Annotated in this window: 33 protein-coding genes; 11 read left to right on the top strand and 22 right to left on the bottom strand. The window is 44.8% G+C overall.

The features are described from left to right. Positions 1–122: 122 nt before the first annotated feature. The gene (locus QZW82_RS21570) at positions 123–1,025 is read right to left on the bottom strand and encodes an ATP-binding protein (protein ID WP_293152565.1); all 903 of its coding nucleotides are present in this window, start codon (positions 1,023–1,025) and stop codon (positions 123–125) included. 263 nt (positions 1,026–1,288) lie between these two features. Between QZW82_RS21570 and miaA the strand changes: the two genes are divergently transcribed. Then, the gene (gene miaA / locus QZW82_RS21565) at positions 1,289–2,200 is read left to right on the top strand and encodes a tRNA (adenosine(37)-N6)-dimethylallyltransferase MiaA (protein ID WP_293152562.1); all 912 of its coding nucleotides are present in this window, start codon (positions 1,289–1,291) and stop codon (positions 2,198–2,200) included. A gap of 50 nt (positions 2,201–2,250) precedes the next feature. Here the strand turns inward: miaA and QZW82_RS21560 are convergent, their stop codons facing one another. The 3 genes from QZW82_RS21560 to QZW82_RS21550 all read right to left on the bottom strand — a co-directional run bounded on the left by QZW82_RS21560 (position 2,251) and on the right by QZW82_RS21550 (position 10,314). Further along, positions 2,251–8,421: an AAA family ATPase gene (locus tag QZW82_RS21560; protein ID WP_293152559.1), complete on the bottom strand. Its 6,171-nt coding sequence runs from the start codon at positions 8,419–8,421 to the stop codon at positions 2,251–2,253. Between the two features lie 340 nt (positions 8,422–8,761). Next, entirely contained in the window at positions 8,762–9,745 is a 984-nt protein-coding gene (gene msrP / locus QZW82_RS21555; protein WP_293152556.1) for a protein-methionine-sulfoxide reductase catalytic subunit MsrP, read from the bottom strand. Positions 9,746–10,170: 425 nt separating this feature from the next. Next, positions 10,171–10,314 carry a hypothetical protein gene (locus tag QZW82_RS21550; protein ID WP_293152553.1) on the bottom strand — a complete coding sequence of 48 codons (144 nt, stop codon included), beginning with the start codon at positions 10,312–10,314 and terminating at the stop codon, positions 10,171–10,173. Positions 10,315–10,484: 170 nt separating this feature from the next. On the opposite strand from QZW82_RS21550, the gene QZW82_RS21545 reads away from it, so the two are divergent. Next, positions 10,485–12,524 (top strand): protein kinase, encoded by a 2,040-nt coding sequence (locus tag QZW82_RS21545; protein WP_293152550.1) that lies wholly within the window; start codon positions 10,485–10,487, stop codon positions 12,522–12,524. A 111-nt stretch (positions 12,525–12,635) separates the two neighbouring features. Here QZW82_RS21545 and QZW82_RS21540 read toward each other — a convergent pair whose 3' ends face one another. After that, the gene (locus tag QZW82_RS21540) at positions 12,636–12,755 is read right to left on the bottom strand and encodes a zinc-binding dehydrogenase (RefSeq protein ID WP_293152574.1); all 120 of its coding nucleotides are present in this window, start codon (positions 12,753–12,755) and stop codon (positions 12,636–12,638) included. A 220-nt stretch (positions 12,756–12,975) separates the two neighbouring features. Between QZW82_RS21540 and QZW82_RS21535 the strand changes: the two genes are divergently transcribed. Next, complete coding sequence (locus tag QZW82_RS21535) at positions 12,976–13,269, top strand: DUF3288 family protein (protein ID WP_293152548.1); 294 nt, start codon at positions 12,976–12,978, stop codon at positions 13,267–13,269. Between the two features lie 202 nt (positions 13,270–13,471). Here the strand turns inward: QZW82_RS21535 and secA are convergent, their stop codons facing one another. Both secA and QZW82_RS21525 read right to left on the bottom strand, forming a co-directional pair. Continuing rightward, positions 13,472–16,288 (bottom strand): preprotein translocase subunit SecA, encoded by a 2,817-nt coding sequence (secA, locus tag QZW82_RS21530; RefSeq protein ID WP_293152545.1) that lies wholly within the window; start codon positions 16,286–16,288, stop codon positions 13,472–13,474. A gap of 167 nt (positions 16,289–16,455) precedes the next feature. Next, on the bottom strand, positions 16,456–19,722 hold the full coding sequence (locus QZW82_RS21525) for a HEAT repeat domain-containing protein (protein ID WP_293152542.1): 3,267 nt from the start codon (positions 19,720–19,722) through the stop codon (positions 16,456–16,458). A 477-nt stretch (positions 19,723–20,199) separates the two neighbouring features. On the opposite strand from QZW82_RS21525, the gene QZW82_RS21520 reads away from it, so the two are divergent. From QZW82_RS21520 to QZW82_RS21510, 3 genes are read left to right on the top strand one after another with little or no spacing between them, the layout of a single operon-like run. Beyond that, positions 20,200–20,403 carry a type II toxin-antitoxin system HicB family antitoxin gene (locus QZW82_RS21520; protein WP_293152539.1) on the top strand — a complete coding sequence of 68 codons (204 nt, stop codon included), beginning with the start codon at positions 20,200–20,202 and terminating at the stop codon, positions 20,401–20,403. Next, complete coding sequence (locus tag QZW82_RS21515; RefSeq protein ID WP_293152536.1) at positions 20,400–20,609, top strand: type II toxin-antitoxin system HicA family toxin; 210 nt, start codon at positions 20,400–20,402, stop codon at positions 20,607–20,609. Before QZW82_RS21520 ends, QZW82_RS21515 begins: the two co-directional genes overlap by 4 nt. Positions 20,610–20,647: 38 nt before the next feature. Further along, positions 20,648–21,034, top strand: a complete 387-nt coding sequence (locus QZW82_RS21510; protein WP_293152533.1) for a hypothetical protein — start codon at positions 20,648–20,650, stop codon at positions 21,032–21,034. A 97-nt stretch (positions 21,035–21,131) separates the two neighbouring features. Here QZW82_RS21510 and QZW82_RS21505 read toward each other — a convergent pair whose 3' ends face one another. From QZW82_RS21505 to QZW82_RS21500, 3 genes are read right to left on the bottom strand one after another with little or no spacing between them, the layout of a single operon-like run. Further along, entirely contained in the window at positions 21,132–21,506 is a 375-nt protein-coding gene (locus QZW82_RS21505; protein WP_293152530.1) for a hypothetical protein, read from the bottom strand. An 18-nt stretch (positions 21,507–21,524) separates the two neighbouring features. Beyond that, on the bottom strand, positions 21,525–21,662 hold the full coding sequence (locus QZW82_RS32300; protein WP_366665067.1) for a papain fold toxin domain-containing protein: 138 nt from the start codon (positions 21,660–21,662) through the stop codon (positions 21,525–21,527). Positions 21,663–21,682: 20 nt separating this feature from the next. Beyond that, the gene (locus QZW82_RS21500) at positions 21,683–22,621 is read right to left on the bottom strand and encodes a ribonuclease Z (RefSeq protein ID WP_293152527.1); all 939 of its coding nucleotides are present in this window, start codon (positions 22,619–22,621) and stop codon (positions 21,683–21,685) included. A gap of 265 nt (positions 22,622–22,886) precedes the next feature. Between QZW82_RS21500 and QZW82_RS21495 the strand changes: the two genes are divergently transcribed. Together QZW82_RS21495 and QZW82_RS21490 are read left to right on the top strand one after the other, a co-directional pair. Beyond that, complete coding sequence (locus QZW82_RS21495; protein WP_293152524.1) at positions 22,887–24,062, top strand: SpoIID/LytB domain-containing protein; 1,176 nt, start codon at positions 22,887–22,889, stop codon at positions 24,060–24,062. Between the two features lie 156 nt (positions 24,063–24,218). Continuing rightward, positions 24,219–24,449 (top strand): hypothetical protein, encoded by a 231-nt coding sequence (locus QZW82_RS21490; RefSeq protein ID WP_293152521.1) that lies wholly within the window; start codon positions 24,219–24,221, stop codon positions 24,447–24,449. A 347-nt stretch (positions 24,450–24,796) separates the two neighbouring features. On the opposite strand, the gene QZW82_RS21485 is transcribed toward QZW82_RS21490, so the two are convergent. The 5 genes from QZW82_RS21485 to QZW82_RS21465 all read right to left on the bottom strand — a co-directional run bounded on the left by QZW82_RS21485 (position 24,797) and on the right by QZW82_RS21465 (position 28,621). After that, positions 24,797–26,110 (bottom strand): hypothetical protein, encoded by a 1,314-nt coding sequence (locus QZW82_RS21485; protein WP_293152519.1) that lies wholly within the window; start codon positions 26,108–26,110, stop codon positions 24,797–24,799. 123 nt (positions 26,111–26,233) lie between these two features. Beyond that, complete coding sequence (locus QZW82_RS21480; protein ID WP_293152516.1) at positions 26,234–26,395, bottom strand: hypothetical protein; 162 nt, start codon at positions 26,393–26,395, stop codon at positions 26,234–26,236. Between the two features lie 277 nt (positions 26,396–26,672). Then, positions 26,673–27,362, bottom strand: coding sequence for a class I SAM-dependent methyltransferase (locus QZW82_RS21475; protein WP_293152513.1), 690 nt, complete (start codon positions 27,360–27,362; stop codon positions 26,673–26,675). A gap of 185 nt (positions 27,363–27,547) precedes the next feature. Beyond that, positions 27,548–27,679 carry a hypothetical protein gene (locus QZW82_RS21470; RefSeq protein ID WP_293152510.1) on the bottom strand — a complete coding sequence of 44 codons (132 nt, stop codon included), beginning with the start codon at positions 27,677–27,679 and terminating at the stop codon, positions 27,548–27,550. A gap of 9 nt (positions 27,680–27,688) precedes the next feature. Continuing rightward, the gene (locus tag QZW82_RS21465; protein WP_293152507.1) at positions 27,689–28,621 is read right to left on the bottom strand and encodes a glycosyltransferase; all 933 of its coding nucleotides are present in this window, start codon (positions 28,619–28,621) and stop codon (positions 27,689–27,691) included. Positions 28,622–29,477: 856 nt separating this feature from the next. On the opposite strand from QZW82_RS21465, the gene QZW82_RS21460 reads away from it, so the two are divergent. Together QZW82_RS21460 and gatC are read left to right on the top strand one after the other, a co-directional pair. After that, on the top strand, positions 29,478–29,999 hold the full coding sequence (locus QZW82_RS21460) for a photosystem I assembly protein Ycf3 (protein WP_293152504.1): 522 nt from the start codon (positions 29,478–29,480) through the stop codon (positions 29,997–29,999). Positions 30,000–30,185: 186 nt separating this feature from the next. Further along, a complete protein-coding gene (gene gatC / locus QZW82_RS21455; protein ID WP_293128462.1) occupies positions 30,186–30,467 on the top strand; it encodes an Asp-tRNA(Asn)/Glu-tRNA(Gln) amidotransferase subunit GatC in 282 nt (93 codons plus the stop codon). Positions 30,468–30,616: 149 nt separating this feature from the next. On the opposite strand, the gene QZW82_RS21450 is transcribed toward gatC, so the two are convergent. The 7 genes from QZW82_RS21450 to QZW82_RS21420 all read right to left on the bottom strand — a co-directional run bounded on the left by QZW82_RS21450 (position 30,617) and on the right by QZW82_RS21420 (position 43,508). Next, positions 30,617–31,897, bottom strand: coding sequence for a glycosyltransferase family 4 protein (locus QZW82_RS21450; protein ID WP_293152501.1), 1,281 nt, complete (start codon positions 31,895–31,897; stop codon positions 30,617–30,619). Between the two features lie 353 nt (positions 31,898–32,250). Beyond that, a complete protein-coding gene (locus tag QZW82_RS21445; protein ID WP_293152498.1) occupies positions 32,251–32,973 on the bottom strand; it encodes a class I SAM-dependent methyltransferase in 723 nt (240 codons plus the stop codon). A 208-nt stretch (positions 32,974–33,181) separates the two neighbouring features. Then, on the bottom strand, positions 33,182–38,539 hold the full coding sequence (locus tag QZW82_RS21440; RefSeq protein WP_366665066.1) for a glycosyltransferase: 5,358 nt from the start codon (positions 38,537–38,539) through the stop codon (positions 33,182–33,184). Positions 38,540–38,692: 153 nt separating this feature from the next. Next, positions 38,693–40,213 (bottom strand): methyltransferase, encoded by a 1,521-nt coding sequence (locus QZW82_RS21435; protein ID WP_293152495.1) that lies wholly within the window; start codon positions 40,211–40,213, stop codon positions 38,693–38,695. 15 nt (positions 40,214–40,228) lie between these two features. Beyond that, entirely contained in the window at positions 40,229–41,644 is a 1,416-nt protein-coding gene (locus tag QZW82_RS21430; protein ID WP_293152492.1) for an ABC transporter ATP-binding protein, read from the bottom strand. 296 nt (positions 41,645–41,940) lie between these two features. Continuing rightward, complete coding sequence (locus QZW82_RS21425; protein ID WP_293152568.1) at positions 41,941–42,747, bottom strand: ABC transporter permease; 807 nt, start codon at positions 42,745–42,747, stop codon at positions 41,941–41,943. A gap of 197 nt (positions 42,748–42,944) precedes the next feature. Beyond that, on the bottom strand, positions 42,945–43,508 hold the full coding sequence (locus tag QZW82_RS21420) for a hypothetical protein (protein WP_293152490.1): 564 nt from the start codon (positions 43,506–43,508) through the stop codon (positions 42,945–42,947). A gap of 71 nt (positions 43,509–43,579) precedes the next feature. Between QZW82_RS21420 and ruvB the strand changes: the two genes are divergently transcribed. Continuing rightward, the gene (gene ruvB / locus QZW82_RS21415) at positions 43,580–44,680 is read left to right on the top strand and encodes a Holliday junction branch migration DNA helicase RuvB (protein WP_293152487.1); all 1,101 of its coding nucleotides are present in this window, start codon (positions 43,580–43,582) and stop codon (positions 44,678–44,680) included. The last annotated feature ends 654 nt before the right edge of the window (positions 44,681–45,334 follow it).

Genomic DNA, 45,334 nt, shown 5'->3' with positions numbered 1-45,334 from the left:
CCAAATCTGATGAGATTGGAGCCTTTCCCAATGAAACCAGTTGTCTCACAGTTTTTTGCCTCGTCGTAGAGCGAGATCATGCCAAACATGACCGTGGAACCCCCCGCGAATAATTCATGACACTAACTCAATGTCAATATGAAAGTGTCACAGTGAATGCCACCATCGATATTCCAGACGCAGTTAGTATAACCAAACAGTCGGCCAGAGGTCTTATGTTCCTTTGGAACGTGCCATTGAACAGCTATTTCTACTTGCACGCCATCTCGATCGCCCTGAAGGTAAATAATATCTGCGTGCAGCGGTTCCACTTCGGAGTTTAAGTAGGCGAGATATTCCCGGATGCCGTCGGGGTAACAATAAGTTTCGATCGAAGGAGAAGTGCTGCCGAGTATTCCCAAACGATTGTCAGTGAAAATAATTGTTAAACCGGGATTGAGATAAGCAAGCTGTCGCAGGTAAGAGGTGAGAGTCGGGCGATCGAACTCAATACCAGGCTGGAAAATCTCCACATCTGGCTTGAAACAAATCGACGTACCAGTGCGGTTTTTGGGATTTGGTTTAGCTGTTAGTTGCGTAACGGCGACGCCTTTGTCAAAACGCTGGCTGTAAATTTGCTCTTGGCGCCGAACAGTCACCTGCAACCATTCAGACAAAGCATTGACAACTGCTAGCCCAAGCCCGTGGATACCTCCAGAAACCTTGTAGCCGTCGCTGCTTCTGCCAACAAAGCAAAGAACAGTCAAAACTGCTTCCAGGAATGATTTACCAGTTTTGGGATGAATCTCGGTGGGAATTCCCCGGCCGTTGTCTGTAACAGTAACGGAACCGTCAGCGTTCAGGTCAACTTCGATGCGAGTGCAGTAACCTGCCAGCGCTTCGTCGATCGCATTATCCACAACCTCGTAAACTAGATGGTGGAGTCCTCGCAGACCAGTGTTACCGATGTACATCCCCGGTCGTTTGCGGACTGCTTCGTGATTTTCGAGAATTTGAATTTGGTCGGCGCTGTAGGTGTCAGTCATGCAACAATAGCTCCAAAAATGAGGCTGAAGACCCCAAAATTCATAAAATGCAAAAAATCCTAAAAATCATAGCACAAAACCGTTAAAGGCGATGCTAGCGCATTATGAATGGAAATTTATCGGGGGACAGATATCGAATAGTTTTGAGTTCGCTTCGGGATGAACGAGGTGTAGCGCCGTCAATCAGCGGGGGGAGAGAGGATTCGGGGATTTGAGAGTTTTTATTGGGAAATGCAATATGTTTTTTAAGTGTGCGACGGCTTATGTTTAGATTGATTACAATTTGCGGGGCGACGGCGACGGGGAAGTCTGGAGTGGCTGTGGAAGTGGCCGATCGACTGAAATCTTCGATCTTGAGCGCAGACTCCCGTCAAGTGTACCGCGAATTTGACATCGGAACGGCAAAACCTACAAAGATCGATCGCGCTTCTGTACCGCATCACTTAATTGACATTTGCGATCCGACGGAAACTCTAACACTCGCAGAATACCAGCAGCAAGCTCAAAAAATAATTGCTGATGTCGATTTTCCCGTTTCTCCTCCGCTGTTGTTGGTGGGAGGGACAGGCTTATATATCAAATCAATTGTCAAGGGTTTGAAAATGCCCAGGGTAGCGCCGATACCCGAATTGCGATCGCAACTTGCGGAGCTGGGCCAATCTCAATGTTATGCGATGTTGCAGCAAGTCGATCGCCCGGCCGCCCAGAAAATTCACATCAACGATTCATTCAGAACCTTAAGAGCACTCGAAGTATTTTATGTCACCGGGCGCTCTATTTCCGAACAGCAAGGCGAAAATCCTCCCAATTATCCTATTCTACAGATTGGGTTGGACTGTAAGATGGATGTTTTGGGCGATCGCATCCAACAGCGCACCGAGCAAATGTTAGAACGCGGTTGGCTGGCTGAAGTAGAATATTTGTGCAAAAAATACGGCTGCGACTTACCGTTGTTGAACACCCTGGGATATCAGGAAATCAAACGATATTTAGCTGGCGACATTACGCTTGAGGAAGCTAAAGAATTAACAATTTTGCACACGAGGCAATTTGCCAAGAGACAGCGGACATGGTTTAGAGCATATCCTGAAATTGAATGGTTTGATGTTAGCACGCCAGATTTGCTAGAACGAATTTGGCAAAGAATACAATATTTTCTTGTCAAAGGTTCGTAGTGAGGACTTTAGTCCGCAGAAAAGAAAGGACTAAAGTCCTCACTACAAACCTAATAATTTTCAATTAAAGAAACTATTTGATTGTAATCAAAATCATTGGCCAAGAAAGCTAAAGCCTCAGCCACAGATTCATCAAGCTTGCGGATTTGCTCTATGCAACTATCAACTTTAGCCATCTCACAGAGGCTGGAAGCTGCCAATAAATCAGCCAACAATTCAGCAGGCAAATCCGCCAAAGCTGACCGACTCAAAGCATCCTCGATCTCCAGTTTCGTCAAATCCTTGTTGCTAGCAGGTTCCTCATAGATAAAATTTACCCCAATATGTTTTTGCAGCGCATCAAATATATCTGCTTCCCGGAACGGCTTGCGGATAAAATCATCGCATCCTGCCGAAGAAACAACCGCTCTTTCTTCTTCTAAAACACTAGCAGTTACAGCAATAATTGCAGTAGCTTGACCTTTAACAGTGCCTTTGATTAGTTTTGTAGCTTCGTACCCATCCATCACTGGCATTCTCATATCCATTAAAATTAAATGCGGTTCCCAATCATTCCAAATCTCAACAGCTTCTTGGCCGTTACAAGCTTCTTTGAGTTCAAAACCGAGGGGAGAAAGCAGTTTGAGCAGCAGCAAATTATTGCTGGGTTTGTCATCAACAATCAAAATGCGATACTTAGGTTGATTCGGTGCGAGGCAAATCACTTGTAGCGCCGTCTTTTTGCCTTCTATTTCCCTGGGATCGATCGCACTAATTTTAGTATCGAATACAAAAGTTGTTCCGACTCCCAACTCTGAATAGACACTCATCTTGCCACCCATTAACTCTACAAAATTGCGGCTGATTGGCAGTCCCAAACCAGTGCCTTCTTGGGAGTTTTTACCAGTTTGGGTTTGCACAAAAGCTTCAAAAAGACTATCTAATTCATCGGCAGCGATACCTGGCCCAGTGTCGGAGATTGCAAAATTCAGGAAGCACGAAGATGCAGAATCTACATCGTTAGGATTTTGTAGTGGGCTAATTTTACTACATTTTTCAAGACTCTGATTTGCTGGAATATTTGAATTTTTGCTATTCTCCACAATATTAACAGTTTTAGCAGGCTTTAGACTGCTTGCTTCTGGTTTGAGATTAACTTTTATTGCAACTCCTCCTTCTTGAGTAAATTTGAGAGCGTTGCCGATCAAATTTATTAAAACCTGTCGCAATTTGACTTCATCTGTGCGGACGTATCTGGGAACATCAGGGCTGTATTCTACTACTAATTGCAATTGTTTGTCGTCAGATTTGATATGGAACATATCTTCGAGATCGTCCATAAATTGATAAAAATCAAAATTCTTATAGTTGAGAATAGTCCGACCAGCTTCAATCTTTGATAAATCTAAAACCTGGTTGATTAAAGTTAGTAAATGGTCGCCGCTGCGAGTAATAATTGCGACATTATCTTGATGCTCTTTGGGTAAATTTTGGCTGCGGAGCATGATTTGAGAAAAGCCGAGGATGGCGTTGAGGGGAGACCGCAATTCGTGGCTCATGTTGGCTAAAAAGCTGCTCTTCGCTTCGTTTGCTACTTCGGCTTTTTTCTTCGCAAGAGCGAGCTCCGATGTGCGTTCTTCTACTTTTGTTTCTAAGGTGCGGTTGGAATCTGCTAGATTAGTATAAAGTCTGGCATTTTCAATGGAGATGGCTGCCGAAGCCGATAAGACTTTCAGCAGTTCTAATCTGTCTGATGTAAATGCTCCAGCGATCAGGTTGTTTTCTAAGTAAATTATGCCGATAAGTTGACCTTGGTTCAGGAGTGGCGCGCACAATATAGATTTGTTTTGATGCTGTTTGATATAGGGGTCACTGTTAAAATTCTTGCTGGCAAATGCTTGGCTTAAAACTACTGTCTCTCCTGTACGGGCAACATAATTAACAATCGATACTGGTAGGTTATTATCTATAGGAATTGACTGCAATACCGCAATATTGTCGGAATCGATCGCACCGGCAGCTTCGATTAGCAATTCCCCGGAATGGTTGTTGGCACAATCTGAGGGAGAATGAAAAATCAAATAGCCTCGTTGTGCTCCGGCATTTTCAATCAGTATTTTCATCAAAGAAGCCAGCAACTTATCCAAGAGGATTTCGCCAGAAATGGCTTGGCTGGCTTTCACTACCGCAGCCAAATCTAAAGCTGAACTTCCTAAACCAGGGGTGTTTAATTGGCTGGCTATAGTTACTGTAGTGGCATCATGAAATTGAGTTTCTGATGTGGATTTTATTAATAATTTTGGGTGAGTTGCTTCTAACTTTTCTTGTTTGCGTTTGGCGCCCCAAATTAGATAATTGTAGTGCGCTTTTTTTAGGTAAATTTCGGCAAATTCTGCTTTACCTTTGCTCAGCCAGAAATTGGCTGCTAATTCTGCGGCTAATGCTTCGTTTTGGATAAAATAGCCGTCTCTGGCTGAAGTAATCGATCGATCGTACAAATCGATCGCCTCCATCTCCCTACCCCCAATCCGCGCCATCTCCCCAGCTACCAATAAGTATTTATGCTCAAAGGTCTCCGGACAGCTATCAGCCCAGATTTTCATCTGTTTTTGGTTGGCTTTGAGCTTTCTCAGGTATTTTTGGCGATCGCCCTTGGAAGCTTGCGGGTAAAGCGCAGTTAAAATTAGGGAATAATAAAAATTATGTTCGGCTACAATAATTGTGCCGATCGCCAAACTCAATTTTTTCTCAGCTTCCACAGCATAGCTGAAAGCTGCTGCATACTCTCCGTACAAATACAAAACCTGGCATTTCAAAATTTGATAGCCGCAGATTGCCAAAAAACTGCCGCGATCGGCACACCGCTCTAAATATTGTCCTTCGCTAATTTCGCCATTAGAAAATACCTCACAATTAGAAGTTTCTCCCAGTAAATTAAACAAAGCTATCTGACAGCCTAGTAAGTAATCAGTAGCAATTTGATTGTTAGTTTTAAAGTTAAATAGCAAAAAATTCCACACTTCTACACGCAGAGATTCGAGATTTTTGCCCTGGGGGATAGAATACATCAATTTGTAAAGCTGAATGTAACCTGCAAATTGCAATTCGCCCGATTCTAAGCCAGCTTGATAGCCATTATGGCTAATCGAATCCGACAGTTTCAGAGGCTGTATCCAGTGATTTAAATGAGCCACAAGCATTTCCGATGCCTTGCATTTTTGCGTCAAATCGTGAAAGCGATCGCTCAAATTGAGAGCTAACATCCCAAACTCGTATCCCGAGCGATAATCAGCCATCGCAGCCGACAACACCAAGCCGTAGCAAGCATAGCTGTAAGATGATTCCGGCACCGGGCCGTATTTTAGAGAAAGATTGACAGATTTTGTAACAACTAATTGGTAAAGTATCGGATTGGAAAATAAACTCGCGGGAATAATTTTATCCAGAAGTTTCATCGCGGTTCTTTTTTCCGAAATCTTCATTTCCGGTAGGTGCAGCAAAGTACCAATTTCCCGATCGCCCAATTGTGCTGTTGCTTGGGCAAATTCGGCTTTGCAAGCTTGCTGCAACCGCTTTTCGGGCAACTCAACCCCCAACAAACGCAAGCCCTGGCGCCCAAATTCAATTGCTTCCTCGTATTCCCCCAGCATGGTATGCAGCGTAATTAGGCGATCGAAAAATTCCGCTTTTTCCACCGCCAATTGCAACTGCGACAGTGCTAAATTAATCAAGAATTGCGATTGCTCGAAATTGCCAATCAGATAATTCAATTCCGCAGCTTCCAGATACAACTCTCGCGTCAAATTATATTCAGTTTCCCAGCTATCCGCAGCCAAAAGTTCGATCCCAAAACAGACATACTTGACAGCAGCCGCATAAGCTGTAGCAGCTTTGGCTTTTTTCCCAGCCAAAAGATTGAGTTTGGCAATTTTATCTCTTTCCGTGCGATCGATCCCCAAGGGAAACTCCCCTGCGATCGCCCCTATCGCCTTTCCTGCCGCTAGATTTAACTGATCGACAATTTCAAAAAGCTCCTCCGACAAATTTTCATCACCGCTATTATCCAATAACAACCGACCGATTTGCAAATGAACCGCTTTTTTCTGCCCTTCGTCAATCAAAGCATAAGCTGCTTGTTGGACGCGATCGTGCAAAAACTTGTACTCTTCAAACAACAGTTCAATATCCAACTCAGACACCGGAAAAATCAAACCAGCTTCCAGTGCGGGCTTCAAATCTGAGAACACCAAATCCGGAGATTTTTCACAAATTTTTGCTAAAGTAGTTAAGTCAAAAGATGCCCCAGCACAAGCTGCAAAACGTAAAATGTTTTGAGTTGTCTCCGGCAACTTTTTTATTTTTTTTACCATCAAATCAACCACATTATCAGTGATATCCCTTGCTTCAATTTGAGCAATATCCCACTGCCAAAATCCTCCACAACCTCTATTTTTTAGAGCCTTTTGTTCCCGAATCGATAGCTCGGAAGATTCCAGAAAACTAAAATTAATCAATTTCTCAGAATGCAGCATTTTGAGAAATTGATTGACAAAAAATGGATTTCCGTTAGTTTTACATAACACCAAGTCAGCCAAAGATTGCACAGACATAGCATCGCCATGCACAGTGTCAGCTATTAAATTACTAATATCTTGGATGGTTAAATTAGCTAAATAAATAAAATCAATTGTAGCGCCTTCTTTTTGCATTTCATCCACAGTAATCATTAAGGGATGATGGGCGCTGACTTCATTGTCTCGATAGGCTCCAATCAGCAATAAATATTGTGTATCACTATCCACTACCATCAATTGAATTAAATTGAGAGTAGCTGCATCTACCCACTGCAAATCATCGAGAAAAATCACCAGGGGATGTTCCGGCGAACAAAACACGCGAATAAATTTTTCAAACACAAAATAGAAACGAATTTGCGCTTCATTTGGTCTCAACTCTGCTACCTGGGGCTGTTTGCCGATAATTAATTCTATTTCGGGAATTACCTCAATAATTACTTGACCGTTTGCACCCAATGCAATTAAAAGTTTAGTGCGCCACTCATCGAGTTTTGCGGAACTTTCGGTTAGCAGTTGTCGCACCAATCCCGAGAAAGCGCTAATAATCCCTGAGTAGGGAATATCACGCTGAAATTGGTCAAATTTGCCGGAAATAAAATAGCCGCGTTTTTCAGTAATTGGTTTGTAAATTTCTTGTACCAGCGATGATTTCCCCATGCCCGAATAACCTGCAACTAGCATCATTTCGCTTCCAGAAAAACTATGTTGTGGGTTCGCAACTCGCTCGAATGCTGCTAGTAAAGCCTGGACTGGCGCCGCCCGCCCGTATAGTTTTTGAGGGATTTGAAATCGATCGGAAATATCTTGTTTAGCTAAAGGAAACTCTAAAATAGTTCCTGTTGTCTGTAATTGACGCAGACATTCCTCTAAATCTGTTTGAATTCCCCAAGCACTTTGGTAACGGTTTTCGGCATTTTTTTCTAAAAGTTTCATGACTATTGCTGACACAGCCGGAGGAATTTGTGGATTGATTTTGTCGATGGGTAATGGCTGTTTGGCAATGTGAGAATGTACCAATTCCATTGCATCTTTGGTCTCAAAAGGCAATTGGTTGGTTAGGAGTTCGTAAAAAGTAATGCCGAGGGAATAAAAATCTGTACGGTAATCTAGGGAACGGTTCATTCTCCCGGTTTGTTCTGGCGAAATGTAGGCTAAAGTTCCTTCTAAAAAATTGGGATTTTTTATGGTGGGAGTTTCTCGGGTTAACAGGGTGGAAATTCCGAAGTCAATAATTTGGATTTTTCCTGTGGCTTGGTTGAGAATAATGTTGCCGGGATTGATGTCTTTGTGGATGATGTTTGCTGCGTGAATTTGTCCTAATATTGCGGCGGCTTGAATGCCGATATTGAGAAATTCAGACAGGCTAAAGCTTTGCTGTTCCTGCATTTGTTTCAATGAGAAACCGCCAAAATCTTCTAAGATTAGAAGGAGAGTGTTGCGATATTTTTGTAAGTCGTAGGCTTTGATGACTCCTGGAAGGTTGAGGATTTGAAGAATTTTGTATTCCTGTCGGTAGCGGACTATTTCGCTGGGAGTTGGATAATCTTCGTTGAGCAGTTTGAGAATAATTGGCTGTTGATTTTGTTCTCTGATGCCTCGATAAACTGTTGAAATAGAATTTTCGTGTATTTTATTTAATATTTGAATGCCGGGAATTTCAAGCATTGGATATTTTCCTTTTTTATTTACAGCAGATTAATTTCAGGCGAGGCTGACGTAGTATAGAGTTATATAGCCTTTGTCACTAACATGATGTACGCATAGGGCATAGGGCATAGGGCATAGGGCATAGGCATCGCACTCACTTTTTTGAGAACCGTTATATACGATTTATTGAATTATGGCAATTCACAGAAGACGGCTGTGCCAACCGCGTCTATAAAGACAAAACCCACTCGCCTGCGGGTTGCAGAGTGGGGGGTTGAAATTACATTTTAATTACATTTGATTTTTGATTCCACTTGTCGTGGACTTCTTTTCACAAGAAGCGGTTTTAACTGCCGCCTTAGGTGTAAAGACTCGCCACATATTCGCCGTAACCGTTATAGGGCAAAGTTGGGCGAGTTTCCCACGACCAACTGTTACCGGGCCCGACTACCCGTTCGCTGGCTTGTGACCATCTGGGATGCGGTTTGTCGGGTTCGACATTGGCTTCAAAAGCGTATTCGTTGGGGCCGATGGTATTCCAAAAAGTAGCGGGCTGTTTTTCGACAAATTCAATTTTAACGATCGACTTTGCGCCCTTAAAACCGTATTTCCACGGAATCACCTGCCGCAGCGGCGCCCCATTTTGCTTGGGCAGCCGCCGCCCGTACAATCCTGTGGCAAAAAATGCTAAATCGTTCGCCATTTCCTCAATCCGCATACCTTCGGTGTAAGGCCAAGGATAAAATTGCGACATCAAACCAGGGCCGGGAGTGATTTTTGAATCGTAAAATGAGGTGAAGCGCACAAATTTAGCATTCGATTGCGGTTCGACATCAGCCATGAGTAATTTCATGGGAAATCCGACCCAAGGAACTACCATTGCCCAGGCTTCTACGCAGCGAAATCGATACACTCGTTCTTCGATGGGAAATTTTTTGTGGAGGTCGTCTATATCGTAGGTGCGGGGATTTTTGACTAAGCCAGTTACTTCTACTTTCCAGTTTTCGGTTGGTAAAGCTTGGGCGGCTTGCCAAATAGATTTTGTGCCTCCGTACTCATAAAAATTGTTATATTTGGTAGCTAAGGCTTCGTCGGTAATTGCCCGATCGACTTTTGCAAAGGCTGGATTCCGGTTCAAGCCCGAATATGCTGGGGTTGAGCTTTTTTCTAGGGCAGTTTTTGAGCTGTCATTGCCTCGACATCCTGCAAGCGGTAGCAGCGAAGCCGTCACGCCGGCGCCAATTAAATTGGTCATGAAACGGCGGCGGTTGAGAAAGGCTGTTTCTGAGGTAATTTGTGAGTCGAGAATTTCCCAAGGTTTGGGAACGCGAATTAACGGCATAGTTCAGTTGATAGTTGACAGTTGATAGTTGACAGTTGTAGGGGCAGTGTCCCCGTGCCTGCCCTCTTAGTTTACAGTTGACCAATTGAGGGCTACCTCTCCATAAAAGGAAGAGGCTTGAAAGAGTGAATAATTTTGTTTTATTTCCCCCTCGAAAGAGGAGGCTTTAAACCCATTATTCTTGGTAATAGTTAAATATTAGTAGTTAGTTTGGCAAAAGTTACCAAAATTTCAATTCTTCGGTTAAGTTGAAGTTTGAAATTGACTTTTTTGCCACAATTACTGTATCCACAAAAATAGTATAGCGTAATTCTTGGACAGCGAGTCCACCCGAGGAATCAAGTTCGGTGCGATCGACTGATTAAGCCTCGATCGCATAAAAGCCCTATTAATTTGAGATTTTAGACTGCGACGGCTGCGCTGGCTCACAAAACGCTGACTGACAAGTCGCCAGCGCGATCGCCCTTGCTTGCCGAAGTGTCGAACGATTTTAGATTGGGGATGACTGACTCGATAGTGGTGGGAATTTTTTCTACAGTTGTATTATTTGGGTAAATAGGTGTCAGCAATAATTTACGCGCGATCGCTCCAAGCAATTGTGGCTAAAATCTAGGAAACAATTATGATAAAGCAAAGATTCAAATTATTTAATTTGTCCACAGGAAGCGGCACGCACCGCCCCGCTTTCCTCCCCCACTCCTCCCTTTAAATCGGACGGGGGTCTCCAGCGGCAAGACAAATGAGTTACTGTATCAATCCCAATTGCCAGAATCCCAAAAATCTCGATCGCGCGACAACCTGCACAAATTGCGAGTCGAACTTGCTGCTCAAAGGGCGCTACCGAGTATTTCACACCCTCGGCCAAAATATCGCTTGCGGCACCTTCCTAGCAGCCGATGAAGACCAACCAGCGCAACCCCGCTGCGTCATTCAACAGTTCTGCGGCCCCATGCCGTCAATCGCCGACGGTCAACACCAGTTCAACCGAACATTTTTGGGTTCTGCCTCAGTTATCGACAAGTTGGGCAAACACCGGCAAGTACCGAAACTGCTGGCATCTTTTGAAGTCGAAGGCTGCCAGTATTTAGTGCAAGAATACATCGAAGGGCGCAATTTAGCCGATCGACTTTCGGAAAAAGGCGTTTTTAAAGAAATTCACATTTGGTATCTGCTGAGCGAGTTGTTACCAGTGCTGGAATTTGTCCACGAAAATCAACTGATTCACCGAGATATCAAACCGTCCAATATCATTCACCGCAAATCTTCCCAAACGTCCGCAGCAATAGTCGGGAAAGAGTATCTGGATTCTTGGGACGAGGAATCCGGTCTAGTTTTAGTCGATTTCGGTTCCGCAATTCCTGCCAACAGCGGGCCGCTGAAAACAGAAACAGTGACGGGTTCTGCCGAATACGCGGCGCCGGAACAAATTAAAGGTGAAGCAATTAAGAGCAGCGACATCTACAGTTTGGGCGTCACGTGCATCCACTTGTTAACGGGAATGTCGCCCTTTGATTTGTTTGACATCAAAGCCGACGCTTGGGCCTGGAGGGATTATTTGAAAGTACCAGTTTCTGCCAGACTCGGCCGCATCCTGGATAAAATGGTGCAGCGAGAACCATCAAAACGCTATCTATCGATCGAAGCAATTCTCACAGACATGAAATACGGCCCGACACCGATAGAGGCGATTGTCAGCAAACCCAAGTGGACTTTAGCTATGTGGGGGGGAGCCGCAGTTGCTCTGATTTCATTGGTGCTCGGTTCTCGCTTGCCATCTCCGGTATCGGAAGCTTTCACTTCCAATGAGCCTGTTTCTAGCATTCCCGACATTCGGTTCGACCCGCCCCCCATGCAGAATTTCAGCACTGAGCCATCGCTGTCACGGCCCGCAGTGCGGACTCTGACAGAGCAAGACAAAAATCCGGTGTGGGCCGTAGCAGTCACTCCCAACGGCCGCGTGATAGTCAGCGGCAACAACGACGGGACAATTCACCTGCTGCACAAGCGTCACGGTAAAGTGCTCAAGGTTTTGGCGGCACATTTGGGGCCCGTGTGGTCGGTGGCAGTGAGTCCCGATGGCAGGACGATCGCCAGCGGTGGCGCCGACGGTACGATTAAAGTGTGGAATTTCTATTCTGGCCAGTTAATTCGGACATTGGACGGACACACAGACGGCGTGTTCTCGGTGGTGTTCAGTCCCGACGGCAAAGCCCTCGCCAGTGTCGGCAAAGATAATGCTTTGAAGCTGTGGCAAGTCGAAGGCGGCGCCGAGTTGCAAACACTCAACGGGATAACAAACGAAGTGCATTCGGTAGCTTTCAGTTCCTATAAAGACACTTTGTTTGCTGGCAAAGGCGACGGTACGATCGAGATGTGGAATTGGAAAACAGGGGCATTCCAAGCCACTCTCAGGGGTCATGTGGATGCTGTGTCGGCGCTTACCATCAGCCCCGACGGTACAATTTTGGGCAGCGGTGGCTGGGACAATACCGTGAAGATTTGGGATATCACCACGGATCACGGGCCCGAACCATCCGGTATGGTGACTTTTGCCGGTCATACCGATCGAATTCAGTCTGTAGCTTTCAGTCCCGACGGGGCGACGCTAGCCAGCAGCGATTTGAGCGGAACTATCAAGCTGTGGGCGATGGATGGCGGGGAGCAAGGCACGCTGAAAGGTCATTCTACTTGGGTGGAATTGGCTTTTAATCCTCAGGACAAAACTCTGATCAGCGGCAGTTATGACGACACGATCAAGGTGTGGCAACTGTCTCCTTGATTTTGGCGATCGATTGTCCGGGCGATCGACTTAAATTAAGGTATGTTGTTGCGCTTCAGCGCTCTTTCTTAGATCCAAGAGCGAAGACAGCGCAACAACGTACCTAAAAGTCTACCTCAATAAAACCAAATTGCCGATCGCACTACCGCTTTCCTGCAATTCATGGGCGGCCGCAATCTCGTCTAAACCAAACCGCCCAGCAATAACGTGGCGCAAAACTCCAGCTTTCAGTTGTAGGGTGTGTCGCCTGCAATCCCTAAACCAAGCTCAAAATTCTCATAGCAACGCACCTTTACTTAGAGGTTGAGTGAAAAACAAAAACACTTTTTTTGCACAATTATATGATGTCCGCTAAACTCACCCTAATAATATAGGTTCGTAGTGAGGACTTTAGTCCGCAAAATGCTGCGGACTAAAGTCCTCACTACAAACCGTTTTACCACAAAAAAACATGGATTTACTAGAAAAAAATCAAGACCAACAGCACCCGCAATACAAGCGCGATCGAGCCACAGTCGATAGTTTATTAGGAAAAGAACCAACCGACCAAAATTTATCAGAATTAGCAAGATTAATCATTCGCTACAAAGGATTTCCCGGCGCTAGAGATATCCAAGCAGACTTAAAAAAAGCCCTGCAACAATGGAATCATACCGAAGAAACACTTTACGAACAAACCCGCAAAATTCACGCCACAGGTGAAGTTTACAGGAAACAAAAAAGTGACCAAGAAGATTGGGCTTAATACAGTAAAATTGGTTTGTAGTGAGGACTTTAGTCCGCATCCATCTAAGGACTAAAGTCCTCACTACGAACCAGTAAAATTGGTTTGTAGTGAGGACTTTAGTCCGCATCAATCTAAGGACTAAAGTCCTCACTACGAACCGACATCGCATTCCGCCACAATCAATCAAAACACAACAATCTTGTGTCCCTACCAAATCCCTCTAAACCATCTCAGCCGAAACAGGCATTGCAGGCTGCGGCTGGAACTGGAACAGCGAATAAACCACGTTGCGGCGGATATCCGTCATCATGTCCAAAAACAGCTCGTAACCTTCAGTTTTGTACTCGATTAACGGATCTTTTTGTCCGTAACCGCGCAGCCCGACAGACTCGCGCAAAGCATCCATTTGCTGCAAGTGTTCCCGCCACAAAGTATCAATTTGCTGCAAGATAAAGAACCGCTCAGCATCGCGCATCAAATCGGCACGGATGGCATTAACTTCCGCTTCCTTCATGTCGTAAGCATTGCGGACTTGTTCGTGGAGGAAAGTTTTGATTTCCTCAACAGACAAATCTTCAAGCTGATCCGATGTCATGTCAGCCAGCAGATAAACAAATTCCTTTACCTTGCTGACAAGTTTGTCAAGTTCCCACTCTTCCGAAGGCAAATCGGGATTGATGTATGCTCCCACAATGTCGTCCATCGTTTGTTCGCCATACTTAACCACCTGTTCTTTTGAGTCCAAACCTTCCAATACCCGACGGCGTTCCGCATAGATGGCTCGACGCTGATTGTTCATCACTTCGTCGTATTCAAACACCTGTTTGCGGATGTCGTAATAGTAGGTTTCGACTTTTTTCTGAGCGCCTTCGAGCGATCGAGTCAGCATTCCAGATTCGATCGGCATATCTTCCTCAACACCAAAAGCCTTCATCAAACCGGCCACCCGTTCGCCGCCGAAAATCCGCAGCAAATTATCTTCCAAACTCAAGAAAAACCGAGTAGAACCGGGGTCTCCTTGGCGTCCCGCGCGGCCGCGCAACTGATTGTCAATCCGGCGCGATTCGTGGCGTTCCGTACCGATAACGTGCAAGCCACCCAACTGCACAACTTCGTCGTGTTCGGTGCTGGTAAAAGCATCGTATTCGCTGCGAGTGCGATTGTAAGCTTCCCGCAATTTTTGAATGACAATGTCTTTGGTCGGCGCTTTTTCCGAGGCTACAGCCACGATATCATCGGCTTGCAATTCCGAGAGCGATCGCTCGCCGTACTCCTTCACCGCCAATTCAACCGCCACTTTCAGCAGTTGCTCGGCCTCTTTCGATAGCTGTGTCGGGAAAATCTCGGCCGAAGCCTTCCAAGACTTGACTTTTTTGGCAGTTTGACCAAAACCTTGAGCTGCGGGGCGGCCGCCAATTCCTGGCGCTTGTACCAGCGAAAACCCGTCTTCATCATCGGGCCGCACGATTCGGGGCATCAGATACTCGCGCAACTTCAGGCGTCCCATGTACTCAGAATTACCGCCCAGAATGATGTCAGTACCCCGTCCCGCCATGTTTGTGGCGATCGTCACAGCGCCTTTGCGTCCGGCTTGAGCGATAATTTCCGACTCCCGTTCCACATTTTCCGGTTTCGCATTCAGCAAATTGTGAGGAATCTTGAGTTCTCGAAGCAGCCGCGACAGCAACTCGGATTTTTCCACACTCGTAGTACCCACCAGCACCGGCCTACCGATTTCGTGCATTTCGGCGCATTCTTGGGCGATCGCCTTCCACTTGCCGGCCTCTGCCTTGTAAACCATATCCGAAAGGTCGCCACGGCTGGGAATCCGGTTAGTCGGAATCAGAGTCACTTCCAGACTGTAAATCTTCTCAAACTCCGTTTCCTCAGTCTTCGCCGTCCCAGTCATCCCCGACAGCTTCGGATATAGCAAAAAGAAATTTTGATAAGTAATAGTCGCCAGCGTCTGAGTTTCTGGCTGAATTTCCGCGTGTTCTTTCGCTTCAATCGCCTGGTGCAAACCGTCGCTCCAGCGCCTACCGGGCATCACCCGCCCGGTAAACTCATCGACAATCACCACTTCGCGATCGAGATTGACGATGTAATTAATATCCTTAATAAACAATTCCTTAGCCTTGATCGCATTAAAAATGTAATGCGCCCAAGGGTCAGCCGGGTCGTACAAATCCGTAACGCCCAACAAATTTTCAGCTTCACCAAACCCTTCATCGGTCAACAGCACATTCCGCGCCTTTTCGTCAACCTCGTAATGTTCTTCATTTTCCTTTCTCAAGGAAGCGGCCACCTCAGCCGCCCGGATGTACTTCTCGCTGGGGCGTTCCACTTGGCCGGAAATAATCAGAGGCGTGCGGGCTTCATCAATCAGCACGGAGTCAACTTCGTCAATCACGCAGAAATTAAAAGGACGCTGCACCACATCTTCCATGACAGTAGCCATGTTGTCGCGCAAATAGTCGAAGCCGACTTCGCTGTTCGTGGCGTAGGTAATGTCGCAGTTATAATTTTTCTTGCGTTCCACCTGATCCATGCCCTGCTGAATCAGTCCCACAGTCAATCCCAGGAATCGGTGCACCTGCCCCATCCATTCCGCGTCCCGTCTGGCGAGATAATCATTGACGGTGATGATGTGCACGCCTTTACCGTTAAGGGCGTTGAGGTAAGCCGGCAGAGTAGCTACGAGAGTTTTGCCCTCACCCGTTTTCATTTCGGCAATTTGGCCTTTGTGCAGGATGACGCCACCGAGGAGTTGGACATCAAAGTGGCGCATTCCCAAAACTCGCTGTCCCGCTTCCCGCACCACTGCAAAAGCTTCGGGCAGGATTTCATCGAGGATTTCTTTCTCTTCGTTGAGAGATTTAGCTTTGGCCAGACGTTCTTTAAATTCCGCTGTTTTGCCTCTGAGAGCGTCGTCTGAGAGAGCACGGAAGTCTTCTTCCAAGATATTGATATCAGCTACCCAAGGCTGAAATTTTCTCAGTTTGCGCGCGTTGGGGTCGCCTAGCAGATTTTTAAACATGGCAGGAGAGGCAGATTTTTAATAATTAGCTTTAGTTTGCAGCATTAGGGGCTGTAGTGTGAGCCACAACGTTTACCTTTACCGATTGTAGCAACCATTCGCCGTCCTAAGCAGTCGAAGCCGTCCTTGGGGGCGATCGACCAATTGGGGATTTTGGATCAATTTCCCTAACTCCCGACCAAATCCCACAACACATCAATACCTGAACCGACGTATGGTGTATGTTGGTGGCGATCGATCCATTGCACGACAGCAGGCAAAATCTCACTAGATTTCAGCCCCAACTTACCCAAGGCTTCTACTACCTCAGGACGCAGCCAACCCTTTCGACCTTCGAGACATAGTAACAATGTACTGATGATGGCTTCTGAAGCATTTCCCAACTTACCCAAGGCTTCTGCTGCAAAGTAACGCACCGTAGGATTCCCATCTCTGAGACGTAGCAGCAAGGCACTAATGACAGCTTCTGAAGCATTTCCCAACTTACCCAAGGCTTCTGCTGCAAAGTAACGAACCTTATTAATTTCATGTTCGAGACATAGCAGCAAAGCGCTGATAACTGATTCTGAAGCATTTTTCAACTTACCCAAGGCTTCTGCTGCCGAAGCACGCACAATACAATCCCCATCTTCGAGACATATCAGCAAGGCACTGATCACGGCTTCTGAAGGATTTCCTAGCTCACCCAAGGCAGATGCTGCCGAGCTACGCACCCACTCCTCCTCATCTTCGAGACGTAACAGTAGGGCGCTGATGACGGCTTCTGAAGGATTTCCTAGCTCACCCAAGGCAGATGCTGCTGACCTACGCACTGAGTCATGCCCATCTTCGAGACGTAGCAGCAGGGAAGTGATCACTACTGCTGAAGCATTTCCCAACTTACCCAAAGCTTCTGCTGCCTCACGACGCACACTATAATCCCCATCTTGGAGACGTAATACCAAGGCACTAATGACTGTTTCTGAAGCATTTCCGAACCTGCCGAAAGCTTCTGCTACCAACAAACGTACATCCTTATCCTTATCTTCGAGCCATAACACCAAGGTACTAATGACGGCTTCTGAAGGATGTCCCAACTTACCCAAGGCTTCTGCTGCCTTATGACGCACAATAAAATCCGCATCTTCGAGACATAGCAGTAGGGCGCGAATAATGCCTTCTGAAGGATGTCCCAACTTACCCAAGGCTTCTACTGCCTCATGACGCACATTCCCATTCTCATTTTCGAGACGTAGTAACAAAAAACTGATGGCGGCTTCTTTTTCCCCTAATTCTACTTGATATCTCCAAAACCGATTTTCATCAACACCCTTTGCTTTCAAAAGCTCCAAAGTTTGCGCCTCAAACTCAGTCTCATTCATGCTGCAAAGAATTTGAAAAACCTGAGAGTGAACTTTCTCACCAACCTGTTTCTCACCCATTACCTCCAACTCAACCAACTTCTCCAAAATCTCCACAGTGAGACTGGAATCTACCACCTTTAACTCTTTAATATTTTCAGCAAGGCAACTGCCAGCAAAAAACAAGTCACGGTGCAACCATTCCTCGTACTCACTATTCGCCGCCAAAATTGCCCGCATCGCTTTCGCCGCTTTCTTCGGTTTTTGTTGAGCAATCAATAACAGCAACACCTCCCGCCAGTGAGCATCGTGCAAATTGTCTCGAATATGATTCAAGATAATCTCAAAATCACCGTCATCATCTGCCTGATAGGCAATTTCCTGAGCGCACAAATATTCTTGAAAAGTCTTGTGTACAAAAGCATACAAATCTTGTCCTTGTTCGTTGAGCAATCCCGTTCGCTGTTGAATAAAATCTACAAATCGTCTAGCTTCCTCTCTTGCCTGGAACCGTTCAACCTGTTTTTTGGTTTTAATGTTCTGAGTTAACTGCTCCAACAAATCATCCTTGGCAATCAGCGTTCCGCCTTCAGGATTATCCGTACTACCCTGAGTGTGAATCCAATAGGCGAGAATTTCCATCAGCCGCCGTAAGTCGTCTGCATCTAAACATTTGAATGACGACTGCTCAGTTATTTTTTTGTTGGCATCCCAACACTTTAATAGCGTCTCCACAGCCTTCTCATAAAGCTTGTGACGGGCCCTCGGCAGTACCGCTTGATAGCGGTGAATCAAAGCAATGATTGTCAGCAACAACGGATTTCTCGCCAACAATTTAATCCGGTCATTATCATCCAGAGCTTTTTTAATACTTTCTTTACGGCGTTGAGCTTCCGCCGGATCTCGAACGCGGCTGTCGTACCAATGATCGATAAACTCATCAACCTTAGCATCATCAAGCAGTTGTAACTGATAGTGCTCAAACTCGGAACTATTAAAAAAATCGCGCTTATAACCCGCAGGGCGAGAAGTAATAATTGCCAGATTTTGATTATACTGTCCCAAAAAATTCTCAATCTGCTGCACTACGGCGTAGCGCTTGGATTCTTCGACAACTTCATCCAATCCATCCAACAAAATCATCGCCCTACCGTCAGCCAGCCAATACTCAAAAAAGCCTTCGGGCAGCCGTTTCACAGACATAGTTTTTTCTGCAAACTGGCGCGCGTATTCGAGGAGACTGATATCTGAAAGCCTAGCAAAGTCGCGAATTTTAATCAAAATCGGCAAGCAATCTCTCTCAGCATCCCAGCCGATTTTTTCTGGATATTTCTGAGCTAACATCACCGCAAAAAAACTGAGTAATGTTGTTTTGCCAGAACCGGGCGCGCCCAGCAGTACAAATTTATGCGATCGATTTTGATTCAATAATTGCGATGCTAAAAACTTTCTGCCCGAGCGACTTTCTCGTTGCAATAATTGCAGATTTTTGCCTGCCTCTAAGTCTTCAATATCCAAGCTTATATGAGTATTTATATCTTCCAAGACATCGGGCATCACAAAAATCTGAGCCAATTTTTCTGATTTTTCGATTTCCTGGCCTTCGACGGCAATGCCAGCAAATTTGACATCATCAAACCAGTTAGCCACTTGCTTAAAGTAGTCGGCTTTAGCAACCTGAAAACTTAAATAACAATTTGTTTTCTCGAAATAGGTTTTTGCAAAAACATCCAGCCAGTCATACACTTTTTCTGGCATGAATCTGTCTTGAATTTTTTTGTTGTCTGCGACTGTCGCATTAAAAGCTGCAACTAACAAATCAACTTGAGGCGTTCCTTGGTTGTTGAAAGGTTTCAGGAGTTCTGGCAGTGCGGCGCCGGTAAAGAATTTTTCTAGAAAACTTTCGACTAAGCCTTGTTCGCAAGGATAGAATAATTCATGGGTTTTATTGGCAGTTTTAATGCCACAAGTCCAAGCTTTTTCAAAATCACTAGGATTGAATTTCTTCATAGCTTCTTTGAATCCTATTTCTGCAAGTTTAGGCGCGACGGCTTGTGCTAGTTTTAAGCCTAATGTGCCAAATTCAATTATCATGGTAATTTTAAATATTTGGGGTTAATATAGTTTACAGTATTACAGCAGATTCCAGCTTCATAAAGTACAATAGCAGCTATATTCTTTGGTCTTTGGTAGGGTGCGCGTCGCTGCGATATCTTAGATAAAACTTGCAGATAGATCCCGTCGCACCTTACACGGGAACTCTCAATATTGTGTATACCACATAAACCTGAAATATGCTATATATTCAGTGACCTGAGATTTTGAAAGGTGCGTCGCTATGAGATTGTCGATTTTTTTGATGATTTTTGATGGCGACGCACCCTACAGATAACTCATTTTTACAATAAATGCTATATATAGCCTTTCTCAAAAAGATGAGGTATGACTGGCATCAGTATAACCGCTTAGACTAAGAGGGCTGAAGCCCAACAACGTACCTCATCTTTCTGAGAACCGCTATATTTAATTGATATTTGCTATCATAGGCTTAACAAATAACTGAATAAATGTATGAAAATTAGAGCAATCATTCATCCAGCAGAAGAAGGTGGCTATTGGGCAGAAGTTCCCGCACTGCCGGGGTGCATTACTGAAGGAGACACTATCGAAGAAGTGATGATTAATTTAAAAGATGCTATAGTCGGCTGGCTCGAAGTTGCTAATAGTCGTGAAACAGTTGCCTCCACAGATAAAATTGTGGAGATTGCTGTATGAAATCTATTTCTGGCAAACAACTTTGCAAAATAGTAGAGCATAAAAATTGGGTTTTGAGAAGAATTACTGGCAGTCATCATATCTATGAAAACCCAGAATTAGACCAAATTTTGTCAATTCCTGTTCACCGCAATCAAGATTTGAAAGTTGGAACCTTGAGAGCCTTAATGAAAATAGCCCACCTATCTGAAGAAGATTTACTCTGATAGGGTGCGTGTACTCTGATTTCAGTGAGGGAAAATACATGAAAATTCGAGAATCTCAAGGTAAGAGTGTCTGGAACCATTCTGAGGGCTGGTGCTGCGAGCCTCTTGACACCATACCGCCCGGTCATATTGCCCTAGCCGTTGAAGCGATCGCCCTAGATCTTGTAGACTGGGATATCGAAGAAATTGGCGAAAAAGCAGGTTTTGATATTCAGTACAAATACACGGGAATCAATGACCCGAAAAATGAATCTTTAGCTTGCGTAACTCAGTTTGTGGGCATTTATGAGGACTTCTCAAAGCTCGATCGCGATTTAGCAGCTTTGATTGCGGCCGGTATCCCGCGCCATCTATTTAAAATACTGACTTCCAACGATGACATCGATTTGAAACCTGTAACGCAATACCTCAAAGCAGTCTTATAATGCTTTGAGTGTAGCGCAATTGTTCTTTTTTTCAAGTGCGATCGCCCTTTTTGTCCGAAAGTGCGATCGCCCTTTCCCATCCCTCTCAATACCCGACTCAACCATTTACACCTACAACACTCAACTCATCAGACATTTTGCAATTATTTGTTGCATCATCTTTTGGCAACTGTTCGCTATTCAAGAATTCTTCAAATAAATCAAAAAAGCGCTTCAGTGCATCCGCTTCATCCTCAGAATAAAAAAGAATAATGCGACTCCAAGATTGAGTATCTGCTTGGTTAAATCGATTCTCTATCCATTCTTGAAACTCCTCAAACTTTGTTTCTTGTTCTGTTACAGGAATGCCAAGTTGACGGCGGGCAAAGGTATAACCGTCCAAAAAAACATGAAGATGACTAAGCGATCGCTTCCCCAAGTATAAAGACGATCTTTGCTTGATTTTTCCGAGCAAATCATACAAATCTAACATTGTTTCATCTCCTTTTAGCTAAAATTCGATCGCCAAACAATAAAATTTTCCCAACCACTCTTGTTTAGAAATTCCTTCATTGTGGATATTATCAAAAATTAATTCCTCCCCATTAAATGGTGGAAAATAACAAAATAACTTTTGATGGCGACGCACCCTACAGATTAACTTTAATCCTACTTTTCAACAAGCCTGGGTATTTCATAACTCAAAAAGTCATAGGCCATTTTCGTATTCGGAAAAATTGCCTGGGCTTCCTTGAGCAAATCATCCAGGACGATCGCATTTCCCGGAGCATAACGCGGGCTAAAATGCGTCATGATTAACTGTTTCGCCCCAGCGAGCAAAGCAACTTGAGCGGCCATCGTCGAAGTTGAGTGCAGGCGATCGAAGGCCATTTGAGCATCTTGATGGGCAAAAGTCGCTTCGTGCACCAACAAATCCGCATCCTTCGCCAATTCCACCGCGCTGTCACAAAAAACCGTGTCGGTACAGTAAACAAACTTTCGCCCAACTTGATCCGGGCCGCAAAAATCACTGCCTTTAAACTGTCGCCCGTCCGATAACTTGACTGTCTTTCCTTGTTTTAATTCGCCGTAAACTGGCCCGGAAGGAATGCCCACAGCCTTGGCTTTTTCGACATCGAAATGTCCCGGACGGTCTTTCTCAGTTACTCGATAACCAAAAGCAGTAACTCGGTGTTTTAAAGGAGCGCAAGTAACAATATATTCGTCGTCTTCATAGACAACTCCCTCGTGACTTTTGTGTACCTTCACCGGGTAAGAAAAATGAGTTTGAGAATAGCGAACGCCAGCTTGCAAATATTCTTCAAGTCCCGGAGGCCCGTAAAGATCGATACGCTTGACATTCCCCGCCAAACCGCAGCTAGCCAGCAAACCCATTAAGCCGAAAATGTGGTCGCCGTGCAGGTGAGTGATGAAAATCCGGCTCAGTTGGCTGACTTTTAGCTCGCTACGGAGGAATTGGTGCTGGGTTCCTTCGCCGCAGTCAAACAGCCAGAGTTCGGCTCGCTGGGGCAAGCGCAGGGCGATGCTGGATACGTTGCGCGATCGCGTGGGGACGCCGGAGCTAGTTCCGAGAAATGTAATCTGCAAGAGTCAAATCACCTCAATTAAATCTTAAAAAATATGTTACAAATATCCAGGTGCGGCCAATCTGACATAAAGGAATTATTCGCAGGCAGGAACCGGGATAAATCGCTGTTGCTGCCAGGATCTAGTCGCTCCAATCATTTTTGACGCACAAAGTGCTAAACCCAATTCTAACGTTTTCTTTCTGCCGTTCTCCTTCCTTTTTCCCGAACCTTCCCGAACTCTTAAAAATTGTCAAGCTCATACAGCACAGGAGGAAAATTTTAAAATGCAGTCAGGAGTGTTCTTTACTTCCGTTGTTTCGACATTAAAAAAACGCTACTTTTGGATGGGGCTGTTGTTTTGGCTGGTGATGGTAGCCCCAGCGCAGGCCTCGCTAATTTTGCGAGTGGCGGTACAAGACGGGACGAGTCAAATCAAAGTCGGCAGTTCTACTAAGGCTGCCATCCGCGACAGCAGCGGGCGCAATTTGGGGGAACTGCCGGCAAACAGTTCTCAGTCAGCTCAATTTCGATCGGGAACTGTGGCAATTGGCCGCTGGGCTGCTAATCAAATTTGGATCGAGCCGACCGCAAACGGTTATGTTTGGATTGGCGATCGATGGTATCGGGGACGCACGCTTCTAGTTCCCGAAAAAGGAGCCTTGACTGCCGTCAACTACGTCGATATCGAACAGTATCTCTACAGCGTTCTCGGCGCCGAAATGAGTGGCAATTGGCCTCAAGAGGCTTTGAAAGCTCAAGCAGTCGCCGCCCGTTCCTACGCTCTCCACAAGCGCCTCAAAAGCGAAACCGACCTTTACGATGTGGACGATACTCAATCTTCGCAGGTTTACAAAGGACTGCAAACAGAATCTTCGGGTACTTATGCCGCAGTCGATGCCACCGCTGGTCAGGTTCTCACCTACAACGGTCAGATTATTTTAGCTGTTTTCCACTCTGCCTCTGGCGGACATACTGAGAACGTTGAGGATGTGTGGACGGAACCCCTGCCTTATTTGCGGGCTGTTCCGGATTTTGACCAAGGGGCGCCGGTTTACCAATGGAAAGAAAATTTTTCCCGCGCTCAAATCAGCAACAGGATTTCTGGTGTTGGGAATGTGATCTCGATGAAGCCAGAACGCGCTACTGCTTACGGCAGCGTTTTGACGATGAAAGTAGTCGGAGATGGCGGTTCTAGGGTCATGAGTGGCGCAGATTTGCGTCGGGTTCTAAATTTGAGGAGTACCCGCTTTACTGTGATTCCTCAGTACGGCGGGATTTTTAGTGGGAGAAATAGCGGGCAGCCTCCTACGGGTTTTCAAGTTGCTGGCAAAGGTTTCGGTCACGCTGTGGGAATGAGTCAGTGGGGGGCTTACAATTTGGCTAGGCAGGGATACGGCTACCAGCAGATTTTGTTGCACTATTATCGGGGTGCTGCTTTGGCTAGAATTGCTGTGCAGTAATTGCTACACCTTTGTTATTGGTTATTTGTTACTGGTTATTGGTTATTGGTTATTTGTCATTAGTAGCAACTCACAATTCACCAACAATACCTAACAACTACCAACAAATAACTAATAACTAATCACTAATCACTAATCACTAAATTAAGGATTGCTATGCAAAAGTGGGAGTATTTATTTGTGGATGCGAATATGTATCCTTTTGGAAATAAGCTGATTAGTTTATATGTAAATGGTGAGGAGCTGCGAGATTGGAAACAAGGCTCGCTACATTTATTTGTCAATCAGTTGGGGGAGGATGGGTGGGAACTTGTAGCTCTGCGACATGACTCGAAATACGACCAAAATTGTTTGATTTTTAAACGACCTAAGATTGTTAAAGAATGAGAAAAACAACAGATTCTAGTATTCAAAATAAATGATTTTGGCGTTGTTTAATCAGGGGATGAAAATGGGTAACTTGAAAATTCAGCTATATTGACTGACTGGTTTGTTTCATTTTTTCACATTGAGTCGTTCATACCGTTGCAGCAGCAACGCCAATACAAGGTACGTAGTTGCGCTTGAGCGCTCTTTCCTAATATAAGCAAAGAGCGCTGAAGCGCAACTACGTACCTAAGATCAATTCTCAGAAGACTTCTAGTCTCCGGCGGTTAGAAACCGCGACTACAAAAACAAAGTCCACCTCCGTGGACTATGAAAAAATCTGTGTGTTGCCTTCCTGATTCTTCGGGCTATACATTATCCGATCGCCCAATTCGCCGCTGCCATTCAGCATCTATTTTGGCTGATTGTTCTAGTTCTTGTTGAGTTAATTCGCTTTCTGTGGTATAAGCTAGGTCTTCTCCAGTCAGAACGTTTTCGCCTGCAAATTCCTGGGCGTAGGCCAGTTTTTGCTGCAAGTTGGCATCGGGTTGGTTTAATAACATGGCTCGCTGCTGCCGATCGCGATTTCGAGCTTCTATCTGGCTATTTTTCCACTGAATCCAGAAGTACCTGATTAAGGGAATTGTCAGAAATCCGACGCCGTAAATCAGCAGCAGTGGATAAATACCGCTGACGAAGCCGATGAATCCACCTGCGATCGCACTTTTAGTCAATAAGTTTCCCAAAACTAACGCACCGACAAGATTGACGGCTCCTAAACCTGCTGCGAGCATGATTTGGCCGGAGTCGGCGTGACTGAAACGCCACAGCATTTCTCGCAAATAAGCTCCTGTTGGTTGAGGATTTTGCAGGATGGCTGTGGTTTGCAATTGCGGAAAATGGTAGATGATTTGGCCTTCGGGACTGACTTCGGGGCGGCCGTCAAAACGGGCGAGAGCTGGTAACATATATTCTTCGTATTCTCGGGCGTATCCCTGTCCGAGATTGTCGAGATAGGGCGCAATTTGTTCGGCTGCGACTGCGCCTCGGTTGTTGCGAATTGCGGTGGCTATATCGCTCCACTTGCGCTCTTCTAGATTTTTATTGGGATTGCCGTCTCCAAATATAAATGAGAAAACTGCTTCCAGAAAACTCATTTGGGGTTTTTGAGCGCGATCGCGCGATCGCTGCTGGTATGGTTCATCATGGTTCCAGTAAAAGATCCAGATTAAGTCGTTCCAGAAGTAGGGAAAAAAGAAAAAGCCTCCGCCGCCACCTCCACTTTCGCCTCCGCTTCCGCCGCCTCCGCCGTTATTGTCGCTATTCATGCTGGAGAGTAAAAGCGTAATAGCAACAACAATTAAAAGGATGGAAGCTACCAGCACTACGCCAAAAGATATTCTAATCAAGTAAAATAGGACTCGCCAGATTTTTTGCCACCATTCCTGCAACTGCAAGCGCAAGAATTTGTTTCGCAAAATATCTCGAAAGTTGTTGGGAAATATGTAGGCAATGTCGCCGGATTCTGCTACTTGCAGGTTCCCACCTGCTTCGGAGGCCAGCGTTAACAGTTCTCGCTGGGCAAAATTGACATCTAATCCAGCTTTTGCCGCCACGTCTCCAACCGTAACGCGGTAGCCAAGTTGCTCGACGGCTTGCATAATCCCGGGATTTGGAGCCATGTGTTTCTCTTTGTGAAAATTACGCGGTTATTTTTAATTATAGGTTGCGGGCATTAAAGCTGGTTTAGACCTGGAGAATTTAGGCTTTTTTGTGGCTGACCTTGATTTTGGGGCAAAACATTGCTACTTTTGGCATGGTTCAAAAATGGCAGTTTTAAGGTAGCACTGCACGGCAAATTCTGCCATCATTAAAGGTACATCAAAGCTGATAGCGATTGCTGTCAGCTTTGGGTCGAGAATACCGGCGATCGCCAGTAATTCGTCGCGTTGACCAATTGAAAACATCTACTTGATTCTCATTTGTTTCTGAGTGGTATTTGTATTCTTGCGATCTGACTCAAAATAGAACTAGATACAGGGGGTGTCGGAATATAACCACCTGCGACGAATGCCATCTTAATAAAAAATATCAGCTTGCATATAGCCTTTCTCAAAAAGATGAGGTGTGCCTGACAGCTTGTATAACCGCTTAAACGTATAGGGCCTTCTTCCCAACAACGTACCTAACCTTTCTGAGAACCGCTATAATTAAATTAGTGAATAGTGAGTAGTGGATAGTGAATTAGATTGTTTCTAAGAACTCAAACAAATAGTTTTCATCTTTTAAGTTAAGAAAATTTTCTTTACCATTGAGAACATCTTCATAAGTCATTTTATCCAATTCATCTTTGCTCAAGTTTAGATCTATATCAGGCTTTCCTTTCATAACTATGCCTAAGCCAAAATCGCAATCCAACACAAAGACTCGCAAATCTTTGCGATTACTTCTTAGATAACAAATCGTTTTCCAGACATCACCACACCAGTTGCCATCCCATCCAGGTAAATTCATGTCGATCGCAGCTTGCAGAGACTGAGCTGGACAGGCTGCGAGGACATGGGGTGGTTTGCAATCATGCATGACTATTACGCCATTTTCATTGAGGTTGTCCAAGGTATTCAGGACATCTTGCAATGATTGTTCGTAGGTATGCAATCCATCGATAAATGCTACATCAAACCGTTCGATCGGATTGGCACTTGCAAAAAAAGCATCGCTAGTGGCGTCTATATATTCCGCTGTTGCATTACATAGATTTTTACTAGCCCATTCCAATTTACGTTCTTCAGAAAATGCAAAACTAGGATCTACTCCCACCTTTTGAGCGATCTCGATCGGGAAAAAACTATCGCCATTATTTACGCCGATTTCTAAATACCTCAGGGCTTTTTTCTTGTCGATTATTTTTTGAATTACATCGGTTCTGAGCATTTTGGTTTCCTGATATAATACACAACAATTTGAAACCTAACTATTTAGGCTGACTGTTTACTATAACATATCTCACGCATTGCCCCACGTATTTTTGTTACTGCTGTTGGGGGGAAGGGGGAAGGGGAAAGGGGGAAGGGGTAAAGAGTACAGGACTTACGCAAAGACTCTATCTGTAGGGTGCGTTACCTCTGGTAGCCGATCGCCAACGCTACTAATAGTGTGGGTGCGTACTTTGTCTTTGCCAATATCACGATCGCTATTTTCTGGCGAGCATCAAGCGGTAAACTGGCTGCGACTGATTGGCTCGGGCTCATCCTTGTAGATTATACCCAGGTTTTTCCTAAGTTCCCTCTGAAACCATCATAAGTTCCGCGCAGACAAGCCCAAATTTTCAATCTTCTTGATAGGTTTTCTAATAGCAAGATTTTAATAACTAAATTAATCATAATTTTAATTCTATGAATACTAAACATAATCAATAGTTTGTTCTCCATAGCGAGACTAAGTTCGACAAAGGTGTTATTCCTGCATCGGTAGTAGTAACGCAACGGAGAACAATTCAATCGCATTATTTTTATTTTAGGATAAAATAAATTAACTTCTTGAGTCTCTCCAAATCGTTGTTTTAGAACAATATTTCTATTGACAAATATAGAATAATTTTGTTTCTTTAATTTTAGACAATATTCCCAATCAACTGCTTCAATAAATAAATTTTCATTAGGAAAGGGAGTATTGTGAGCGGCTTGAATGGAAATAAGAGAACCTGCTGTAATAACGGCATCACATTTATAAATTTCAGGGATTTGATCGTTTATAAGAAATTGTTTTAGTTGATACTTATCTAAGATCATTCCATTCCATTGTTGTCCTGTGACTCTATCAACAGGAAGTGGAGCAATAATTCCAATTTTTTGATGAGCTTCTTTGAGATTATCATAGGTTTCAATTAATCTTTTTAAAGCATCTGGTGAAGGTTCAGTATCTTGATCGAAAGTCCAAATAAAATCAAATTCATTTTTAATAGACCATTCAATACCCACTCGTAAACCGCCAGAAATGCCGATGTTTTGGGGATAAGATTTGACGATAATAGATTCGTCTAATTCTTCAGGAGACAACAAAACATGAGGCGAGTTATCGACTATTAAGATTTTCTCGATCGAATAAGTTTGACACTTAAGAGAAGCGATACACCGCTCAAGGGCAGTTTTATCTGAATAGGCGGTGATATAAGCAACAATACGATACGACATTACCTAATTAATACTTCCAACTTATTTTTACTACAAATGAATACAATTACCCTGACTGCCTGATCCTGCTTGAAAAATTAACATTTTTTACGCTGGAATAGTCTGACATTACCATGCTAATTAGCAATTGTCAACAACTGTCTCAAATTGTTGTTGGATCTGAAAAATATCTCCATGACAAGGAGTATCAGGCAGGACTTCTTTCTGACCTGCTCTCAATCCCGTCCCGACATCAGCAATGGTGAAATCTGGCTGAAACCCCTGCGCCATCGCATCTAGCAAATGCCAACCCCAAGACTGATTGGCTCGGACTCATGCTTTGGGGGGCGAATTAGGACTAAGGCGACAGCCTTCACCTTACACCGATCGCTCGCAAACTGTTACCCTCAATTGAACCGTACCCTACTTTTTTCCCAAAAGCTTTTCAGTGTTGGCTGAACTTTCAATAGTTCGGACAGTTTTTTTAACGACTCTGTAAGTCGTATCGCGAGTAAGCCATGGCATTTTTAATGATTTTTTGAAACGAGCGGGCTAGACTTAAAGATTGAAAAAATAGTCAGCCCTATAGCCATCAAGGGTTTGAGATACTCGATGAGATCTAAAATTGTCCGAAGTATTGAACTTTGAAAACTTAATAAAAGTTTAAATATGTAAAAAAAATATGTTTTTTTTGTAAGTCTTGCAATAGTTATCTACAATAGATAGGACTTGCGCGTGTTGTCAAGTTTGTTCTTGTGTCTCACAAGTCTTTTTCGCATCCTCAGCACAACTCTCAACTAAAATTGTTGTGCAAGTATTCATAGGAAAACTTTACCCGCTAATTTTTGAGATTAGCCACTAACCAAAAGAATCGCATATGCCAAGAACTCAACGCAACGATAACTTTATTGACAAAAGTTTCACGGTAATGGCTGATATCATCCTGAAGATTATGCCCGCGAAAAAGAAGGCGAAGGAAGCTTTTGCTTATTATCGGGATGGTATGTCGGCTCAAGCTGATGGCGAATATGCTGAAGCGCTGGACAATTATACTGAAGCGCTGAAGCTGGAAGAAGATCCTTACGATCGCAGTTATGTATTGTACAATATGGGTCTGATCCATACTAGCAACGGCGAACACGATAAAGCTTTGGAGTATTACAGCGAAGCGCTTGAACTGAATCCCAGAATGCCGCAAGCGCTGAACAATATTGCTGTGATTTACCACTATCAAGGGGAAAGGGAAAAGGAAGCTGGCAATGTTGAAGCGGCGGAAGGGCTGTTTGACAAAGCTGCGGATTACTGGAAGGAGGCTATTCGTTTGGCGCCGAACAATTACATTGAGGTGCAGAATTGGCTGAAGACGACAGGGCGATCGCAAATTGATGTGTATTTTTAACTATGATGAGAATGGGGAATGGGGAATGGGGAATGGGGAATGGGGAATGGGGAATTGATAATAGTTAGTAGTTAGTAATTTGGCTAATAACAACAAATAATCAATGCCTTATTCCCAATCCCTTCTTCCCAATGCCCAATTCCCAATTCCCAATGCCAAATTCCCAATTCCCAATTCCCAATTTTTATGATTGACAAAGAAGAAGTTCGGAAAGTAGCAAATTTAGCCCGATTGGAATTAACGCCGGAAGAAGAAGAGCAGTTTACTGGTCAACTGAACGGTATTTTGGATTATTTTGAGCAGTTGAGCGAACTGGATACGAGTAAGGTAAAACCGACAACTCGGGCGATCGATGTTAGCAATGTTATGCGATCGGACGATTTGCAACCTTTTGCTAACGGCGAGAGTATTTTGGCTGGTGCTCCCGATCGCGATGGGGAGTTTTTTAAGGTTCCTAAGATTATGTAGAATTTCCGCTGTGTACCTGACTCGATCGCCCCTTAATAAGCGGGGCGGTTTTATTGTCGTCATACAAATTAGGTACGTTGTTGCGCTTCAGCGCTCTTTATAATATTAGGAAAGAGGGCCCAAGCCCAACTACGTACCTTAAGATCGCACTAAATTCTCACTCCAAAAGATGCGGCCAATTCTCGTTCTGGCTGCGTACCAACTGTCGGCGGCATTGATCGACTTGCAACCTGCTCGATCAATTGTAACTGCTGCGGTAACATATTAGCTAAACTGTAGCGTTCTAGGGCGGTTTGACGGGCCTTGACGCGAATTTCTGCCATGCGGGTAGGATGGTCTAAAACTTCGTCAATGCGATCGGCTACTTGTTTCGGCGAGAAGTAATCGACGATTAAACCGTTTTCTCCATCGCGGATAACTTCTCTCACCGGGCCTGTATCGGAACCGATTACTAAACATCCTGCCGATAGAGATTCAATCATCGACCAAGATAGCACGAAAGGTCTGGTTAAATAAACGTGTACGTCGGATGCTTGAATTACTTTTAAATACAGTCCGTAAGGTAGCGGCCCGACAAAGTGCACTCGCGACATATCTAGCGGCACTTTTTTGAGCATATGGTCTTTGTAAGACTCGCCGTTGGGTAGGGAACGGCCGTAACAAACTCTGTCTGAACCAACAATTACAACGTGACAGTTGGGGCGGCGTTCTTGCACGTAGGCGATCGACTCAATGAACTCTGGAAAGCCGCGGTAAGGTTCCATTCCCCGCGATACGTAGGTGACAATTTCATCAACGCCGGACAAATCTAAATTCGGTAAAATTAGTTTAGCACCGGGATCTGGTTTAAAGTAATCGGTGTCTACGCCGTCGTGGAGTACGGATAATTTTTGTTGTAATTCTGGCGGGAATTGCGATCGCTGCCAATAAGTCGGCGACAAACCCCAATCGCAAGAATATAAATCGATCAGAATCGGCGCATTTTTGATTCTAATTCTCGCCATGTCGTCAACGCTTAAAGGTTCCGCCGGATCGAAATCTGCGTCGGAACCAATGGCGTGATAAAACCACTCGAAATAACACAAAAGTGGCGTATTTGGAAAAGCTTCTTTGACAAATAGTGTCGGCCCCCAACCTGAATGCCCGCAGATTACATCGGGTACAAAACCGTCAGCTTTGAGTTGTTCTGCCATTCTAAATACGGCTTGTCCGTAGATGACGGCACTTTCTAAAGGGCGCACGTATTGGTGAGTCTGGGCGTGGGGTTCGCGGCTGGGGGTAAATGCTGCTTTGCGAACTCCGGGAATTTCCCATTCTGGACGCTCGTTTTTAGTGCCGAAAACAATTTGATTTTTGGGATTTGCGCCTAATGCCGTGATAATGTGCCGGTATTGAGCGGGGAAGTTGGGGTGGAGAAATAATGCTTTCATTGTGGAAGGAAGTTCGGCAACTGATTTAGTAACGGATGTAAGGAAGAAAAAAATAGTTGGCTTTAGTTACTGCAAAGCTCTGATTTTAAGAGCGCGCATATTTTTAAAGCATTGTAGATTAGTCTCTGGATCCCCCCTAACCCCCCTTAGGTCGGGGGGACAAGAGTGTTAAAGTTACCCTTATAAGGGGGAGAATGAGAGCGTTAAAGTTTCCTTTGTGAAGGGGGAGACAAGAGGGTCAAAGTCTTCCTTCTTAAGGGAAAAAGAGCGTCAAAGTCCCCCTTTTTAAGGGGGATTTAGGGGGATCTAGACTTGGATACAAATCCTATTTTTCAAAGTTTTTACTCTGCAATTTAGACTAAGGGAGCTTTGCAAATCCAGATGCAATCTCGCGGTACTGAAGATGTATTTTTCAGGAGAATTTCATAGTTTAAATGGTTGAGAAATTTTTCCATAATTGTATCGGTCATTACTGAGAATGCAGTGCCATCTCTGCGCCCTAGCAAGTTTTTGTCCCACTCGCCGGCAAATTTTTGCCACCCTAATTCGCTGAGGATATTGCCGTGGTGGAAGACACAAATGCGATCGCCCCGCAGCAGTTTTGGAATGCGAGTTAGGTAGTTGAATATGTCTACGGCTTCTACGTGTACCATGGTATCGTAGCAAAAGCAGACATCGGCTGCACCCTGGGCGATGCCATCTAGCGTTAAACCGTCGAGTTTGACGTAGGAAACGCGATCGACTCCCAAGCGCGATCGGGCTGCTTGCAGCATTTGACTGGAAATATCGGCGCAAATTAGGCGATCGCAATATTTCAGCAACAGCGAACCAGTTTTTCCGCCACCGATACCAATTTCTAAAACCGTATGTTCTGGTTTGATGTACGGTGCAATAAATTCTTGTTCGATCAGCGCTTCGTATTCGGCTAAGGAGTTGGCCGCACCAGCAGCTTTCCCGATCCATTCGTCGCCAATATGGGAAAGTTCGGGATTAGTTTCTTGCCACTGTTGGGCGTAACTGTCCCACGCATTTTCGTAATCTACTCTTGGGCGATCGGTCATTTTTTCATCGTTCATTTTTGATTGTTTTATAGTATAGATGTCTGGATTTTCAATATGTTCCGCAAGTCTTCGTTTCTCCTTCCCCTGTACTACCAATTATATCAAATCCGGTCTTTATTAGAATAATTCATCTCTTCATTCTCTCGATTTTCTCCCTCTGTGTCCTCTGTGTTCTCTGCGGTTTAATAATTCCGGTACAGCCAGATTTGATATTACCAATTAATTAATGACTGCTGAAATATGCTTCGCAGAAAATGTCTGCATAAGCTTGAGTCATCTCCTCAAAAGTATTCAGTGAATCCAAGACATATTTAGCATTTCCCGCCAACTGCTGGCGCAAAGATTTATCCTCCAACAAACTAATCAAAGCTGCCAGTAATTGATCCGGACGATCCGGCGTATAAAACAAACCGTTAATTCCCGGCCTCACTTGTTCCTTAATTCCAAAAACTGGCGATGTAATAATTGGTAAATCGCAGGCCATCGCTTCCAAAATCACTCGCGGAAAACTTTCGACACGAGAAGTGCAAACAAAAATATCCGCCGCTTTGTAATATTTTCCTGGTTCCCCGGTTTCCGGGACTACTGTCACCCTTTGTCGCAACTCTTCCGGCAATGCGTTCACCATCTCGGCTAATTTATTGCTGTAAATACTCGGCCGATCGCCCACAATGAAACACCTAATCTTATTGTGCCATTTCTCAGGCAAAAGTGAAAGCGCTTGAACTAAATCTTGCTGGCCTTTCCGTTCGCAAACAGTTCCCAGCAGCAACAATACCACATCTTCTGCTGCCACACCTAAAGTGTTTCTAGCATCTTCTGAATTCTCGGAATTTTCCAGTTTGCTCAAATCTAAGCCGTTGTGAATCACTGTAAAATTGTGGTGGCTGTTGAGAGGCAAATACCTGTCCCGCGTTGCATCCGCCACAAAAATTAACTTGTAAGGAAAGCGGAAACATTCCAAAGCTCTCGCCGCAATCTCCGAACCAAACCTGTTAAAATAAGTTTGCCAAGGTTCGCTTTCGTGCACGTTCCACACCGCCGGAACTCCGATTTGGTGCGCCGCATCAACTACAAAGAAGTTTTCTAAAGTATTGGCATAAATTGCGTCTACTTTTAAACTTTCAATTTCCTTGCTAAAACTGCGGATAGCTTCATCGTAAGCATCGCGCTGGTAGATGTGTTCGAGGGGATTGTTTCGCACTATTACTTCAATTCCCTGTTGTTCGTAAGCTTGGCGCAGGGGGCCATCTGTGGCGCAAAGTACGATCGGCAAAATCACACCCTCAGCCGCCAATTTCACCGCAATCTCGTACTGATGCAGCGGCGCCCCCGTGAAATCCAGCGAATTGCTGCACATCAAAACCCTAACAGGATGAATAGAATGTTTGGCTACTGATAACACACGGGAATCATCAAATCTTAACTCTTCCTGCTCTCTTTCATCCGCTACATCCGTTACATCCGCTACATCCCGCACATTGCTCGTTGCCGAACCTTCTTCCTTCATAAACACCCGTCGGGGTTGAATATGAAAATACTCATCTTCTAAGGACAAATGAGGACTGTAAAAACTGTCAGTTTTCCCCGCATACTTGCGCCGAAAAGACGCAACTTCTTGAGGATTATCAGTAAAACCTCTCGAAGTTCCCTCTTTGTGCAACAACTCCGCATCGGGACAATACACACACCGATAACCCCGTTCTAACAATCGATATCCGTAATCGACATCATTGTAAGCAACAGCAAAATCATCCTCATCAAAACCGCCCAATTCTAAGAACAATTGACGGGGAGTAATCGTGCAAGCAGCAGTTACCGCCGAGTAATTTCGCGTTACCATCGCTTGAGAAAGATAGCCTCGATTCTCCTTATCCATCAGCTTAAAAGCGTGACCGGCCAAACCGTGATGGAGGCCGTGAATTACTCCCGCGTGCTGAATTCTACCGTCGGGATATAACAGTCGCGCGCCGACTGCACCCACGTCGCGAATTTGAGCGTATCCCACCATTTGACTCAGCCAGCGCGGGTTAATTACTTCAGTATCGTTGTTCAAAAACAATACATATTCGCTGTCAACTTGCTCGACGGCGCGGTTGTTGATTGCTGCAAAACTAAACTTGCCACCAGGATTTTTGATTCGCAAAACTTGGCAAGTTAATTGCTTTAAATATTCTAGAGTTTTCGGATCGTCGCTTTCATTATCTATGACAGCAATTTGAAATTTTTTGTAGGTTGTAGTTTCCAGAGAATCCAAACAGGCTTTCAGCAATTTCACCTGATTTTTAGTAGGAATAATTACCGTTACTGACGGGCCGTCATCCGGGAAATCCTGGGCAAAGATGCCCAAATTTTCTTTGGTAGCCCAGGCGTGCTGAGCGACATTGCCATTAATTTGTCGGCGGTTTAGTGCGTCTTGGATTGCTTTTTGACCTGCGCCAAAACTGGATGGTTTCGCGGCCCCAGATATGGCTGTAGAACCGGGTGCAGTTCGCCAATGATACAGCACTAGAGGCAGGTGGGCGACGTGGCGACAAATTTCGGTTGCTCTTAAGGCAAAATCGTAGTCTTGCGAGCCTTCAAAACCGATTCGCAAACCGCCTATTTCTTCAAAAATATGTTTTTTGACGGCGCACAAATGACCGAGATACATATAGGAAAGCAGCAGTTCTGGCGACCATTGCGGTTTGAATTGTGGGGCGAAACGGCGACCTTTGGTGTCGATTTTGTCGTCGTCTGAGTAGAGAAAATCGGTGGTTGGATGGGTGGCAAAATATAGCGCGACTTCGCCTAGGGCGTCGGGAGTTAGTTCGTCGTCGTTGTCTAAAAATAGGATGATGTCGCCTGTGGCGAGGGCGGCGGCGCTGTTAGTCGCGGCGCTGATGTTGCCGTTTTCTGTGCGAAATGTGATGCAAATTCGATCGTCCTTTTCGGCCCAATTTTTCAAGGTGTCAGCAACTGTAGCGTCGGTACTACAGTCGTCAGCGATGCAGAGTTCCCAGTTTTGATAGACTTGATTGATTACACTCTCGATCGCACTTTCGAGAAAATCTATCTGCGGATTGTACACTGGCATCACCACCGAAATCTTTGGCAGCGCTTGCCCACAGGATTTTAACCGAGAAATCAAGTAATCGCGCGATCGACTATTCCACTGATTCACCTCCAACCAAGCATCATACCTATCAATCGGTTTCGGCACCACAAAACCCGCAGGCGGTAGCAAATCCCCCGGCGCAGTCAACTGTTTTTGCTGTTGGTAAATCTTCCCCAACTGGCGCATCACCTTGACAATTTCCCAAGGCATCGGCACAATTCTACCCAGACGCTGTTTTCTCTCCCTAGCCCGCTGCCGGATTGCCTCTACAAAACTCGAAAACTCCTCAAATTTATCAGCACTTCGCTGCCAAATATGGTAGCGCCGCACAGTCAATACTTGTGGCGCTTGAAAAGACAAAATTTCCCCGGTATCTAACTCAGCTTGCAGCGCCACGTGCCATTCCCCTGGCGGCAAATCGACAAGTGCCTCAAAGCCACTTTCCGAACTGTTAACCCAGTCGGGAAACACTTCGCCGACATCTTTTCTCCGCAAACCGTAGGCGCATTCTACAGAAATATCGCCGCACACAAAGCTTAATTTAGCAATTTTGCGATCGTGGTGACAGCACCAACCTGCGAACAAAATTTGACCCTGACGCTGTTCCCACACCACGGGTACATCTAACGATGCTTGAATCGTTGAAACCAACAGCGGATAAGTTGCCAAAAGATGCCAATTTCCGCCTGCTTCTTGGGCTTCTAGTATTACTTCGTGCCGTCCGGCAGGCGCTTGCAATTCAATAGTAAAACCCGCTTTCCTCGCAGCCGGAATATTAGAATGTGCTATCGCTATATCGCTTCTTTCTATGCCGTAAACGCCCGAAAATATTTTGTCATCAATTCGGACACGCACTGCTTTAATCTCAATCTTTGTGTTAAATACCCAGCCCACAATTAGGACATTAGAATCGCTAATTTGCCAAGTAGTGGGTTGGTCTAACGAAAAAATATATTTCGGGAAGAGGTCACGGATTCGACGCTGAAAACCCCACAGATTTTCTCGGAGTTGCCACCAGTCAGAAGCTTTGATTGCCTCAATTTCTGCCCGCACTCTTTCTGTTTCCTGGCGCGACTTTTCTAAGTCTTCCCGACTTTCATTTAATTTTTCTTGAGTTTGACTCTGTATAGTTTCCATCCACAGTAACTCAGCTAATTTCTGCTCCAGTTTGAATTCTTTTTCTTCGTATTTTACCTGACTCTTCCCTAATTCTGCTTCTAATTCCAAGACTTTTGCTAAAGCTGTTTGAAATTGCGATTCTTTGCCGGCAAGCTGTACCTGAGTTTGTCCTAATTCTGCTTCTAATTCCAAGACTTTTGCTAAAGCTGTTTGAAATTGTGATTCTTTTCCGGCAAGTTGTACCTGAGTTTGTCCTAATTCTGTTTCTAACTTCAGGACTTTTGTTAAAGCTTCTTGAAATTGCGATTCTTGACCGGCAAGCTGTGCCTGAGTTTGTCCTAATTCTGTTTCTAATCCGAGCAGTTTTGCTAAAGCTTCTTGAAAATTAGATTCTTTGCCGGCAAGTTGTACTTGAGTTTCTCCTAATTCTGCCTCCAATCCCAACACTTTTGCCTGGGCTTGGTGAAATTCTTCTTGCCACTGTTTGATTTCGGAATTGCTGGTTTTTTGCTGTTTTTCCAGCAAGCGGATTTTTAGCCAATCTTCAAAAGGGCCGACAGAAGATGCTGGAAAATGAATAATTTTATCGCTGGCAGAATTCGATTCGCTGCCCAGATTGCCAGCTTGGGTTTCCAAAACTTGATATAGTTCTAAGGCTTCGGGAAAATATTGTTCTATTAAACTCGGCCTATGACTTTTGACAATATCATTTACTAATAAAGATTCTTCAAAATTGTCGGCAGGTATCGCACCTAAGTTAACGTTAAATTTTTCGTTGACTCGATCGATAAAAAGTTCGGGAGTGTTGCCGATCGGGTAAACGTTCGCCAGCAGACAGCGATCGGGAAAACGTTGGTACAATTCTAAGACTTTTTGGTTGTAGTGAATCCACATTTTTACTGCCATTTGGGGATTTTGCAGCAAGCTGACATCGGTTCCCCGGCGGTACAGCGAATCCACGACTTCCCAGGGCGATCGATAAACACAGATGAAATTGGCTGTGGGAAGCAAATTTAGCCAAAAATCCCAAAACAAAGCGGTTCGCGGGTCTTTCCAGCCCCAATGGTTGTCAGTTTGTTGGTTTTGGTCGATCGCCCGTTTGGCAATTTCCACATATTCCGCTGCTACCGGAATCGTTTGTTCAAACGTACAGCCGAGTTCATCTATGCCGTGCGATCGTAAAACACTCTTGTGAAACTCAACAAAATCAACATTCTCAAAATGACCTTTCACATTTCCCACCGCCGGGCCCACCAACTGTTTACCAATATCAACTCCGACTTTCTGAAACAAAGAAGCAGTTAAAGATGTACCGGAACGGTGCATTCCAGTAACAATAAAAACCGACGGTTTGCTGTCATTCATACTCACAATTTCTCTCCCTCGCCCTAATTCCCAAACCATTTTTACTCGCTACACTATTTACCCCAAAATGCAACTTTAGGTAATATCCCAACACTTAGTCTATCATCTCTAGCAATCTCCAATCCCCAATCTAAAATCTAAAATGGTCTTCTCTTATTCTCCCGCTAACCCGATCGCTCGCCTGACTTGAAACCACGTGCTTCTGAGCTTCCAGAACTTGCTACTTTCCATAGCCACAACTCGACATTGCGATTGCTGTAGTTCTTGCTTGACATTCATCAACTGATTTTCTGTCTTCTCCAACTGCATTTGCAGAGATACTAACAGACTTTGAGCTTGTTCTAACTGCGAGTGAACTGAAATTAATTGATTTTGACTTTCTTCTAACTTAGTATGAGATTCTTCTAACTGAGTTTCAGTAATCATTAACTTACTTTGACTTTGCTCCCATTCTATCTTAGCCGCAGCTAACTGAGTTTCCAGCAATTGAAGCTTGAGTTGAGTAGATCCCAATAAAGAGCGCGATTGCTTTTGTCTTACCAGCGATTGTACAGTGCAAGTTTCCAAAATCCATGTCAAACCATAGTTATTGATTGCTTTAACGGTTAACACATCCTGCGGCGCCACAGAATTTTTCGGTAAATAACAGTTCCAACCAGACTGCAAAGCCACATCAGTTTCAAAGTGTCCGGCCACATCCGGGCGATTGTAAAAAGGCTCGCACCTCTGCACAAACTCACCGTTTACCAGCACTTGCAAATCCTCAATTTTACCGCCATTATTCAGATCTGCCGCCCATCCTTCCAGATACAAATTCTCCTTATTTGTAAAAGCAGCAACATCAACATATCCTTCCGGGTGGTGATTGAATTTCAACTCCGAAAAATCTCTAGATAGTTGATTGGTGACAACATACAAATCCTGAAACCTGCATATACCTTTTTCGATGCGGTGAACAAAAGCCTTACCTGCGCTAACTTTATCGACAACTTCTCTGACAAACTTTTCAGTTACATAAGTTGTGCCGTATTCCTCCTTATCCAAAGACTGACTTTCGCTCAAGGCGCTGAACAAAATACCACTAGCAGGCATTTCTACATTAGGAGCTCGCAAACACTCATCGTGAACGCTGAACATCAAAATGCCGTTAGGAGTCAACAAATCGTACAAATTTTGCAACCAACTTGTAAAAGTTCTTTCCGGCATATGGCTGAAAAAAGAATTAGCCAAAATGCAGTCAAATTTGCGATCGATTAAATAATTTTCTGGTTTTCCAGTCGAAACAATACCGCTAACGCCGAAGTATTCAGCTTGAAACTTAACCGCATTAGCATAAATATCAGAAACCCAAACTTGTTCCGCTGGTATTTCCTGAATCAAAAACCGTGTAAATCTACCGTAACCGCAGGCAAAATCTAGAAAAGACGGTACATTCTCAAAACTGCCAAAATGCCAATCCACAACCTGTTTAACCGTATCCAGGATGCGGCGCCCCAGCGAATAATAGCGCACCAAAGCCCGATCGCGATCGTCCTTGACATTGCTCAACGCAAACAAATACATTTCATCGTTTTCGCAGATATTTAGTTTAAAATCTTCGGGAAACTTAGCTTGCTCTCGAATAAATGCTTCGATAACCGGATTTTGGACTAAATCTAAATTGCTCTCGCTCATTGTTTTCACAGAATTTTAGATGACTTCGGTTGACGCCTTTTTCACCAGAGAATCAGAATTAACAACAGTTAAACACGGTTCTATCAGCAAGTCAACGATGCCGTTACCGCAGGACTCTGTACAAGACTGAACTCTAAACATCGCCACATCAACGCAGCGATCCAGATAAGTTAAATCCTCATCTACCGTTCCCACAACCCCTGCATTCAAAAAATAAACTCCAGGATTTAGCAAACATTTAAACTGAAACTTCACGACAATTGTCGTACCCGCTTCCACATACCTAACGCACTGACTGGAAGCCTTTAAAGAAGCACCAGCCAGCTCAAAACCGCTAATCGTTTTAATCAACATTCCAAACCTCACCTTGGAAGTTGACCGCGAGAAAGTGACAGAGTAAGTGTAAACATAATCTTGACGACCAATCAAGTGATTGACCACAGTTCCCTTGAGAGTCTCGATGTGGGGGTTGATAATTTCCGCTCCGCGAGACGGATACCTCACCGTATTCGACGGTATCATCCCCGGATCGTAAAATTCATCATAATGTTCCGGGGATTTCGAGTGATATTGCTCGGGTTTCACCTCCGCCTTTGTGCTTTCTAAATTAGCATCCTGCTGAAGATTGTTATCACTTTCTTGCTTTGTGAGTTGATTTAGCGATCGAATATCTGACTTCAGCCCCAACACTTTATCTGGATCTGCATAGATCAACTTTTGATACTTAGAAATTACCACCTTCGGCGTGTGAGCGAGCAGCAATTCTCCGCTATCCATTAAAATTGCTGACGTACAAAGTTGCACCACCGAAGTAGCAGCGTGAGAGACAAATAAAATCGTGCCGCCACCTTCTTGAATGCTTTGCAAGCGGGCAAAACACTTGCGCTGAAAAGCTTCGTCGCCTACCGAAAGTGCTTCGTCAACCACCAAAATATCCGGTTCGACGCTAGTCGCAACAGCAAAAGCCAGCCTGACAAACATACCGCTGGAATAAGTTTTGACTGGCTGTTCGATGAAATCTCCAATATCAGCAAAAGCAGCTATTTCATCAAACTTTGCTTCAGTTTCTTTTTGACTGAATCCCAGTATTTGAGCGTTGAAGAATACATTTTGCCGCCCGGTAAATTCCGGGTTAAATCCGCTTCCAAGTTCCAACAAAGCGGAAATTCGTCCTTTCACATCCACGCTGCCGGTGGTGGGCGTCAAAGTCCCCACAATTATTTGCAAAAGAGTGCTTTTTCCCGAACCGTTGCGCCCAACAATTCCCAGAGTTTGTCCTTGAGGAATTTCCAGATTGATGTCGTGGAGAGCCCAAAATTCGTCAGCGAGTTTTTTGTTAGGGTAAATAATTTCTTTTAAGCGGTCTCCTGGACGATCGTATCGCTTAAAGCATTTAGAAACATTTTTTAGTGAAATTACATTTTCTGTCATCCGATTTTAGATTTTAGATTTTAGATTTTAGATTTTAGATTGATATTATGTCCGCTCACTAAAAATAGGTTCGTAGTGAGGACTTTAGTCCTCAGATTTTTATGAGGACGGCGTTGCTGACTTACGGTATGAACGACTCAATGTGAAAAAACAAAACAAGCCAGTCAGTCAATCTTCTGAATTTTTAAGTTATCCATTTTCATACCCCGATCTAGCAATGCCTGAGGACTAAAGTCCTCACTACAAACCTTTATTGGAATTTTAGATTTTAGATTGACTTTCGATATCAAATAAGTTTACAGCACGTCAGCAAAAGCGGGGCGCAAACGGCGGTAAACTGCAAAACCTGCACAAAATATAGCAGCAGAAATCAGCGTGGCGACACCCCATTCACCCCAATGCTTGACTTCTCCAAGCAGTATCAGATCTCGGTAAATCTCGGAGATGGCGGCCATGGGATTGAGCCAAAATATCCACGCTCGCCATTCTTCGGGGATGATTGATGCTGGATAGACGATCGGCGTCAAATAAAACCAAAAATTTAGAATAACACCTAATGTCTGAGGAATGTCTCGCAAAAACACTGTCAAGCCCGCTGTCAAATATCCCAAGCCGGCTGTTAGCAGCAACTGAGGCGCCCAAACCAGTGGCAGCAAGCATAAAGTAGCGTTGAGCTTTTGCGTGGACACTGCTACGATCAGAATCAAAGCTGCTAAACCCAGAGAACTTTCAATAAAAGCGGTCAAAATCGGCACTAGCGGCAGCAAACCGAGGGGAAATACCACTTTTTTGACTAAATTTGGCTGCCCCACCACGGATACTCCCGATTTAATCAAACCGCTGGTGAAGGCACTCCAAGGCAATAAACCTGCAAACAGCCAGACTCCAAAGGTAATGTCACTGTTTTCGGGGAACCCTGCAAGTTGGAGCTTTACCTTGAGGACGATCGAGAATACATAAGTGTAAATCACCAATTGGGATAGCTGATTGAGCAGCGGCCACAAATTGCCCAGAATGGAGCCTTTGTATTGAGATTCCAAGTCCCGGCGCACTAATGTTGCCAGCAGATTCAGCTTTGTCCACCGTTGGCTGCTTGCGGGCATCCTGCCGCGAGCCGATCGGGCTTTTTGGGCAACTCCTTTCACCGTTCTCAGCAATTTTTTCGCCCTCGTTCACTAACCTTCACACCTAAATCAACTCCAGCTACGATTGTGCAGCCTTTGCTAAACCGCAATTATTCCACAGCCCCGCCGCTTTGATCAAGCATCTGCCGCTTCGGCGAAGGCAGTCGCTGGTTATTTTAGCCGATCGCCTCACTCACTGCTGAGCGTATCGCCATTTTTTGCTCGTCGTCGTAGCCCCAGCGTTCAAAAAATTCCTGGTACTCGCCGCTGGCATCCTGCAAATTTGCTAGCATTTCCGACGCTATAGTTTGACAGGCCGGCATTTGCAGAATTTGAATCAAATTGCGCGATCGCCCCTGCACTCTAGCAGAACCCGCCGCTCTTTCCTCGCTTTGATGGCGCGAATGATAGACAACCATCGCCGACGACATCGCCAAATTTTTCACCAGCAGTTCTGCTACGATCTCAGGAGCCGATCGCAGCGCCTCGATCGCTCCGGGTGAAGGCCTGTCTGCCGCCTGTCCCTCATCCGTCAGATAAGTAACAAAAAAACCCCGAGCACCGTTCATAGTTTTCACCAGAGAAGCCACTGCTTGCTCGATCTGGGCCTCTGAAAGTTGTGAAGCGTAGCTATCCCGTAGGGAATCGGCCTCAATTTGGGCTAGTAAAGATTGAGTCAGCTCGATCGCCCCCTCAAAAGTTATGCTTTCCGAGGCTAATAAAGAAGATGGAATACTCATAACGAACTCAATACTGGTAATGATTCCGCTCACAATTGTAAACAATTCCCATTGCCCGATCGCAAATAACTATGGCAATTATCTCCTCCAAACAACAACCACCCGACCCAAATCTACCCGAAGACATAGCCCCGGCACCCCGGAAAAAAGCCGCCAAACCCGAGACGGAATCGCTACTAGAATCGCAAGAACTACCCGACGAAATCAACAGCAAACAAGAAGACAAAATCCGGCCCCAGCGGTTAGCTGAATACATCGGGCAAAAAGACTTGAGAGAAGTTTTGGCGATCGCAATTGCAGCAGCCAAATCCCGCGGCGAACCGATGGATCACCTGTTACTGTACGGCCCACCGGGATTGGGCAAAACCACAATGTCGCTAATTTTAGCAGCAGAAATGGAAGTTGAATGCAAAATCACCACAGCCCCAGCCCTAGAAAAACCGCGAGATATTGTCGGATTGCTAATCAACCTGAAAGCAGGCGACGTGCTGTTTATCGACGAAATTCACCGATTATCTAAAGTTACCGAAGAAATCCTCTATCCAGCGATGGAAGACTGCCGCTTAGACATTACGATCGGTCAAGGAAAAAGCGCCAAAATCCGCAGCATTCCGCTGAAACCCTTTACCTTAGTAGGCGCCACCACCAAAGTTGGCTCGCTGACATCTCCATTGCGCGATCGCTTCGGCTTAATCCAAAGACTGCGATATTACGAAATAGACGAACTTAGTCTAATTGTTCAAAGAACCGCCCAAGTTCTCGACACTCAAATCACCCCAGAAGGAGCCGAAGAAATTGCCCGCCGAGCTCGTGGAACACCTCGGATTGCCAACCGCTTGCTGCGGCGAGTCAGAGACTACAGCGAAGTCAAAAAATTAAAGCCAATCGACGCCGAAGTTGCCTCCGTCGCCCTCGAATTGTTCAACGTCGATCCGCTAGGTTTGGATTGGACAGATCGGTCTCTTTTGACAGCAATGATCGAAAACTTTAACGGCGGCCCAGTGGGTTTAGAAACCCTCGCAGCTTCTACAGGAGAAGACACTCAAACAATTGAGGATGTGTACGAACCTTATTTAATGCAAATCGGATTTTTGCAGCGAACAAGTCGGGGCAGAATTGCCACAGCCGCTGCTTGGAAACACCTAGGTTTTGTCTCACCTAAATTATTGTAGGGTGCGTTAGATGGAGCGTGCTTAAATAATTGCGATGGAACAGTCGTAGGGTGCGTCGCCCTCGAAAATTCCCAAAGAAATATCGATAATCTTACAGCGACGCACCTGACAAACAGCGCTACAGTGTATCAGGAAAGGCAATACTCAATTATCACTGAAAATTCTATCTATCACAAAGCCCTGCACGAAACTCGTCATGTTGTTGATTGATAGATACATTATATCGTTTCCGGTTGCATCGGTATTCTTTAAAACGTAAACAATTAGCAGTTAATAGTTAACATTCAACATCACCTGACAGTACAACCGAAATTGATATAACTTGCTATGTCACAAATTTTAAGAGGGCCGGGGCCCAACAACATACCTTTCTTGGTACGTAGTTGCGATGCAAGCGCTCTTGGGGCTGAAGCCCAACAACATACCTTTCTTGGTACGTAGTTGCGATGCAAGCGCTCTTGGGGCTGAAGCCCAACAACATACCTTTCTTGGTACGTAGTTGCGATGCAAGCGCTCTTGGGGCCGGGGCCCAACAACATACCTTTCTTGGTACGTAGTTGCGATGCAAGCGCTCTTGGGGCTGAAGCCCAACAACATACCTTTCTTGGTACGTAGTTGCGATGCAAGCGCTCTTGGGGCTGAAGCCCAACAACA

The organism is Microcoleus sp. bin48.metabat.b7b8b9.023 (assembly GCF_013299185.1).
Taxonomy (GTDB): domain Bacteria; phylum Cyanobacteriota; class Cyanobacteriia; order Cyanobacteriales; family Microcoleaceae; genus Microcoleus.
Note: the sequence above shows the minus strand (reverse complement) of the source record. Positions and strands in the feature narration are given on the sequence as shown.

Bases quoted from the DNA above. Each gene is read 5' to 3' on its own strand.
- QZW82_RS21445 (WP_293152498.1), bottom strand. From the start codon at position 32,973: ATGAACGATGAAAAAATGACCGATCGCCCAAGAGTAGATTACGAAAAT.
- QZW82_RS21570 (WP_293152565.1), bottom strand. From the start codon at position 1,025: ATGACTGACACCTACAGCGCCGACCAAATTCAAATTCTCGAAAATCAC.
- QZW82_RS21425 (WP_293152568.1), bottom strand. From the start codon at position 42,747: ATGCCCGCAAGCAGCCAACGGTGGACAAAGCTGAATCTGCTGGCAACA.
- QZW82_RS21495 (WP_293152524.1), top strand. From the start codon at position 22,887: ATGCAGTCAGGAGTGTTCTTTACTTCCGTTGTTTCGACATTAAAAAAA.
- QZW82_RS21490 (WP_293152521.1), top strand. From the start codon at position 24,219: ATGCAAAAGTGGGAGTATTTATTTGTGGATGCGAATATGTATCCTTTT.
- QZW82_RS21435 (WP_293152495.1), bottom strand. From the start codon at position 40,213: ATGAGCGAGAGCAATTTAGATTTAGTCCAAAATCCGGTTATCGAAGCA.
- QZW82_RS21485 (WP_293152519.1), bottom strand. From the start codon at position 26,110: ATGGCTCCAAATCCCGGGATTATGCAAGCCGTCGAGCAACTTGGCTAC.
- QZW82_RS21440 (WP_366665066.1), bottom strand. From the start codon at position 38,539: ATGAATGACAGCAAACCGTCGGTTTTTATTGTTACTGGAATGCACCGT.
- QZW82_RS21460 (WP_293152504.1), top strand. From the start codon at position 29,478: ATGCCAAGAACTCAACGCAACGATAACTTTATTGACAAAAGTTTCACG.
- QZW82_RS21515 (WP_293152536.1), top strand. From the start codon at position 20,400: ATGAAATCTATTTCTGGCAAACAACTTTGCAAAATAGTAGAGCATAAA.
- QZW82_RS21525 (WP_293152542.1), bottom strand. From the start codon at position 19,722: ATGATAATTGAATTTGGCACATTAGGCTTAAAACTAGCACAAGCCGTC.
- secA (WP_293152545.1), bottom strand. From the start codon at position 16,288: ATGTTTAAAAATCTGCTAGGCGACCCCAACGCGCGCAAACTGAGAAAA.
- QZW82_RS21545 (WP_293152550.1), top strand. From the start codon at position 10,485: ATGAGTTACTGTATCAATCCCAATTGCCAGAATCCCAAAAATCTCGAT.
- msrP (WP_293152556.1), bottom strand. From the start codon at position 9,745: ATGCCGTTAATTCGCGTTCCCAAACCTTGGGAAATTCTCGACTCACAA.
- ruvB (WP_293152487.1), top strand. From the start codon at position 43,580: ATGGCAATTATCTCCTCCAAACAACAACCACCCGACCCAAATCTACCC.
- QZW82_RS21505 (WP_293152530.1), bottom strand. From the start codon at position 21,506: ATGTTAGATTTGTATGATTTGCTCGGAAAAATCAAGCAAAGATCGTCT.
- QZW82_RS21465 (WP_293152507.1), bottom strand. From the start codon at position 28,621: ATGTCGTATCGTATTGTTGCTTATATCACCGCCTATTCAGATAAAACT.
- QZW82_RS21475 (WP_293152513.1), bottom strand. From the start codon at position 27,362: ATGCTCAGAACCGATGTAATTCAAAAAATAATCGACAAGAAAAAAGCC.
- QZW82_RS21450 (WP_293152501.1), bottom strand. From the start codon at position 31,897: ATGAAAGCATTATTTCTCCACCCCAACTTCCCCGCTCAATACCGGCAC.
- QZW82_RS21510 (WP_293152533.1), top strand. From the start codon at position 20,648: ATGAAAATTCGAGAATCTCAAGGTAAGAGTGTCTGGAACCATTCTGAG.
- QZW82_RS21420 (WP_293152490.1), bottom strand. From the start codon at position 43,508: ATGAGTATTCCATCTTCTTTATTAGCCTCGGAAAGCATAACTTTTGAG.
- QZW82_RS21535 (WP_293152548.1), top strand. From the start codon at position 12,976: ATGGATTTACTAGAAAAAAATCAAGACCAACAGCACCCGCAATACAAG.
- gatC (WP_293128462.1), top strand. From the start codon at position 30,186: ATGATTGACAAAGAAGAAGTTCGGAAAGTAGCAAATTTAGCCCGATTG.
- QZW82_RS21520 (WP_293152539.1), top strand. From the start codon at position 20,200: ATGAAAATTAGAGCAATCATTCATCCAGCAGAAGAAGGTGGCTATTGG.
- QZW82_RS21430 (WP_293152492.1), bottom strand. From the start codon at position 41,644: ATGACAGAAAATGTAATTTCACTAAAAAATGTTTCTAAATGCTTTAAG.
- QZW82_RS21470 (WP_293152510.1), bottom strand. From the start codon at position 27,679: ATGAGCCCGAGCCAATCAGTCGCAGCCAGTTTACCGCTTGATGCTCGC.
- QZW82_RS21480 (WP_293152516.1), bottom strand. From the start codon at position 26,395: ATGTTTTCAATTGGTCAACGCGACGAATTACTGGCGATCGCCGGTATT.
- miaA (WP_293152562.1), top strand. From the start codon at position 1,289: ATGTTTAGATTGATTACAATTTGCGGGGCGACGGCGACGGGGAAGTCT.
- QZW82_RS21560 (WP_293152559.1), bottom strand. From the start codon at position 8,421: ATGCTTGAAATTCCCGGCATTCAAATATTAAATAAAATACACGAAAAT.